This window comes from Streptosporangium sp. OZ121, assembly GCF_051918885.1.
GTDB lineage: Bacteria > Actinomycetota > Actinomycetes > Streptosporangiales > Streptosporangiaceae > Streptosporangium.
Genome location: NZ_JBPXMC010000004.1, coordinates 230,023 through 285,860, shown reverse-complemented (window position 1 = coordinate 285,860; position 55,838 = coordinate 230,023). Strand labels below are relative to the sequence as shown.

Annotated in this window: 53 protein-coding genes (2 of these 53 only partly in view); 22 read left to right on the top strand and 31 right to left on the bottom strand. The window is 72.2% G+C overall.

The annotated features are described in order from the left end of the window. From ACTOQ1_RS11230 to ACTOQ1_RS11220, 3 genes are all read left to right on the top strand, one after another. Positions 1-370 carry the 3' portion of an MFS transporter gene (locus tag ACTOQ1_RS11230; protein ID WP_440066242.1) on the top strand. It extends 986 nt beyond the left edge of the window, so only the last 370 of its 1,356 coding nucleotides appear in the window; its start codon lies off the left edge, out of view; it ends in the stop codon at positions 368-370. Positions 371-518: 148 nt separating this feature from the next. Next, the gene (locus tag ACTOQ1_RS11225; protein WP_089205581.1) at positions 519-863 is read left to right on the top strand and encodes an RNA polymerase-binding protein RbpA; all 345 of its coding nucleotides are present in this window, start codon (positions 519-521) and stop codon (positions 861-863) included. A 235-nt stretch (positions 864-1,098) separates the two neighbouring features. Then, positions 1,099-1,923 (top strand): isocitrate lyase/PEP mutase family protein, encoded by an 825-nt coding sequence (locus ACTOQ1_RS11220; protein WP_440066240.1) that lies wholly within the window; start codon positions 1,099-1,101, stop codon positions 1,921-1,923. Between the two features lie 67 nt (positions 1,924-1,990). Here the strand turns inward: ACTOQ1_RS11220 and ACTOQ1_RS11215 are convergent, their stop codons facing one another. After that, positions 1,991-3,193 (bottom strand): PP2C family protein-serine/threonine phosphatase, encoded by a 1,203-nt coding sequence (locus ACTOQ1_RS11215; RefSeq protein ID WP_440066239.1) that lies wholly within the window; start codon positions 3,191-3,193, stop codon positions 1,991-1,993. A gap of 216 nt (positions 3,194-3,409) precedes the next feature. After that, positions 3,410-3,670: a hypothetical protein gene (locus tag ACTOQ1_RS11210; protein ID WP_440066237.1), complete on the bottom strand. Its 261-nt coding sequence runs from the start codon at positions 3,668-3,670 to the stop codon at positions 3,410-3,412. A 249-nt stretch (positions 3,671-3,919) separates the two neighbouring features. On the opposite strand from ACTOQ1_RS11210, the gene ACTOQ1_RS11205 reads away from it, so the two are divergent. Next, a complete protein-coding gene (locus ACTOQ1_RS11205; protein ID WP_440066236.1) occupies positions 3,920-4,792 on the top strand; it encodes an MHYT domain-containing protein in 873 nt (290 codons plus the stop codon). A 160-nt stretch (positions 4,793-4,952) separates the two neighbouring features. Here ACTOQ1_RS11205 and ACTOQ1_RS11200 read toward each other — a convergent pair whose 3' ends face one another. Then, positions 4,953-5,135, bottom strand: a complete 183-nt coding sequence (locus ACTOQ1_RS11200) for a hypothetical protein (protein ID WP_440066234.1) — start codon at positions 5,133-5,135, stop codon at positions 4,953-4,955. Between the two features lie 525 nt (positions 5,136-5,660). Here ACTOQ1_RS11200 and ACTOQ1_RS11195 point away from each other — a divergent pair. Together ACTOQ1_RS11195 and ACTOQ1_RS11190 are read left to right on the top strand one after the other, a co-directional pair. Further along, positions 5,661-6,779, top strand: a complete 1,119-nt coding sequence (locus tag ACTOQ1_RS11195; RefSeq protein WP_440066233.1) for a S1 family peptidase — start codon at positions 5,661-5,663, stop codon at positions 6,777-6,779. 64 nt (positions 6,780-6,843) lie between these two features. Beyond that, complete coding sequence (locus ACTOQ1_RS11190; protein WP_440066231.1) at positions 6,844-7,416, top strand: snapalysin family zinc-dependent metalloprotease; 573 nt, start codon at positions 6,844-6,846, stop codon at positions 7,414-7,416. 141 nt (positions 7,417-7,557) lie between these two features. On the opposite strand, the gene ACTOQ1_RS11185 is transcribed toward ACTOQ1_RS11190, so the two are convergent. Then, entirely contained in the window at positions 7,558-8,049 is a 492-nt protein-coding gene (locus ACTOQ1_RS11185) for a GNAT family N-acetyltransferase (protein ID WP_440066229.1), read from the bottom strand. 217 nt (positions 8,050-8,266) lie between these two features. Here ACTOQ1_RS11185 and ACTOQ1_RS11180 point away from each other — a divergent pair, with 217 nt between their 5' ends. After that, a complete protein-coding gene (locus tag ACTOQ1_RS11180) occupies positions 8,267-8,710 on the top strand; it encodes an SRPBCC family protein (protein WP_440066227.1) in 444 nt (147 codons plus the stop codon). Here ACTOQ1_RS11180 and ACTOQ1_RS11175 read toward each other — a convergent pair. The 4 genes from ACTOQ1_RS11175 to ACTOQ1_RS11160 all read right to left on the bottom strand — a co-directional run bounded on the left by ACTOQ1_RS11175 (position 8,697) and on the right by ACTOQ1_RS11160 (position 15,135). Next, entirely contained in the window at positions 8,697-9,263 is a 567-nt protein-coding gene (locus tag ACTOQ1_RS11175; RefSeq protein ID WP_440066225.1) for an FxsA family protein, read from the bottom strand. The two genes, ACTOQ1_RS11180 and ACTOQ1_RS11175, sit on opposite strands and share 14 nt — an antisense overlap. Before the next feature lie 263 nt (positions 9,264-9,526). Then, positions 9,527-10,294 carry a polyprenol monophosphomannose synthase gene (locus ACTOQ1_RS11170; protein ID WP_440066223.1) on the bottom strand — a complete coding sequence of 256 codons (768 nt, stop codon included), beginning with the start codon at positions 10,292-10,294 and terminating at the stop codon, positions 9,527-9,529. After that, the gene (lnt, locus tag ACTOQ1_RS11165) at positions 10,294-12,189 is read right to left on the bottom strand and encodes an apolipoprotein N-acyltransferase (RefSeq protein ID WP_440066221.1); all 1,896 of its coding nucleotides are present in this window, start codon (positions 12,187-12,189) and stop codon (positions 10,294-10,296) included. Before lnt ends, ACTOQ1_RS11170 begins: the two co-directional genes overlap by 1 nt. Before the next feature lie 597 nt (positions 12,190-12,786). Further along, a complete protein-coding gene (locus tag ACTOQ1_RS11160; protein ID WP_440066220.1) occupies positions 12,787-15,135 on the bottom strand; it encodes a HelD family protein in 2,349 nt (782 codons plus the stop codon). Positions 15,136-15,307: 172 nt separating this feature from the next. On the opposite strand from ACTOQ1_RS11160, the gene ACTOQ1_RS11155 reads away from it, so the two are divergent. The 6 genes from ACTOQ1_RS11155 (at position 15,308) to ACTOQ1_RS11130 (ending at position 22,030) form a co-directional block, all read left to right on the top strand. Next, entirely contained in the window at positions 15,308-16,504 is a 1,197-nt protein-coding gene (locus ACTOQ1_RS11155) for an ROK family protein (RefSeq protein WP_440066218.1), read from the top strand. 120 nt (positions 16,505-16,624) lie between these two features. After that, on the top strand, positions 16,625-17,968 hold the full coding sequence (locus tag ACTOQ1_RS11150; RefSeq protein WP_440066216.1) for an extracellular solute-binding protein: 1,344 nt from the start codon (positions 16,625-16,627) through the stop codon (positions 17,966-17,968). A 6-nt stretch (positions 17,969-17,974) separates the two neighbouring features. After that, positions 17,975-18,916 carry a carbohydrate ABC transporter permease gene (locus ACTOQ1_RS11145; RefSeq protein ID WP_440066214.1) on the top strand — a complete coding sequence of 314 codons (942 nt, stop codon included), beginning with the start codon at positions 17,975-17,977 and terminating at the stop codon, positions 18,914-18,916. Next, positions 18,913-19,806 (top strand): carbohydrate ABC transporter permease, encoded by an 894-nt coding sequence (locus ACTOQ1_RS11140; protein WP_440066213.1) that lies wholly within the window; start codon positions 18,913-18,915, stop codon positions 19,804-19,806. Before ACTOQ1_RS11145 ends, ACTOQ1_RS11140 begins: the two co-directional genes overlap by 4 nt. Beyond that, on the top strand, positions 19,803-21,062 hold the full coding sequence (locus tag ACTOQ1_RS11135; RefSeq protein ID WP_440066212.1) for a 6-phospho-beta-glucosidase: 1,260 nt from the start codon (positions 19,803-19,805) through the stop codon (positions 21,060-21,062). Before ACTOQ1_RS11140 ends, ACTOQ1_RS11135 begins: the two co-directional genes overlap by 4 nt. Continuing rightward, positions 21,059-22,030, top strand: a complete 972-nt coding sequence (locus tag ACTOQ1_RS11130; protein ID WP_440066211.1) for an N-acetylglucosamine kinase — start codon at positions 21,059-21,061, stop codon at positions 22,028-22,030. The genes ACTOQ1_RS11135 and ACTOQ1_RS11130 overlap by 4 nt, the downstream gene beginning before the upstream one ends. 114 nt (positions 22,031-22,144) lie before the next feature. On the opposite strand, the gene ACTOQ1_RS11125 is transcribed toward ACTOQ1_RS11130, so the two are convergent. Further along, on the bottom strand, positions 22,145-23,059 hold the full coding sequence (locus ACTOQ1_RS11125; RefSeq protein WP_440066209.1) for a LysR substrate-binding domain-containing protein: 915 nt from the start codon (positions 23,057-23,059) through the stop codon (positions 22,145-22,147). A gap of 221 nt (positions 23,060-23,280) precedes the next feature. Between ACTOQ1_RS11125 and ACTOQ1_RS11120 the strand changes: the two genes are divergently transcribed. Continuing rightward, on the top strand, positions 23,281-24,339 hold the full coding sequence (locus tag ACTOQ1_RS11120) for an SDR family oxidoreductase (protein WP_440066207.1): 1,059 nt from the start codon (positions 23,281-23,283) through the stop codon (positions 24,337-24,339). Positions 24,340-24,349: 10 nt separating this feature from the next. Here ACTOQ1_RS11120 and ACTOQ1_RS11115 read toward each other — a convergent pair whose 3' ends face one another. The 3 genes from ACTOQ1_RS11115 to ACTOQ1_RS11105 form a co-directional block, all read right to left on the bottom strand. Continuing rightward, positions 24,350-25,285, bottom strand: coding sequence for a nucleoside hydrolase (locus ACTOQ1_RS11115; RefSeq protein WP_440066205.1), 936 nt, complete (start codon positions 25,283-25,285; stop codon positions 24,350-24,352). Between the two features lie 133 nt (positions 25,286-25,418). After that, entirely contained in the window at positions 25,419-25,895 is a 477-nt protein-coding gene (locus ACTOQ1_RS11110; protein WP_440066203.1) for an Lrp/AsnC family transcriptional regulator, read from the bottom strand. 47 nt (positions 25,896-25,942) lie between these two features. Continuing rightward, positions 25,943-27,580: a sensor histidine kinase gene (locus tag ACTOQ1_RS11105; RefSeq protein ID WP_440066201.1), complete on the bottom strand. Its 1,638-nt coding sequence runs from the start codon at positions 27,578-27,580 to the stop codon at positions 25,943-25,945. Between the two features lie 166 nt (positions 27,581-27,746). Between ACTOQ1_RS11105 and ACTOQ1_RS11100 the strand changes: the two genes are divergently transcribed. Further along, positions 27,747-28,700, top strand: coding sequence for a pirin family protein (locus ACTOQ1_RS11100; protein WP_440066199.1), 954 nt, complete (start codon positions 27,747-27,749; stop codon positions 28,698-28,700). A 15-nt stretch (positions 28,701-28,715) separates the two neighbouring features. Here the strand turns inward: ACTOQ1_RS11100 and ACTOQ1_RS11095 are convergent, their stop codons facing one another. Continuing rightward, entirely contained in the window at positions 28,716-29,558 is an 843-nt protein-coding gene (locus tag ACTOQ1_RS11095) for a LysR family transcriptional regulator (protein ID WP_440066197.1), read from the bottom strand. A 72-nt stretch (positions 29,559-29,630) separates the two neighbouring features. Between ACTOQ1_RS11095 and ACTOQ1_RS11090 the strand changes: the two genes are divergently transcribed. Together ACTOQ1_RS11090 and ACTOQ1_RS11085 are read left to right on the top strand one after the other, a co-directional pair. Continuing rightward, the gene (locus ACTOQ1_RS11090) at positions 29,631-30,854 is read left to right on the top strand and encodes an MFS transporter (protein ID WP_440066195.1); all 1,224 of its coding nucleotides are present in this window, start codon (positions 29,631-29,633) and stop codon (positions 30,852-30,854) included. A gap of 230 nt (positions 30,855-31,084) precedes the next feature. Continuing rightward, a complete protein-coding gene (locus ACTOQ1_RS11085) occupies positions 31,085-32,494 on the top strand; it encodes a dihydrolipoyl dehydrogenase family protein (RefSeq protein ID WP_440066193.1) in 1,410 nt (469 codons plus the stop codon). 132 nt (positions 32,495-32,626) lie between these two features. On the opposite strand, the gene ACTOQ1_RS11080 is transcribed toward ACTOQ1_RS11085, so the two are convergent. Continuing rightward, entirely contained in the window at positions 32,627-33,808 is a 1,182-nt protein-coding gene (locus ACTOQ1_RS11080) for an acyl-CoA dehydrogenase family protein (RefSeq protein ID WP_440066191.1), read from the bottom strand. A gap of 233 nt (positions 33,809-34,041) precedes the next feature. Further along, entirely contained in the window at positions 34,042-35,157 is a 1,116-nt protein-coding gene (locus ACTOQ1_RS11075) for a M24 family metallopeptidase (RefSeq protein ID WP_440066189.1), read from the bottom strand. Between the two features lie 225 nt (positions 35,158-35,382). On the opposite strand from ACTOQ1_RS11075, the gene ACTOQ1_RS11070 reads away from it, so the two are divergent. The 3 genes from ACTOQ1_RS11070 to ACTOQ1_RS11060 all read left to right on the top strand — a co-directional run bounded on the left by ACTOQ1_RS11070 (position 35,383) and on the right by ACTOQ1_RS11060 (position 39,145). Continuing rightward, positions 35,383-36,600 (top strand): PP2C family protein-serine/threonine phosphatase, encoded by a 1,218-nt coding sequence (locus ACTOQ1_RS11070; protein ID WP_440066187.1) that lies wholly within the window; start codon positions 35,383-35,385, stop codon positions 36,598-36,600. Between the two features lie 8 nt (positions 36,601-36,608). After that, entirely contained in the window at positions 36,609-37,520 is a 912-nt protein-coding gene (locus ACTOQ1_RS11065) for a 5'-3' exonuclease (protein WP_440066185.1), read from the top strand. A 275-nt stretch (positions 37,521-37,795) separates the two neighbouring features. Further along, entirely contained in the window at positions 37,796-39,145 is a 1,350-nt protein-coding gene (locus tag ACTOQ1_RS11060) for an RNB domain-containing ribonuclease (protein ID WP_440066183.1), read from the top strand. Between the two features lie 106 nt (positions 39,146-39,251). Here the strand turns inward: ACTOQ1_RS11060 and ACTOQ1_RS11055 are convergent, their stop codons facing one another. From ACTOQ1_RS11055 to ACTOQ1_RS11025, 7 genes are all read right to left on the bottom strand, one after another. Further along, positions 39,252-41,981 carry a DEAD/DEAH box helicase gene (locus tag ACTOQ1_RS11055; RefSeq protein WP_440066181.1) on the bottom strand — a complete coding sequence of 910 codons (2,730 nt, stop codon included), beginning with the start codon at positions 41,979-41,981 and terminating at the stop codon, positions 39,252-39,254. Between the two features lie 102 nt (positions 41,982-42,083). Further along, the gene (locus tag ACTOQ1_RS11050) at positions 42,084-42,959 is read right to left on the bottom strand and encodes a diacylglycerol/lipid kinase family protein (protein WP_440066180.1); all 876 of its coding nucleotides are present in this window, start codon (positions 42,957-42,959) and stop codon (positions 42,084-42,086) included. Between the two features lie 17 nt (positions 42,960-42,976). Beyond that, on the bottom strand, positions 42,977-43,915 hold the full coding sequence (gene tatC, locus ACTOQ1_RS11045) for a twin-arginine translocase subunit TatC (protein ID WP_440066178.1): 939 nt from the start codon (positions 43,913-43,915) through the stop codon (positions 42,977-42,979). 58 nt (positions 43,916-43,973) lie between these two features. Further along, positions 43,974-44,309 carry a Sec-independent protein translocase subunit TatA gene (tatA, locus tag ACTOQ1_RS11040; protein ID WP_440066177.1) on the bottom strand — a complete coding sequence of 112 codons (336 nt, stop codon included), beginning with the start codon at positions 44,307-44,309 and terminating at the stop codon, positions 43,974-43,976. Further along, positions 44,309-44,563 (bottom strand): hypothetical protein, encoded by a 255-nt coding sequence (locus ACTOQ1_RS11035; RefSeq protein WP_440066176.1) that lies wholly within the window; start codon positions 44,561-44,563, stop codon positions 44,309-44,311. The genes tatA and ACTOQ1_RS11035 overlap by 1 nt, the downstream gene beginning before the upstream one ends. A gap of 36 nt (positions 44,564-44,599) precedes the next feature. Beyond that, positions 44,600-45,556, bottom strand: a complete 957-nt coding sequence (locus ACTOQ1_RS11030) for a helix-turn-helix transcriptional regulator (RefSeq protein ID WP_440066174.1) — start codon at positions 45,554-45,556, stop codon at positions 44,600-44,602. After that, positions 45,553-46,509: a helix-turn-helix transcriptional regulator gene (locus ACTOQ1_RS11025; RefSeq protein WP_435288033.1), complete on the bottom strand. Its 957-nt coding sequence runs from the start codon at positions 46,507-46,509 to the stop codon at positions 45,553-45,555. The genes ACTOQ1_RS11030 and ACTOQ1_RS11025 overlap by 4 nt, the downstream gene beginning before the upstream one ends. Before the next feature lie 39 nt (positions 46,510-46,548). Between ACTOQ1_RS11025 and ACTOQ1_RS11020 the strand changes: the two genes are divergently transcribed. Beyond that, positions 46,549-47,712: a DUF3866 family protein gene (locus ACTOQ1_RS11020; RefSeq protein ID WP_440066172.1), complete on the top strand. Its 1,164-nt coding sequence runs from the start codon at positions 46,549-46,551 to the stop codon at positions 47,710-47,712. Here ACTOQ1_RS11020 and ACTOQ1_RS11015 read toward each other — a convergent pair. The 9 genes from ACTOQ1_RS11015 to ACTOQ1_RS10975 form a co-directional block, all read right to left on the bottom strand. Beyond that, positions 47,658-48,134 carry a DUF3291 domain-containing protein gene (locus ACTOQ1_RS11015; protein WP_440066547.1) on the bottom strand — a complete coding sequence of 159 codons (477 nt, stop codon included), beginning with the start codon at positions 48,132-48,134 and terminating at the stop codon, positions 47,658-47,660. The genes ACTOQ1_RS11020 and ACTOQ1_RS11015 overlap by 55 nt on opposite strands. Before the next feature lie 32 nt (positions 48,135-48,166). Further along, positions 48,167-48,808: a helix-turn-helix transcriptional regulator gene (locus ACTOQ1_RS11010; RefSeq protein ID WP_440066170.1), complete on the bottom strand. Its 642-nt coding sequence runs from the start codon at positions 48,806-48,808 to the stop codon at positions 48,167-48,169. 249 nt (positions 48,809-49,057) lie between these two features. Further along, positions 49,058-50,011 carry an FKBP-type peptidyl-prolyl cis-trans isomerase gene (locus ACTOQ1_RS11005; protein ID WP_440066169.1) on the bottom strand — a complete coding sequence of 318 codons (954 nt, stop codon included), beginning with the start codon at positions 50,009-50,011 and terminating at the stop codon, positions 49,058-49,060. Positions 50,012-50,106: 95 nt separating this feature from the next. Beyond that, entirely contained in the window at positions 50,107-51,465 is a 1,359-nt protein-coding gene (gene pafA, locus ACTOQ1_RS11000; RefSeq protein ID WP_030904553.1) for a Pup--protein ligase, read from the bottom strand. A gap of 181 nt (positions 51,466-51,646) precedes the next feature. Continuing rightward, positions 51,647-52,369 carry a hypothetical protein gene (locus tag ACTOQ1_RS10995; protein WP_440066167.1) on the bottom strand — a complete coding sequence of 241 codons (723 nt, stop codon included), beginning with the start codon at positions 52,367-52,369 and terminating at the stop codon, positions 51,647-51,649. A 115-nt stretch (positions 52,370-52,484) separates the two neighbouring features. Further along, positions 52,485-53,288, bottom strand: a complete 804-nt coding sequence (gene prcA, locus ACTOQ1_RS10990) for a proteasome subunit alpha (RefSeq protein ID WP_440066166.1) — start codon at positions 53,286-53,288, stop codon at positions 52,485-52,487. Between the two features lie 25 nt (positions 53,289-53,313). Further along, positions 53,314-54,132, bottom strand: coding sequence for a proteasome subunit beta (gene prcB / locus ACTOQ1_RS10985; RefSeq protein ID WP_440066545.1), 819 nt, complete (start codon positions 54,130-54,132; stop codon positions 53,314-53,316). A gap of 748 nt (positions 54,133-54,880) precedes the next feature. After that, entirely contained in the window at positions 54,881-55,090 is a 210-nt protein-coding gene (locus ACTOQ1_RS10980) for a ubiquitin-like protein Pup (protein WP_435288038.1), read from the bottom strand. 167 nt (positions 55,091-55,257) lie between these two features. After that, a complete protein-coding gene (locus tag ACTOQ1_RS10975) occupies positions 55,258-55,605 on the bottom strand; it encodes an ArsR/SmtB family transcription factor (protein WP_440066164.1) in 348 nt (115 codons plus the stop codon). A 131-nt stretch (positions 55,606-55,736) separates the two neighbouring features. On the opposite strand from ACTOQ1_RS10975, the gene ACTOQ1_RS10970 reads away from it, so the two are divergent. Next, positions 55,737-55,838: the beginning of a DUF1330 domain-containing protein gene (locus ACTOQ1_RS10970; protein WP_440066163.1), read on the top strand. 186 nt of this gene lie beyond the right edge of the window; 102 of the gene's 288 nt are visible here — the first part of the coding sequence; its start codon is at positions 55,737-55,739; its stop codon lies beyond the right edge, outside the window.

The window sequence follows — 55,838 nt, the reverse complement described above, 5'->3', positions numbered from 1 at the left end:
GATCGCCTGGATCGCCGTGGTGGCCGTGGCCTACTTCCTGCCCACGGGCGCGAAGCTGCCCTTCTTCGCGCTGGCGTTCGCCATCGCGATCGTGATGGGCGGGACCCAGGCCCTGTCGCGATCGCTGTTCTCCCACGTGATCCCGAAGGGCAAGGAGGCGGAGTACTACAGCCTGTACGAGATCAGCGACAAGGGCTCGACGTTCCTCGGCTCGTTCACCCTCGGCCTGGCGCTCCAGCTGACCGACAGCTATCGCCTGGGCATCATCTCTTTGGTGATCTTCTTCGTGCTCGGTTTCGTGCTGCTCGCCCTCATCGACCTGCCCAAGGCCATCAGAGCGGCCGGAAACCAGGTGCCGGAACGCATCTGAGAAACCCCGGAAAAGAGGGCCCTTCGCAGACCGGGTCAAGAACGTGCGATTGGATCACCCTGTCTGTGGGAATCCACACACGGTATCAAGCGTTGTACGCCGTGGGAGACGAACCCCTCACGACGGGGCCCTCAGGAGGCATTCAGACATGGGCGAGCGTGCGCTACGCGGCACCAGACTCGGGGCGACCAGCTACGAGAACGACCGCAACACCGATCTGGCCCCGCGCCAGGAGGTGTCCTACACCTGCCCGAAGGGTCATCGATTCGACGTTCCGCTTGCCGCTGAAGCCGAGATCCCGGCGACCTGGGAGTGCCGCATGTGCGGCGCGACCGCCCTCCGGGTGGACGGCGAGCTGCCGGAGGCAAAGAAGGCCAAGCCCCCACGGACGCACTGGGACATGCTGCTGGAGCGCCGCACGATCGAGGACCTGGAGGAGGTGCTCAACGAGCGCCTGGCGATTCTACGCGCCCAGCGCCGCAAGAGCGCCTGACCGATTCGGAGAGTCACGGACCCCCGGCCCCCACCAGGGCCGGGGGTCCGCGCTTCCCCGCTCCCGGAGGGCCGTCCCGGCCGTGGAAGGGCGTCCGGCTCCTCCCCGGCGGCGGGCCCGAGGGGAGAAGGGCGTCCGGCTCCTCCCCGGCGGCGGGCCCGAGGGGAAGTGGCCCAATCGATTGGTGCGGAATTGGCTCTTAAGATCGGTCCGCTCTCCCCCTAGGGTCGCTCCCATGACCACTTCTACCAGCGAGAACACCGGCGGCACCGCATCGAAGGCCCGCGGGAAGGCCTCGGCGCTGCGGGCGCTGCACGTACCCGGCCGTCCGCTGGTGGTGCCCAACGTCTGGGACGCCGCGTCGGCCCGCGCCGTCGAGGCGGCGGGCTTCCCGGTGATCGCCACCGGCAGCGCCGCGATCGCCCCGGTGCTCGGGTACGACGACGGCGAGGAGACGCCCGTCGGGGAGATGCTGGCCGCGATCGCCAGGATCAGCCGCTCGGTCGGCCTGCCCGTCACCGCCGACATGGAGCGCGGCTACGGGCTGGAGCCCGCTGAGCTGGTCGAGCGGCTGGTCGCCGCGGGGGCGTCCGGCTGCAACCTGGAGGACTCCGACCCCCGCACCGGGGCGATGGCCGACGTCGACGAGCAGGCCGCCCTCCTCAGCGCCGTCAGGGCCGCCGCGACCGCCGCGGGCGTGGACCTGGTGATCAACGCCCGGGTCGACACCTACATCCACGGTACGGGGAGCGCCGAGGAGAGGCTGGCCGAATCGGTGCGGCGGGGCCGCCGCTACCTGGAGGCGGGCGCCGACTGCGTCTATCCGATCTTCGCGGCCGAGGCGGGGGCCGTCCGCGCGCTGGTCGAGGGCATCGGCGGGCCGATCAACATCCTGTTCCGCCCCGGCACGCCGTCGCTCGGCGAGCTGGCGGACCTCGGGGTGGCCCGCGTGAGTTTCGGTCACGGCCTGCACGAGGCCGTACGGGCGTACGCGGCCCGGATGCTCGCGGCGATCCGGGACGGCGAGAGCCCCTACTCTCCGGGATTGTCCGCGCCCTGACCCCGGCGCCCCGTGCCCCGCGGCCGGCACGGGCGGCACGGGCGGCACGGCCTTTGCGGCGCCCGGCTCAGAGGCGCAGTTTCCCCTGGGCTCCGCCCCGCCACTCCACCAGCAGGACGGTCGCGTCGTCCTGCAGCCTCCCGTCGTGATACTCCAGCACGCTGCGGACCAGGCGGCGCAGGGTCTCCGGTACGGGAAGGCCGTCGGCGTTGCGGCGGATGATGAAGTCGACGAAGCGCTCCAGGCCGAACTCCTGCCCCAGCCGGTTACGGGCCTCGGTCATGCCGTCGGTGTAGAGGAGCACGCGGTCGCCGGGCTCCAGCTGCTCCCTGCACGGGGTCACGGCCAGCCCCAGGCCGAGACCCATCGGGTGAGCGGGCGGGCACTGCAGGGTGGCGACCCAGCGCCCCCTCCTGATCACCACCGGGGGGTGGTGCCCGCGGTTGACCCAGGTGAACACGCCGGTATGCATGTCCAGGTCGGCCAGGATCCCCGTGGCGAAGCGGTTGCCCAGGCCGAACTCCTCGATCAGCACCTCCTCGATCCCCTCGCTGACCTCGATGAGGTCGGCGCCCTGGCGGCGGCGGTTGCGGCAGGCGGCCACCGCGAGGTTCGCGGTCAGCCCCGCGGACGCGTCATGGCCCATCGCGTCGAAGATGGCCAGGTGGACGGAATCGCCGGCCAGCGCGTAGTCGAAGGCGTCGCCACCGAGCTCGTAGGCCGGTTCGAGTGCGGCGCCGATCACCACCTTCTCGGTGGCGAAGGTGAGCGACGGCAGCAGGTTCCACTGCATCTCGGCGGCGACGTTCATCGGCCGGGTCCGTACCAGCCGGGCGTAGGAGTCGCTCTGGGAGTGCTTGCTCACCAGCAGCAACGCGATCATGGACGCGAGATGCCTCATGTCCTCCTGGGCCCGTTTCCCGTCCGTCCGCGGCCGGAGGCTGACGCGCAGTATCCCGAGGCGTTCGGTGCCGTCGAGCAGCGGCACCCACCAACGGCCCGGTTCGTCGTCCAGGGGTGGCCTGGACAGGACGCGCACCTCCTGGAAGGCCCGGCCGGCCAGCGTCCCGTCGATCCGCAGCTCGCCCTTCTCCCGCTCCGTCTCCTGTCCGGCGCCAAGGCCGGTCAGCGGGCGCAGCACGTCCTGCTGCAGGTCGGCCAGGTAGATCAGCACGTCGTACAGCCCGGCGTGGGCGGCGTGCTCCTCGGCGATGGCCGGTAGATCCTCCATCGCGCTCATGTGGCTGGCCTCGGCCAGTCCCGCGAGCATTCTCGCGCGTCCTTCGTAGGGCCTCATCCTGCCGTTCCCGCGATTCCCGTCCGTTCGCGGTGCAGATGACATGGATCCTTCCACGACCACTCCTCGACACTCACGGCACCACCCAGGGCGGCCGGCGCGGGTGGCGCATCGGCGTCCATCCAGAACCCCTACCCCCGCCCGGGGGATTGACCCGGCTCCCCCGCCCTTCTCCGGGGAGCCGGTGGATCACCATTCGTCGGCGGGCAGGTCGACGCCGTCGACACGGTCGTAGATCACCACTCCGTCGGACAGCCTGACCACGCGCACCCTCCTGGCGAGCCCGGCCGTCTCCAGGTCGCGAGCCGAGTGCACCGCGTGCCGGGGGAAGTGGTAGCGGTCGCGGGTGCTCCCGTGCGGCTCGTCACGCTCGCAGACGACCTCGTAGCGGTCCTCCGGCCATACCGGGGGCGGCGGCGTCTTCCGTCCTTGACCGGTGAGCCTGATCATCGGCCCTCCTCCTCTCCTGGAATGTTCACTTCACGTGAGCGGAACAGTCACCGAGTGATCGTTTTAGACATTCTTAATCACCCCATTATGGCCATTCGGAACCACGGAACTGTATGGTGAGCACCCCTCGCAGTGATTGGTCGGTCAACCAATCGCAGTCCGGGCCACCCCACGACCGATCCCGCACGCCGTCAGACCCGACCTCCCTTTGGCACGTTCCACCCCTCTCCCGTCCGCCAGGAGTCCGCCATGCCTGCCATCGACCATTTCGCCTACGGGTTCGTCACACCGGCGGCCTCGTACATCATGTCGAGCATCGGCTGCCTGCTGGGGCTGCTGCTCGCCGCGCGGGCACGCGGGGCGGAGGACGGCTCGCGCGCGCTCTGGCTCGGCGGCGCGGCCCTGTCCATCGGCGGGACCGGCATCTGGGTGATGCACTTCATCGCGATGATGGGCTTCGACGTGCGGGGCGCGTCGATCCGCTACGACGTACCGCTGACCGTCGCGTCCGCGCTGCTCGCGGTCGTCGTCGTCGGCGCCGGCCTTTTCCTGGTCTCGCGCAGGGAGAACAGCACCGGCGCGCTCGTCGGCGGCGGGCTGCTCACCGGCCTGGGCGTGGCCGGGATGCACTACCTGGGCATGGCCGCCATGAACATGTCCGCGCCCGTGAGCTACGACCCCATCCTGGTCGGGTTGTCTGTGCTCATCGCCGTGGTCGCGGCGACGGTGGCGCTCTGGTTCAGCCTGCGCGTGCGCGGGGCGCTCGCCACCACCGGCGCCGCCCTGCTGATGGGGCTCGCGGTGAATGGAATGCACTACACCGGCATGTTCGCCGTCGGCGTCGGTGCGCACGACGACGCCGCGCCGGCGAGCGGGGCACAGGGGATGGACTTCATGCTGCCCCTGCTCGTCGGGATCAGCCTGCTCACCCTCGGACTGCTCCTGGCCATCTTCCTGTCCCCCTCCGAGCAGGAGCTGCGCGAGGACGCGGAGCTCCGGTCGCAGCTGCGGCGCGACCGCGCGGGCGACGACCGCCGGCCCGCCGGGCCGATGGAACCCCACGCGCGGCCGAACCGGCGGCGCGAGCCGTCCCTGTTCGACGACCACGGCCCCGGGCACTGACCGGACGCTGACCTGACACTCTCCCGGCCAGGCCCTGGCCGGGAGGGTGTCCGGGCTGCTCGACGGCGAGGCGGCCGGCGTCCGCTGAGGGGATCTCCCCCGCACCGGCGGGCCTGTCCACGGGGCCGGAAGCGGGAACGGCCGGCGGGCGGCCGGTCCGTCACTCACCCGCGCACAGCGCGGGAGCCTTCTTGTGCGGGTAGACGTGGTCCAGCTCGTGGCCGGGCGGCAGGACGCAGCGGCGCTCGCCGGGCTCGGTGTGCGGGCACCGGAGCGCGTCGACGCGGCGCGGCAGCGTCGCCGTCTCCTCGCTCCCGTCTTCGGCGGCGGCTTCGTCAGTCATGACACGTGTCCTTCTGTGACATCCGGACCGCGACGGCCGGACGGTGGGGGGCCGGGACGACGGTCCGCGCGGGGCGCGTCCGGGGAGGACACGGAACGGATCCCGCGAGGGCGCCCTCCCCGCGGGCGGGCGCACGTGCGACGCAGCGACCCATCCTCGCGAGTTCTGGATGTCCAGAACAAGTCATCGACGCTGCTCCGTTTGATCGCTGTCAAAAGTCGGCACCCGTGCGCCGAGGGCGCGGCGACCAGTCTTCCAGAGTTCCCCCCGGCCGCGCGAGGGGGAAAACCACGCGATCGTCGATCACCCACCCGCCGTTTCGGCCATATTCCTCGGCCGTTTCGGTCACATCACCGCCGCCGGGAGGCAGGCGTCCGCGGTCCTCGCACAGGTCGCCGCGCCCTCGCTGGTCATCGCCCCAGAAAGCCATCAAGGTCCCCATAACATCGCGATAGGGATTCTTTGGGAGATCCCTCCGCGGGCCTCTCCCCCATACCTTGACATCACCCCTCACAAGGAGTGTTCATGTTACGTCGAGGTACCCTCCTGACCGGCGCCGCTACCGTGGCCCTGTACCTGGTCGCCACCGTGGCGCCCGCCGTCGCAGCATCCGCCCCCCCTGCCCAGCCTCCCGCAACGATGATCGAGGCCCTCCAGCGCGACCTCGGCCTCACCGCCGAGCAGGCCGTCCAGCGCCTGGCCAACGAGCACCGCGCGGCCGCCTCCGAGGCCGCCCTGACCCAGGAGCTCGGCGCCGAGTACGCCGGCGCCTGGCTCAACGGTGACGCCTCCCAGCTCTCCGTGGCGACCACCGACGCCGCCGACGCGGGCGCCATCAGGGCCAAGGGCGCGCAGCCCGTGATCGTCGGCCGTTCCCTCGCCAGCCTCGAGGCCGTCAAGGCCAAGCTCGACGGGGCGTCGGCGGAGGCGAAGGCCGGCGCGTCCCTCTGGTACGTCGACGTCACGACCAACAGCGTCGTGATCCTCGCCGGCAGCCAGGCCGCGGGTGAGGCCCTCGCCGCCGCCGCGGGCGCCGACAAGGGCGTCGTGAAGGTGGTGCCCTCCACCGAGCAGCCCCAGGCCTTCATCAACATCATCGGCGGCAACGCCTACTACATCGGCGGCAGCCGCTGCAGCATCGGCTTCTCCGCGCGCCGGGGCAGCGCCCCCGGCTTCGTGACCGCCGGCCACTGCGGCAGGGCGGGAGCCACCACCAGCAGCCCTTCCGGCACCTTCTACGGCTCGTCGTTCCCCGGCAACGACTACGCCTGGGTCTCCACCCCCGGCCACACCATGACCCCCTACGTCCGCGGTTCCGGCGGCGCCAACGTCACCGTGCGCGGCTCCACCCAGGCCTCGGTCGGCGCCTCGATCTGCCGCTCCGGCTCCACCACCGGCTGGCGCTGCGGCGTCATCCAGCAGCACAACGCCAGCGTGAGGTACTCGCAGGGCACGGTGAGCGGCCTGACCCGCACCAGCGCGTGCGCCCAGCCCGGCGACTCCGGCGGCTCGTTCATCTCCGGCAGCCAGGCCCAGGGTGTCACCTCAGGCGGCTCCGGCAACTGCAGCGTCGGCGGCACGACCTACCACCAGCCGGTCAACGAGATCCTCTCGGCGTACGGGCTGACGCTCGTCACCGGCTGATCTCGCCTCCTCACCAGCTGCTCCCCGTGAGCAACCCCCCGATGGCCGAGGAGGCCGGCTAGAAATGTCAAGGATCATTCGCTTCGGCGTCGCCCTCATCCTGGGGCTGGCCTTCCTGGTGACGGTCACCCCCGCCCAGGCGGCGCCCGCCCACACGGCGGACGCCCGCACCGCGGCGGTTCGCGTGCTCAGATACGACGCGAGCAGGGCCGCGGAGTTCCGGTCCGTCGTCGACCAGGCGGCCCAGATCTGGAACTCCAGCGTCTCGAACGTACGACTGGTGGCCGGCAGCCCCGCGGACTTCGTGGTGCTCGCCGACAACGGCTGGCCCCGTGCGCAGCCCACCGGTCTGGGGCGCGGAACGGTGTGGATGGGACGGCAGGCGACCGCGCAGGGCCACAACCCGCTGCGCATCGCCGCCCACGAGATCGGCCACATCCTGGGCCTGCCCGACCGGCGTACCGGCCGGTGCACGGACCTGATGTCCGGCGCGAGCGCGGGCACGAGCTGCACCAACCCGAACCCGAACGCGGCGGAGAGGGCCGAGGTCCAGCGCAACTTCGCCGGATTCACCCCGGCGATCGACTTCGGTCAGATCTACGTCGACAGTCCCGAGCACGCGGCGTCCCCGTCCTAGAGGGACGCCCGCGAGCACCTCGCCGGTCCGGCCGTCCCCTCGGCCGGGCCGGCGAACCCGTGTCCGGGGACCGGCGGGGGCCCGGCTCCCGGCGACGGGAGATCCACCGGAGCGTCCCGTCCCCGGCGTGCGAAGCCCGCCTCAGAGGAGCTTCTCGAAGCAGAGGGAGCCGGGGAGCCGGTCGTAGGGAGGGAAGACGGGGACGGGGGTGTAGCCCTCCCGCTCGTACATCCGCACCGCGTCCGGCTGGCGGGGACCGGTCTGCAGGACGACCCGGGGCGCGCCCAGCGCGCGGGCCGCGTCCTCGGCGGCGGCCAGCAGGGCCCGCGCCACGCGGGTGCCCCGGTGGGACGGGGTCACGAACATCCGCTTGAGCTCCATGTCGTCACCGAGCCGGCGCAGCGCCACGTGGCCGACCGCGACGCCCTCCGCCGCGTAGGCGACCCCGGTGTAGGCGACGGTCTCCGGCTCGACGTTCATGCCGCTGGGTATGAGGCCGGCGACGGCGAGCAGGTCGGCGTAGCGGGCGTCCATCTCCTCCGTCATGGCCCGCCGGAGCGCCACGGCCGCCGCGTCGTCCCAGCCGACCGGCCTGACCTCGACCAGGCCGGTTCCCTGCGCGAACGCGGTCATGTGCGAAACCGCCCCTCTCCCCGTTCTCGCGGCCGCGGACCGCCCCGGGCTCGCCGCGGCGCGTGTCGCGCCGTCACGCCCTCACGATTCCGAATCACGCGAAATTCCGACTTAAAAGGTAGAAAAATAGGATTTTCCTGTCAACGTCCACGGCAGGATCTCACGGACACGGCGACGCCCGAGGGTCGGCCGCCGGTCGCGGGGGAAGGATCCAGGCATGACCAGTTCCCGCATCAGCGTCTCGGTGGACGCGCACACCCCGCCGGAACGGGTGTTCGCCGTGCTCACCAACTGGCCGAGACACGACGAGTGGATGGTCCTGACCCGGGCGCGCGTGACCGCCGGGAACGGCCACAGCGTCGGGAGCCGCCTGGAGGCCTTCACCGGGCTGGGGCCGGCCGGGTTCCTCGACACCATGGAGATCACAGAGTGGGACCCGCCGAGGCGCGTGGGGGTCCGGCACACCGGATGGCCGGTGCGCGGCACCGGGGTCTTCCGCGTGCTGCCCCGCGAGGGCGGCGGCAGCACGATCGTCTGGGAGGAGGAGCTCGACGTGCCGTTCGGCGCGGCCGGGCGGCTCGGCTGGCAGGTGATCAAGCCGCTGAACGCGGCCCTGTTCCGGTTCTCGCTGCGACGCCTGGCCGCGCTCAGCGATCGGTGAGACCCCGGCCGGAGTCTCCGGCGCCACCCGGCGCCCCCGTGCCCCCCGGCTCGTCGCGGACGACCTCGCCGTGGACGACCGGCCCCGAGCCCGGGGGCCTCCCCGCGTCGCGCAGCACGTCGAAGGGAGATCCCGGGCCGCCGAACGGCGAGCCGAGCCCGGCGCCCGCCGCGTTCCTGGCGACGAGGGTGCGGACCCGGCGGGCGAAGAACCAGGATCCGAGCCTGCGGACCATCGGCCGGGTGAACGGCAGCAGGCACAGGAAGCCGAGGATGTCGGTGAGGAACCCCGGGGTGAGCAGCAGCGTGCCGCCCACGAGGACCAGCCCGCCGTCGGCGAGCTCGCGGTCGGGCATCCGGCCGCTCTGCAGCGCGCCCTGGAGATTGCGCCAGGCCCGGCGGCCCTCGCGGCGCACGATCCAGGCGCCGAGCAGGCTGTCGGCGAGCAGGAGGGCCACCGTCGGCCACCCGCCGATGACCTGGCCGACCTGGATGAGCACCAATATCTCGAGGATCGGCACCACGAGGAAGGTCAGGAACAGCAGAATGCGCATTTTCGCCTCAACTCGTGCGACAGCCGTACGACATGAACAACGTCCCGGAGCGGCGGCGCGTTCCGCGTTCGCTCAGCGTGGACGGCGTCCTCAGCGGACTCTCAGGATCGCATTCCCTGGGGGTTCGGCGGCCTCGCGGGAGCCCCCCAAGGACGGCCCGCGCGGGACCTCGGAGCCCCGCCCGGAGCGGTCCCGGGCAAGTCCTGGGCCTTCCGGGCGGTTCGCGGCGTCCGAGCGGACGCGGGACCGCGAAGCCGCGAAGGTCAGCGGCGGCGATCGCGCCTGCGATCGCGGCGGCGGCGCAGGCGGGCGGGCAGGCCGGTGACGCCCCACACCGTGATCCGCCACAGGGCCTCGACCACGATGCCGCGGCTCATCTTGCTGGCCCCGACGGTGCGCTCCACGAAGGTGATGGGCACCTCCTTGACGCGCATCCCGCAGACGGCCGTACGCAGGGTCAGGTCCACCTGGAAGCAGTAGCCCCGCGACTCGACGTCGTCCAGGCTGATCCTCTCCAGGGCCGAGGCGCGGTAGGCGCGGAAGCCCGCGGTGGCGTCCCTGACCGGGAGGCCGAGCACGAGCCGGGTGTAGATGTTGGCGCCGCGCGACAGGAACTCCCGCGAGGCCGGCCAGTTGACGACCTTGCCGCCGGGCACCCAGCGGGACCCGATCGCCAGGTCGGCCCCCTTGGCCAGCGCGTTCAGCAGCTTGGGCAGCTCCTCCGGCTGGTGGGAGCCGTCGGCGTCTATCTCCACGAGGACGCCGAAGCCCTCCCCCAGGCCCCAGCGGAAGCCCGCGATGTAGGCGGCGCCCAGCCCCTGCTTGGCCGGCCGGTGCAGCACGTGGACGTGGTCGTCGTCGGCCGCCAGCTTGTCGGCGATCGCCCCCGTGCCGTCGGGGCTGTCGTCGTCCGCGATCAGGAGGTGGGCCTCGGGCACGGCCTCGCGCAGCCGCCGGGTGATCAGCGGCAGGTTCTCCCGCTCGTTGTACGTCGGGACGATGACGAGCACCCGACCAAGCATCCGCTCCATCACGCGTCTCCCACCTGCTGATCATCCTCCCGGTTCACGGAGTGCCCCACGCCGGGCCTCCTGCGCCGCCAGGCGGCGGCCACCGCACCCGCACCCACAAGTATCAGGGCCCATTCGGGCAGCGCGCCCACCCGGGTGGCGATGGTCTGCGCGGTCCTGACCGGAACGGTCAGCACGTTCATGGCCGGCACCAGCTCACCGGTCCGCCAGGCGATCGAACCGCTCGGGGTCACATACGCCGATATGCCGGTGATCGCGGAAGTGATCACCGCTCGATTGTGCTCCACGGCCCGCAGCTGGGACATGGCGAGCTGCTGGGGCGGCAGGTTGGTCAGGGCGTAGGTGGCGTTGTTGGTCTGCACCACCAGCGGCGTGGCACCCGTCCTGGCGGTGTCGCCCACGATGCCGTCGAAGGCCACCTCGTAGCAGTTGATCGCCCCGACGGTCACCGGGCCCAGCCTGAGATCGCCGTCGCGGGTGCCCGCCACCGACTGCCTGCCGACCAGGGAGGCCCGCTCGAACAGGGCCAGCATGAGACCCTTGAGCGGGGTGAACTCCCCGAAGGGGACCAGCTGCTGCTTGTCGTAGTAGGCGCCGGGACCGGTGACCGGGTCCCAGACGATGCTGCGGGTCGCCCGGTTGCTCTCGCCGATCCTGACCACGGCGCCGACCAGGACGGGCACCCCGACGTCCTTGACCGCCGCGTCGATCTCGTTCCGGGCGAACTCGTTGCTCAGCGGGTCGATGTCGGTGGAGTTCTCCGGGAGCACGACCAGGTCGGGGCGGGGTGTCCTGCCCTCCCTGACGTCCCGCGCCATCTGGTGGAGCATCCGGGTGTGGTTGCCGAGGACCACGGCGGGCTCGTCGCCCAGCGGGTGCATGCCCCGGCCGGGGACGTTGCCCTGGATGACGCCGACGGTCACGCTCCTGCCCTCGTCGCCGTACCGGGGAACGGCGAGGGCCCCGGCCGGCACGGCGAGCGCCCCGGCGAGCGGCAGCGCCAGCGGCAGGGCCAGCGCCCGTCCCCGGCGCGCTCCCCTGCCGGGGCGGGGGCCGGGAGAGGCGGGCGGGCCCGAGGACGCGATCGGGCGGGAGGCCGCGATCGAGCGGAGGGCGGGCAACGAGCGCACCGCCGCCAGGGCGAGCAGGCCGCCGCACAGGGCCACCGCGAAACTCACCAGCGGCGCCCCGCCGAGCGCGGCGTACGGGGTGAAGACCGACTCCCCCTGGCTGAAGGCCACCCGCGCCCAGGGAAATCCGCCGAAGGGGAACTGGCCCCGCGCCCACTCGGCCGCCACCCAGAGCGCGGCGCTCCACAACGGCCACAGGGGCAACCGGGTCACCAGGGCGGCCCCCGCCCCCCAGGCGGCGTAGAAGACGCTCTCCATCGCGACCAGGCCCAGCCAGGCGTCGGCGCCGATCGGGCTCACCCAGTGCAGGCCGGGCAGCAGCAGGGCGGACCCGGCCAGGAGCCCGAGCCACGCGCCCCGGCGCGGACGGGTGCCGCGGACCGCCAGGACCGCCAGGGTCATGCCGGGCGGCGCGAGGAACCACAGCCCGAGCGGCGGGAAGGCGAGGAACATCAGCAGGCCGCCGGCCACCGCGCCCGCGACGCGGGCGGGCAGCGCCAGGCGCGAGAGGGGGGACGGGTCCTCCGCTCCGGGCGAGCCCTCCGCGCCGGGCGGGCCGTCCGCGGCCCCGGCCGCCGAACGGTCCGCGAGACCGCCCGCCGGACCGCTCACCGGGCCGGCCGCCGGAACCCGCGCGGGACCTGCATCCGAACCGTCCACGGGATCGCCCACGGAGACGTTCACAGGATCGGCCGCCGAACCGTTCGCGGGATCGCCCGCCGAGGGCCTGTCCGGTACCGGGACGGCCGTCTTGTCCTGCACCACGGGCGGGGCTCCTTGCGATGTCGTGCGGGCGGGTGGCGCCTGGTCTTCCCAGCCGGTCTTCCTAGCCGGAACGCTACCGCCCGGCGGGCACGCCCCCAAAAGCCCTGCACCATATCAATCAGAAACAACACTAAAGCACGATAAATCCGACAAAAACTGCCATAAGCGGCCCCAGACGCGGCAACGGGGCGGTCCGGGGTGTCCTTTCGACACCCCGGACCGCCCCGACGCTTGCGGCGCTCGCACGGGAGCGGGAAGAGGGCCCGGGCGACCCTTCGGACCGGTTCCGTCCCGTCGGCGGCGAGCGCGGATTGCCGTTGTCTACTGGGTGCCCGGACCCCTCCTGGGTCCAACCCCCCGCCCGGAAGGAGTGCCCCGCCTCGACGGACTGCCGGCCCTGCGCCTGGCTGTACGGACGGGGTGATCCCCCGTCACGGGCGCAGGAGACGGCGATGTCGAAAGGCGGCCGACCGGCCAGTCCCGTGCTGGACTGGGCAGCAAACTACCGAGCCCAGCGCAGATGTCAACCGTGTCACCAACTGCGGAAACATCAAGTTTTCGCAGCTGGGACATGATCGACGAGAGCCGTCAATGGTCTCATGTGATCCGATGTCTCTCAAGTCGAGCGAGCGCGCCGGGAAGCGGACCGTCGTGCACGACGCCAAGCCGCTGGGTGGCGCGGGTCAACGCCACGTAAAGGTCGCTCGCCCCGCGCGGGGACTCGCCCAGGATCAGCTCCGGTTCGACCACGACGACCGCGTCGAACTCCAGCCCCTTGGCCTCGGCGACGGTCAGCACCGCCACCTGCGCGTCCAGGGCCGCCGCCCCCGGCCCGGCCACCGCGCCGTCGACGGAGCGGACCACGATCTCCCCGAACTCCTCGGCGCGCGACTCGGGGACGATCACGACGAGCCGGCCGCCCTCGACGACCTCGGCCTTGACGACCTCGCCGAGGGAGGCCGTCGGCGAGGTCGCCCACGGGTGCGACCCCGTCTCCCTGACCGAGGCCGGGGCGGTCAGCGCCGGGTCGACCAGGGTGAGCACGTCGGCGGCCACGGCCATCAGCTCGGCCGGGGTGCGGTAGTTGACGCTGAGGGTCTCCTCGCGCCAGCGCCCCGACACGTACGGGTCGAGGACCCGGCCCCAGGAACGCGCCCCGGCCGACGAACCGGTCTGGGCCAGGTCGCCGACGATCGTCATCGACCGCGTCGGGCAGCGGCGCATCAGCATCCGCCAGTCCATCGGCGACAGCTCCTGCGCCTCGTCGACGATGACGTGGCCGAAGGCCCAGGTGCGGTCGGCCGCCGCGCGCTCGGCGGTGGTCAGGAAGACGTCGTCGCCGAGGTGGCGGGCGGCGAACTTCTCGGCGTCCATGATGTCGGACAGGCCGGTCAGCTCCAGGACCTCCTTGGCGTAGGCGAGCTGGTGCTGCCGCTCGTCGAGCGCGGCGGCGCGCTGCGCCGCCTGCTCCTCCTCGGCCATCCAGGCCCCGGCCCGCAGCACCGCGGGGTCGATGTCGCCGAGCAGCTCGGCGGCCTCGTCCAGGAGCGGCACGTCGGACTCGGCCCACCAGTTCTCCCCGGTGCGGGGCGGCTCGCGCAGCATCAGCTCGCGCTCGGCCTCGCCGAACTCGGCGGCGGCGTGGTCGAGGCGCTCGCGGGAGGTGAACAGCCCGATCAGGAGCTGCTGCGGGGTGACGTAGGGCCACAGCCGGTTCAGGGCCGCCTTGACGGGCCGCTCGGTGCGCAGGTCCTCGCGGATGTCGGCCAGCTCGTCGTCGTCGATCATGCCCTTGCCGAGCTGCCTGGCGGCCTGCCGGGCGAGCGCGTTGAGCAGGTGGCGGACGAAGATCGCGCGGGCCTCGTTGTGCGCCCTCTTGGAGCGGGCGGCCCGGCTGCGGGCGGCCTCCAGGACGTTGCCCTCCAGCCGGAGGGTGTAGCGGTCGAGCTTGATCTCGATCGGCTTGCGCGGCACCCGCTGCCGCTCGCGCACGGCCCGCGCGACGACCTGGGCCATCCGGGCGTCGCCCTTGACCGCCGCCACCTCGGGGCGCTCCTTCCGGCCGGGGACGACCCCCGGGTACAGCTCGGAGACGGTCGACAGCAGCACGTCGGTCTCGCCCAGGGAGGGCAGCACCTGCTCGATGTAGCGCAGGAAGGTCAGGTTCGGCCCGAGGATGAGCACGCCCCTGCGGGCCAGCTTCTCCCGGTGGGTGTAGAGGAGGTAGGCGGCGCGGTGCAGCGCGACCACGGTCTTGCCGGTGCCGGGACCGCCCTGCACGACCAGCACCCCGCCCAGGTCGGAGCGGATGATGCGGTCCTGCTCGGACTGGATGGTGGCGACGATGTCGCGCATCCGGCCGGTGCGCTTGGCCCCCAGGGAGGCCAGCAGCGCGGCCTCCCCGTTGAGGGTGGCCACGTCCTCCTCGGTGAGGCTGTCGAGGTCCAGGAGATCGTCGTCGATCCCGATCACCGTGCGGCCCTTGGTCTGCAGGTGGCGGCGGCGGGTGACGCCCATCGAGGCCGCAGGGGTGGCGCCGTAGAAGGGCTGGGCCACCGGCGCCCGCCAGTCGATCAGCATCCGGCGCTGGTCGTCGTCGGCCAGGCCGATGCGGCCTATGTAGAGTGAGGTGTCGTCGGCGTTGTCGAGCCGGCCGAAGCACAGGCCGTTCTCGACCGCCCACAGGCGGCCCAGGCGCTCGGCGTACATCCCGGCGAAGCTGTCGCGCTCGGAGCGGTTCTGATGCGTGCCGCCACTTCCGCCCTGCGCGAGGACGCCGTCCAGCTGCCGCTGGGTGCGCTCGCGCAGCAGATCGAGCCGGGCATAAAGGCAGGAAACATACTCCTGCTCCCGGGTCAGCTCGATTTGACGGGTTGCCGTCGCTCCATTATCGTTGCTAGTAATGGGATACTCCGGGCCATTGCGCTGGTTGTTATGACAAACCATCACCTTAGCAGGTCCGTCGAGAAGTTTACCCGCCCCTCCGTCATCACAGCTTGATTGCGGCGCTCCCTGCCTGCTTGACGAAAATCTGCCGGGTTCCTTACATTCACTCGAAGTTAGGAAAGTTTCCTAACTTCGCGTCATCAGTGGATGCAAGGACGCACGCGGAGGACCAGTGACCCAGCCGACGCCCGGCACCCCCAGCCTGCTGCGCGCGATCAACGACCGCGCCGCCCTGCAGGCGCTGCTGGAGCGCGGCCCGCTGACCCGCCCGGAGATCGGCGCCCTCACCGGCCTGTCCAAGCCCACCGCCTCACAGCTTCTCATCCGCCTGCAGGAGGCGGGCCTGGTCGTGCTCGACGGCATCCGCGAGGGGCTGCCCGGCCGCACCGCCGAGGTGTACCGGCTCAACCCCGCCGCCGCGCACGTCGCCGCGCTGGACGTCACCCGCGCGGGCATCGACGTCAGGGTCGCCGACATCACCGGTGCCGTGGTCGGCGAGCACCACCTGCCCAGTCCCGGCCGCTCCGGCGGCGACGCGCTGGAGCGGGTCCGGGCCGCGCTGGAGGGCGCCGGCGCCCCCGCGGCGCTGCGGCGCGTGGTCATCGGCGTGCAGGGCACGATCGACCCCGGCACCGGCAAGATGGCGTACGCCACCAGCAAGGACATGCCCGGCTGGCACATCCCGGACCTGGTCCGCACCCTCGGCGACGGCCTGGGCGTGCCGGTCTCCGTGGAGAACAACGTCAACCTCGTCGCCCAGGCCGAGCAGGCGCACGGCGTGGGCCGCGGCCACCGCGACTTCGTGCTGCTGTGGGCCGACGAGGGCCTCGGCGCCGCGCTGGTCCTCGGCGGGCGGCTGCACCGGGGCGCCACCGGCGGCGCGGGAGAGGTCGGCTACATGCCCACCCCCGGCGCGCCGACCGCCAGGGACACCGGCCGCTACGCCAACCACGGCTACCAGGCCCTCACCGGCGGCCCGGCGGTGCTCAAGATCCTCAGATCGTACGGCGTGCGCGGCACCGCACCCGCGCAGGCGGTGCTGAACGCCGTGCAGGCCTCGGCGTCCACCGGCAGGCGCGCCGACGACGCCCGCGCCGGGCTGCGCGACATCGCCTCCCGGATCGCGGTCGGGCTGGCCGCGATCACCTCCGTCGTCGACCCCGAGATCATCGTGCTGACCGGCGGGACCCTCCTCGCCGGCGGCGACACCCTGCGCGAGCTCGTCGAGCACGAGCTCCACGCGCTCACCATCCCCCGGCCCCCGCTGCTGCTGTCCACCGTCGAGGGCAATCCCGTCCTCGCCGGCGCGCTCGACCTCGCCCTCGCGACCGCGCGTGACGAGGTCTTCAGCTCCACCGTCCCCTCCTGACCCCCGCCGCCCCCGAACCCGCGCAGGCCCCGAACCGTACGAGCCGTACGGACCTCGCCCGACCCCGCTGGACCCCGCCCGGAACCCCGCCAGATCCCCCGCCCCCAGGAGGCAGCCGTCGTGCACCGACGCTTTCTCACCCTCGCCCTGGCCACCCTGACGGCCACCACCCTGACCGCCTGCACCGCGGGCACCGAGAGCGCGCCCGCGCTGGGCTCCCAGCCCAGACCGTCGGGCTCCGCCTCCGCGGCTCTGCCGGCCTCCGCCATCGAGCTGTGGCACGGGTTCTCCGCGCCCGCCGAGGTGAAGGCGTTCGAGGACGCCGTCGCGGGCTTCCGCACGAAGTTCCCCCAGATCACCGTCAAGCTGGTCAAGGGCGTGCAGGACGACCAGATCACCCAGGCGGTGCGCGGCGGCAAGGCGCCGGACGTCGCCTCCTCGTTCACCACCGACAACGTGGCCCAGTGGTGCCGCAGCGGAACGTTCCAGGACCTCACCTCGGTGATCGAGCAGGACGGCATCGACCTGTCCGTGCTGCCGGAGGTCTCGCGCTCCTACACCGAGTACGAGGGCAAGCGGTGCGTGATGCCGCTGCTCGCCGACGCGTACGGGCTCTACTACAACAAGGCCCTGATGAAGGGCGAGCAGCCGCCCAAGACGCTCTCGGAGCTGACCGCGCTGACCAAGAAGCTCACCGTCCGCGACGCCGACGGGAACATCAAGGTCGCCGGGTTCGTCCCGAGCTTCCAGTACTACGAGAACTCCGCCTCGCACATGGGCCCGATGGTCGGCGCCACCTGGTACAAGCCGGACGGCACCTCGGCGGTCGGCTCCGACCCGGCGTGGAAGGAGCTGCTGCGCTGGCAGAAGGAGCTCGTCGACTGGTACGGGTACGACAAGCTGGAGAAGTTCCGCAAGAGCCTGGGCCAGGAGTGGTCGGCCGACCACCCCTTCCACAAGGGCAAGATCGCCATGGTCCTGGACGGCGAGTGGCGCAACGCCATGCTCGCCAACGAGGCCAAGCACATCGACTACGGCACCGCGCCGCTCCCCGTCTCCGACTCCAAGCCCGACCTGTACGGCAGCGGCTTCACCGCGGGCACCGTGATCGGCGTGCCCAAGGGCGCCAAGAACCCGCAGGCCGCCTGGGAGCTGGTCAAGTATCTGACCACCGACACCGCCGCGCTGGTCACGCTCTCCAACGCGCTGCGCAACGTGCCGACCACCAAGGCGTCGCTGGAGTCGCCCGACCTGGTCAAGGACGCGAACTTCCAGACCTTCCTCGACATCTTCGCCCACCCGAAGACGAGCACGGTCCCGGCCAACGTCAACAGCACCTTCAACCAGGACTCGCTGCAGGAGTTCCTGGTCAAGTGGGAGAACGGCTCGGCCACCGACCTCGACGCCGGGCTCGCCGCGGTCGACAGGCGCCTCGACGACAAGATGAAGCTCTCCGGGGGCTGATCCTCGATGAGCACCGTCCACGCCGCGCCGCCCAAGTGGCGGCGCGGCGAGGGCCTCAAGGCCCTCCTTTGGATGTCGCCCTGGCTGGTGGGGTTCGCGGTCTTCTTCGCCTACCCCCTCGCGGCGACAGTCTACTTCTCCTTCCACCGCTACGACCTGTTCACGCTGGAGTTCGTCGACCTGGACAACTACCGCTACTTCCTGGTGGACGACCGGGCCTGGGTCTCCATCAAGAACACGCTGTGGCTGGTCGTCCTCATGGTCCCCGCGCAGGTGCTCTTCGGGCTGGGCGTGGCGTGGCTGCTCACCCGCCTGAAGTCGGGCGTCGGCTTCTTCCGCACGGTGTTCTACCTGCCGTCGCTGATCCCGGTGGTGGCCGGCACGGTCTCCTTCGTGTTCCTGCTGAACCCCTCGGGGCCGCTCAACCAGTTCCTCGAGTTCCTCGGGATCGCCGCGCCCGACTGGTTCGGCGACAAGGACTGGTCCAAGCCCGGCCTGACCATGCTGGCCATGTGGGGCATCGGCAACACCATGATGATCTTCCTTGCCGCGCTGCTCGACGTGCCCAAGCACCTGTACGAGGCCGCGGCCATCGACGGGGCGGGCGCGTGGCGGCAGTTCAGGAGCATCACGCTGCCGACGATCTCGCCGGTGCTGATGTTCTCGACGGTCACCGGCGTCATCTACGCCCTGCAGTACTTCACCCAGGCGATGATCGCCTCCCGGGTCGCGGCGGGGGTCACCGACTCCCCCGGCAGCAGCTTCGTGCCCGGCTATCCGGAGCTGTCGACGCTGACGCTGGCCCAGTGGCTGTTCCACGTGGGCTTCCGCGACTACAGCATGGGGTACGCCTGCGTGCTCGCCCTGCTGCTGTTCGCGTTCTCCACGGTCTGCACCCTCATCCTGCTCCGCAGGTTCCGCGCGTTCGACGAAGGAGGCGACCGGTGACCGCCGTGGCCACGAGGCTCACCGAGGCCTCCTCTCCCGGGCCGCGCCCCGCCGCGCGCGGCCCGCGCGGCCGCGCGATCCTGTACTGGATCGCCACCCACGCCCTCGCCGTCGCGCTGTCGCTGATGTTCGTCGGCCCGCTGGTGTTCGTGGCGCTGACGGCCGTGATGAGCAACGACCAGGCGCTCACCGGCGACCTGTGGCCCCGCACCTGGAACTGGGCCAACTTCGCCGACGTGTTCGCCAGGTCGCACCTGCTGGCCTGGGTGGGCAACACGTTCCTGTACGCCGGGCTCGGCACCGCGTTCATGCTGCTGTCGTCGATCCCGGTGGCGTACGCGATGGCCCGCTTCCGCTTCCGGGGACGCAAGCTGGCCTTCCTCGCGGTCATCACGATGATGATGCTGCCGCCCCAGGTCGTCGCGGTCCCGGTGTATCTCATCTGGGCGCGCCTGGACCTCACCGGCACGCTGTGGCCGCTGATCGTGCCGATGCTGCTCGGTGACGCCTTCTCCATCTTCCTGCTGCGGCAGTTCCTGGTCAGCATTCCCAAGGAGTACACCGAGGCCGCCAAGGTGGACGGCTGCTCGGACTTCCGGACGCTCGTCAAGGTGGTCCTGCCGATGGCGCGCCCGGCGATCGCGGCGGTGGGTCTGTTCCAGTTCTTCTACTGCTGGAACGATTACTATGGTCCGCTGCTCTACGCCTACACGAACGAGGCGAACTGGACGCTCTCCCTCGGGCTGGCGTCCTTCCGGGCACTGCACAGCGTGCAGTGGAATCTCACCATGGCGGCGACGCTGCTCGTCATGGCCCCGGTGATCATTGTGTTCTTCTTCGCCCAGAAGGTCTTCATCGAGGGCGTCACGCTGACAGGAGTAAAAGGGTGAAACTCGCCGTTGTCGGGGGCGGCTCGACGTACACGCCGGAGCTGATCGACGGGTTCGCGCGGCTGCGCGACGAGCTGCCGCTGACCGAGATCGCGCTGGTCGACCCGGACACCCACCGGCTGGAGCTGGTGTCCGGCATGGCGCGCCGGATGCTGGCGCGCGCCGGGCACCCGGCCACGGTCGTCGCGACCACCTCGGTCGAGGAGGGCGTCGCCGGGGCGCACGCGGTCCTGCTGCAGCTGCGCGTCGGCGGCCAGGCTGCGCGGAACGTGGACGAGACGCTGCCGCTGGAGTGCGGTTGCGTCGGCCAGGAGACGACCGGCGCGGGCGGGCTGGCCAAGGCGCTGCGCACGGTGCCGGTGGTGCTGGACATCGCCGAGAAGGTGAGGAGGCTCGCGCCGGACGCCTGGATCGTCGACTTCACCAACCCGGTCGGCATCGTCACCAGGGCGCTCCTTTCGGCCGGGCACCGGGCCATCGGCCTGTGCAACGTGGCCATCGGCTTCCAGCGCCGCTTCGCCGCGAACCTGGGCGTCGCCCCGGAGCGGATCTCGCTCGGCCACGTCGGCCTGAACCACCTCACCTGGGAGCGGGCCGTCCACCTGGACGGGGTGGACGTGCTGCCCAAGCTGCTGGAGAGCCACGCGGAGGAGATCGGCCGGGACGTCGGCCTGCCCGCCGCGCTCATCCGCCACCTGGGCGTGGTGCCCTCCTACTACCTGCGCTACTTCTACGAGCACGACCTGGTGGTCGAGGAGCAGCGGGCCAAGCCCTCGCGCGCGGCCGAGGTCGCGGCGATGGAGAAGACCCTGCTGGAGCTGTACGCCGACCCGGCGGTGGACACCAAGCCCGAACTGCTGGGCAAGCGCGGCGGGGCCTTCTACTCCGAGGCGGCGGTGGCGCTGATCGCCTCGCTGGTCGGCGACCACGGCGACACCCAGGTGGTCAACCTGCGCAACGACGGCACGCTGCCGTTCCTGCCCGACGAGGCGGTCATCGAGGTCCCGGCCACGATCACCTCGGCGGGCGCGGCCGCGCTGCCCGTCGCCCCGGTGGAGCCCCTCTTCGCCGGGCTCATCGCCCACGTCACGGCGTACGAGACGCTCGCGATCGAGGCGGCGCTGCACGGCGGCGAGGACCGCGTCGCCGACGCGCTGCTGGCCCACCCGCTGATCGGCCAGGCCTCGCTCTCCGGCGACCTGGCCAGGCGCCTGGTCGAGGCCAACCGCGGGCACCTGTCCTGGGCGACCGCGTGAGAACGGTCCTGGCGGTCGACGGCGGCAACAGCAAGACCGACATCGCGCTGGTGGCCGAGGACGGCTCGGTCCTCGCCACCGGGCGCGGCGGCGCCTTCCAGCCGCAGACCACGGGGGTGGGCGTCGCGATCGACGCGATCGGCGACACCGTGCGCGCCGCGCTCGGCCCCGGCGCGGCCACGCCGTACGCCGACCACGTGGCCGCCTACGTGGCGGGCGCGGACCTGCCGGTGGAGGAGGAGGCGCTCCGCGCGGAGATCCTCTCCCGGGGGTACGGCGGGGAGGCGACCGTCGGCAACGACACCTTCGCGCTGCTGCGCGCCGGGGCCTCCGGGCCCGCGGGGGTGGCCGTGGTGTGCGGCGCGGGGATCAACGCGGTGGCGGTCTCCCCGTCGGGGGAGGTGGCGAGATACCCGGCGCTGGGGCGGCTCACCGGCGACTGGGGCGGCGGCCTCGGCCTCGGCGAGGAGACGCTCTGGCACGCGGTGCGCGCCGAGGACGGCCGGGGCCCGGCGAGCGCGCTGGCCGCCGCGGTCCGCGAGTACTTCGGCACCCGCACCGTCGAGGAGGTGTCCCTGGCCATCCATTTCGGCGAGCTGTCCTACGGCAGGCTGAACGAGCTGGTACCGGTGCTGATGGCGGTCGCGGCCCAGGGGGACGGGGTGGCCCGCTCGCTGGTGGCGCGGATGGCCGAGGAGGTCGTCGTGCTCGCGGTGGTCGCGATGCGCCGTCTGGACCTGCTCTCCGTCCCGGTGGAGGTGGTCCTGGGCGGCGGCGTGCTCACCGCCCGCGACCCGCTCATGAGCGAGCTGCTGGAGCGGGGATTCGCCGGGAGCGCGCCGCAGGCCAAGCTGATCGTCGCCGACGTCGCGCCCATCATGGGCGCCGCCCTCCTGGGCCTGGACGCCCTCGGCGCCACCGAGGAGGCGAGGGCCCGCCTGCGGACCCACTTCCACGCCCTGACATGACGCTTCTCAACAGGACATTCATTGATATGACACGACAAAGCATGACGGGGTGACATCGCGCCGCACGGCCCGCGTCTCACGACGCGGGCCGCGGCGTGCGGGGAGCCCGAACGCTCAGGAGGCCGGGTGAGCGCCCGGCGGGGGAGACAGCGTGGCCGCCGTACTCTCGGCGAGCAGGGCGAGGAAGGCCCCGCCGAGGGCGTCGAAGCCGGTGCGCGCGTAGGCGGTGAGGACGCGGGTCACGGCGGGCCTCGGGCGGAGGATGCGGCCCTCGTACCCCCCGGGCACGATGTTGGCGGGGATGAGCGCGGGCCCGAGACCGGCGGCCGCGAGGGTCGGTGCCGACGCCGTCTGCTCGGTGCGCACCGCGATCCTGGGCTGGAACCCGGCCTCCGCGCAGGCGCGGTCCAGAATGTCGGCCAGGCCGTTGCCGGGGGCGTAGTGGACCCAGCGGCGGTCGCGCAGGTCGCCCAGGTCCACCGAGAAAGCCCCGCCGGACGCGAGAGGATCGCCGGAGGAGACGGCCACGACGAATTCCTCGACACCGAGCGTGCGCACCGGCCCCGCCCAGGACGCGGGCCGGGGACCGACGGCGAGGTCGGCCTGCCCGCTCGCCATCGCCTCCGCCAGCTCGTCGGCGTGACGGTGCTCGAAGAGCCTGACATCGACCCCGGGGTGGAGACCGCTCCAGGCGCGCAGCGCGGTGGGCAGCACGCCCAGGCTGACCGAGTAGACCGTCGCCAGCCGCAGTTCTCCCCCGGCCAGCCCAATCGTCCGGCGTACGGCCGACAGGGCGCGGGCCGCGTCCGCCAGGGCGGCCCGCGCGTGGGGCAGCATCGCTCGCCCGGCCGCCGTGAGGTGGACGGCCCTGGGCAGCCGTTCGAGCAGGGAGGCGCCGACCGACCGTTCCAGTGCCTGGATCTGGTGCGACAGTGCCGGTTGCGTGACGCGGAGGGTCTCGGCGGCCCGTGTGAAGGAGCCCTGGTCGACGATGGTCACCAGGTATTCGAGCTGTCGCAGGCTCAGCATGCACAAAAATTATCAGAATCTCATAAATCATGACTTTGGATTATGTGGAGTGAGGTTCAGACGCGCCGGGCCACGACGTCCGCCATAAACGATGTTCATGGTCGCGACAAGAAACAAGCCTTGGACTCATGGGAGGAGAGCCGCGCAGAATCGGATCGCACCGGCACCGGCACCGGAGCGTGACCGCGCCGGCCCATCCGCATCGATCGGGGAGAAGAACGATGAGCACCCAGCCCAAGGTCGCCCTCGTCGTCGGCGCCCAGGGGGTGATCGGCCGCAACCTGGTCGACCACCTCGCGGCGCTCGGCGACTGGGAGGTGATCGGCCTGTCGCGCCGCGGCGGGGAGAGCGCGGGGCGGGTCCGCCAGGTGCGGGTCGACCTGCTCGACCGGGACGACTGCGCCAGGAAACTCGGTGAGCTCACCAACGTGACCCACGTCTTCTACGCCGCCTACCAGGACCGGCCGACCTGGGCCGAGCTCGTTCCGCCCAACCTCGCCATGCTCGTCAACGTCGTCGACGCGGTCGAGCCGGTGGCGCCGGGCCTGCGGCACGTCAGCCTCATGCAGGGATACAAGGTCTACGGCGCGCACCTGGGTCCCTTCAAGACCCCGGCCCGCGAGAGCGACCCACACCACATGCCGCCGGAGTTCAACGTCGACCAGCAGAGGTTCCTAAAGGAGCGTCAGAAGGGTTCGGGGTGGACGTGGACGGCGATCCGCCCGTCCGTGGTGTGCGGCTTCGCCCTCGGCAACCCGATGAACCTGGCCATGGTGATCGCGGTGTACGGCGCCGTCTCGAAGGAGCTGGGTCTGCCGCTGCGCTTCCCCGGCAGGCCGGGGGCCTACGACACGCTGCTGGAGATGACCGACGCGGGACTGCTGGCGAGGGCGACCGTCTGGGCGGCGACCGACGAGCGTTGCGCCAACCAGGCGTTCAACGTCAACAACGGCGACCTCTTCCGCTGGAACGACATGTGGCCGAAGATCGCCAAGTTCTTCGACCTGGAGGTGGCCCCTCCCCTGCCGATGTCGCTCGACGTCGTCATGGCGGACAAGGGGCCGCTCTGGGACTCCATGGTCGAGAGGTACGGGCTGGAGCCGCACCCCTACGAGGACGTGTCCTCCTGGGCCTTCGGCGACGCCGTGTTCTCCTGGGACTACGACTTCTTCGCCGACGGTTCCAAGGCCCGGCGCTTCGGCTTCCACGAGTACGTCGACACCGAGGCGATGTTCCTGGACATCCTCGGCGACCTGCGCCGCCGCAGGATCATCCCCTGAGGGGTCCGCCTCAGGGCTCGATGGACTCCGCGACCCCGGCGTAGACGGTCAGCAGGAGCTCCCAGAAGCGGCCCACGTCGAGGGAGGTGCCGACCAGGGCGTTGGGGGCGCGGCCCCGCAGGGCGAAGTCGGTCACGGTCATCCCGGCGGTGAAGCGGCCGGCCGTCTCGACGTCCACGACGGCGGGTTCGAGGGTGATCAGCGACGGGTCGATCAGGTGGGCGATCGCGCAGGCGTCGTGGATCGCGGGCCCGTCCTCGGCGGTGATCATGCCGTAGAACCGCACGCACGGCAGGAGCAGGTCGGCGCCGAGCCGGCCCATCGCCGCCATGCGCTCCGCCACCGCCAGCGTGGTCACGGCATCGCGGCTCACGTCGAGACCGATCATGGTCACCGTCCAGCCCGCGCCGAAGACGACCGCGGCGGCCTCCGGGTCGGCGGCGATGTTGAACTCGGCCGCGGGAGAGAAGTTGCCCCGCGTGTAGGACCCGCCGAGGATCGTGAGCCCCCGCGCCCAGCCGACGATCGCGGGTTCCCTCAGCACGGCGAGCGCCACGTTGGTCAGCGGGCCGATGGCGACCAGGGTCACCTCGCCCGGGTCGGCCCTGAGCGTCTCGATGATGAAGTCCACGGCGTGCCCGGCGGCCGGCGGGAGCGACGCCGGGGGCAGCAGCGCGTCCCCGAGGCCCGAATCGCCGTGCACCCCGGCCGCGTTCACCCGGGGGCGCAGGAGCGCGCCCGCGCTGCCCGCGACGACCGGCACGCCGCCGAACCCCAGGAACTCGCGGAGCCGCAGCGCGTTGTCGGTGGTCCTGGCCAGCTCGACGTTGCCGCCGACCGTGGTGATCCCCAGGATCTCCAGCTCGGGGCTCCCGTGGGCGAGGACGAGCGCCAGCGCGTCGTCGATCCCCGGGTCGCAGTCGATGATGATCTTTCTGGGAGACACCCGTCCAGCTTGGAGCAATCACCTCTTTCCCGGCAAACCGGGAACGGCCTCCCGGGGAGGTGAGCGGTCGGCCACGCCGGGAAGACGCCGGCGCGGGCCCGTCCCGCACCCGCGGGGAGCGTCCCCGGAACGGTCAGGCGCGCTCCTCGGGCCTCCCGGCGTCCTCGCCCGCCGGCTCCGGGGTGCGGTGCTCGTACGGCGTGCTGAGCACGACCGTGGTGCGGGTGGAGACGTTGGCGGCGGTGCGGATCTGGTTGAGCAGCTCCTCGAGCGCGATCGGCGAGGCCACCCGGACCTTGAGGATGTAGCTCTCGTCCCCGGCCACGCTGTGGCAGGCCTCGACGGCGCTCAGATGGGCCAGCCGCTCCGGGGCGTCGTCGGCGGCGGCCGGGTCTATCGGCTTGATGGAGACGAACGCGGTGAGCGAGAGCCCGATGGCGTCGTAGTCGACCAGCGCGGCGTATCCCCGCAGCACGCCGCGCTTCTCCAGCCGGCGCACCCGCTGGTGCACCGCCGACACCGAGAGCCCGGTCTCCCTGGCGAGATCGGTGAAGCTCATCCGGCCATCCCTGGCCAGCAATGTGACGATACGGCGGTCGATCTCCTCCATCCGGTAAACGGTAACGGCATTCGGATACCGCGCGTACCGTCCGCGTGTCACGGCACGGTCCCAACCGCGATCTCCGCGGGGTCCTCCCGTCCGGCCTCAGCCTCGGCAGCCTCGGCCTCACCCTCGCCCTCCCGCTCCGGCGAGACGACCTCGGCGGGCAGCGTGATGACGAAGCGGGCTCCCCCGGTGTACTCGGTGTCCAGCCGGATCGTGCCGCCGTGCTGCTCCACGATCTTCCTGCAGAGCGCCAGGCCGATGCCGGTGCCCTCGTAGGCGTCGCGCTGGTGCAGCCGCTGGAAGATGACGAAGATCTTGTCGGCGAAGTTGGGGGAGATGCCGATGCCGTTGTCGGTCACGGTCATCCGCACCTCGCCGTCGAGCCGCTCGGACTCGATCCCGATCCGGGGCGCGCGGCCGGGGTCGCGGAACTTCAGGGAGTTGCCGATCAGGTTCTGCCAGAGCATCACGAACTGGGTCCGGTCCCCGACGACGGTGGGCAGGTCGCCGACCTCGATCTCGGCCCCGGACTCCTCCACCGCCGCGGAGAGGTTGACCAGGGCCCTGTCGACCACGTCGTTCAGGTCCATCTCGACGGGCTCCCTGCTGATCCGTCCCACCCGGGAGAAGGTGAGCAGCTCGTTGATGAGCACCTGCATGCGCTTGGCGCCGTCCACGGCGAAGTCGATGTAGGTGTTCGCCCTGTCGTCGAGCTGGGAGGCGTACCGCTGCTGGAGCATCTGGCAGAACGAGGCGATCTTCCGCAGCGGTTCCTGCAGGTCGTGCGAGGCCACGTAGGCGAACTGCTCCAGCTCCGCGTTGGAGCGCTTCAGCTCCTCGGCCTGGGCGGCGATCCGCAGCCGGGAGCCTCGGGCCTCCTCCAGCTCGGTGACGATGCGCCGGCGCATCGCCTCCATGTCGTCGGCCAGCTCGGCGAGGTCGGCGGGGCCGCCGGTGTCGACGTGGTGCGCGAAGTCTCCCATGGTGACCCGGCGGGAGGCCTCGCGCAGACGGGCCAGGGGGCCGAACACCCCGATCCTCAGCAGCACCGCCACCGTGACGATGGTGACCAGGAAGGCGGCCAGGATGCCGAAGAAGGTGGCGTTCCTGACCGTGCGGGCGACCTGCAGGTCGGCGCGGGCCAGCTCCCTCGCGCGGGCCCAGGCGGCGTTCTGGGCGTCGAGCGCCTTCCTGACCGCGTCGAAGGAGCGCTTGCTCTCCTCGGACTGCTCGGCGCTCACGCTCTCCGGGCCCTCGTCCCTGACACTGGCGATCATCGGCTCCGCGTAGCGGGCCCGCCACTCGGCGGCCAGCCGTCCCACCTCGTCGAGTGCCCGCAGCGGTTCCGCGCCCGGTGCCAGCCGCTCGATCTGCGCCGACACCGTGATCTCGTCGCGCCGCCCGTCCACGTACGGCTGCAGGAACTCCTCCTTGCCGGTGATGACGAAGCCCCGCACCCCGGTCTCCTGGTTCAGCAGGGTCGCCTGCAGGCGCGCCGCCTGGATCCTGCCCACCGAGATGTGGTCGATCAGCCTGTTGGAGGCGGACGCCGCGTTCTGCAGGACCGTGGCGCCGACGATCGCCGACACCCCCAGCAGGAGGGTCATGACGAGCAACACGACGTTGAACCACGTCTGCGCGCTCCAGCGGCTCTTGCGGGATCCGCTCGGAGGTGTCTCGGTGGTCATTCGGCCTCTCACTTCACGCGGTGTCCGTCCCGCCGTGGCCGTAGGTGCCCGGCGGGGTGGACGAAAGATACCGGAACCCGCCGACGGCCACGCACGTGATCCCCTCCCGGGGCGGATGACGCCACCCGATGCCCGGTATGGGCGGATCGCGACGTACATTCGCGGGATGAGCAACCTGGAAACGGATCCCCGCGAGTCGGCCTGCGGCGGCCTCGCGGACGTGGCGGCGGAGCCGGTGAACGAGCTGCTGACCGGCAGGGACGTGGTGCTGGGCGGCCCCCGGGCGATGAAGGTCACCAGAACCCTGCCGAACCGGGACGTCCGGATGGTCGGCGCGTGGTGTTTCGTCGACCACTACGGCCCCGAGCGGGCGAGGATGCACGTCCCCCCGCATCCGCACACCGGCCTGCAGACCGTCAGCTGGCTCGTGGAGGGTGAGATCCTGCACCGCGACAGCGTCGGCAGCGAGCAGTTGGTCAGGCCGGGCCAGCTCAACCTGATGACCGCCGGGCGGGCCATCTCCCACTCGGAGGAGTCGCCCGCCGAGGCCGTGCTGCACGGGGTCCAGCTGTGGGTGGCGCTCCCCTCCGCCGCCCGCGACGCCGCCCCCGCCTTCGAGCACCACCCGGCGCTGCCCACGGTGACCTCCCCAGGAGCGACGGTGACCGTCATCATGGGCGAGCTGGGCGGGGTCACCTCCCCGGCGACGATCCACACCCCGCTGGTCGGGGCCGAGGTGACGCTGGAGGCGGGTGCCGGGACCTCGATCCCGCTGCGCCCCGGCTTCGAGTACGCCGCGCTGGCCCTGTCCGGCACCGTACGGGTCGGCGAGACGGCTATCTCCCCCGGGCCGCTGCTCTACCTGGGCAGCGGGCGCTCGGAGCTGGCCCTGAGCGCCGAGGGCCCCGGGCGGCTGCTGCTCGTCGGCGGCGAGCCGTTCGAGGAGCGGATCGTCATGTGGTGGAACTTCGTCGGCCGGAGCCACGAGGAGATCGCCCGGTTCCGGCGGGAGTGGATGGAGGGTGAGGAGTTCGGCACGGTGCACGGTGCGGGAGCCGCCCCGCTGCCCGCGCCCGAGCTGCCCCTGACTCCCCTCAAGGCGCGCGGGCGCCGCCGCTAGCGGGCCGCGCACCGCTCAGATCATCCGCCTCAGGGCGGTCTCCACGGCGTCGACGAGCGCGTCGCCCTCGACGCCGGGGTGGCGGGCAAGGCCGAGTTCGACGTCCGGCAGAGCGGGCAACGCGGCCGCGTCGTGGCAGGCCATGGTCGGTTCGAGGTTGGCGGGCAGGAGCGCCGCGACCCCGAGCCCGGCCCGTAGCGCGGCGAGCACCCCGGCGAGGCTGTTGCTCTCGAACGCCACCCGCCAGCGGCGCCCCGTGCCCTCCATCGCCTCCAGCACCGAGGTCCGCCAGGCGCACGTGTTCGAGAACAGCACCACCGGCAGCGGATCGGCGTCGACGGCGACCCCCTGCCCGACCGCCCAGACCAGCGGCAGCCGCACCGTCCAGCGCGGCGGCCAGGGAAGATCCTTGACCTCGTCGAGCACGAGGTGGACACGGCCCGTGTCGTAGGCCTCCCGCATCTCCGCGCCGGAAAGGCTGAGCACCTCCAGCGTCGCGCCGGGGTGCAGCCGCGCGAGGTCGGCGAGTACCTGGGAAAGGCGGGAAGCGGCGAGATCCTCGAGGAGTCCCACCCCGCAGTGCCCGGTGAGCGCGCGTCCCGTGCCGGCGAGTGCCTGTGCCGACAGCGCGAGGATGCGCTCGGCGTAGGGCAGCAGTTCCTCGCCCGCCCGGGTCGGCGAGACACCGGACGGCGCCCGGTGCAGCAGCGGGCTGCCGACGGCCCTTTCGAGCTTGCGCAGCTGCTGGCTGAGCGCGGGCTGGGTACGGCCGAGCGCCGCCGCCGCACGGCTGATGCTGCCCGCCCGCACGGCGGTGACGAACGACCGCAGCAGGGCGGTGTCGAGATCACGTGCCATAAGCGTTCATTATGCCTGGTCCAACGAATTGACGACTTCCTATGGCATTGGGGGTGACCTAGCGTTGAAACGGTGATCAGATTTCGACAGGTGCTCGCGGTGCCGGGGATGACGCCGCTGCTGGGCGTCTCGCTGCTCGCTCGTGCCGCGATCACGGCGGACGCGATGGCGTTGACGATGTACGTCGTCATCGCCCTCGACATGAGTTACGCGGCGGCGGGGGCCGTGGTGGCGGCGCTCACCGCCGGGGTCGCGCTGGGCGGGCCGCTGCTGGGCCGGATGATCGACCGGCGGGGCCTGCGTACCGTGCTGCTCGCCACGGTCGTGGCGCAGCTCGTGTTCTGGCCGGCCGTGCCCGTGCTGCCGTACGTGATCCTGCTGTGCGCCTCCTTCGCCGCCGGCCTGCTGATGGTGCCGGTCCAGTCGGTCACCCGGCAGGCGATCGCCGCGATGACGACGGCGGGGCAGCGGCGGGCGGCGTTCGCGCTGGAGTCGGTGGTGGGCGAGCTGTCGTACATCGTGGGCCCGGCGGTGGTGATCGTGTGCGCGGCGACGGTGTCCCCCGGTCTGGTGGCGTGGGGAGTGGGCGCCGCGATCGTCGTCGGCGGGGCGGGGATCGCCCTGCTCGACCCGCCGATGCGGGCCGAGGACGAGGCGGGCGGCGAGGCGGCGGGCCGGCCCCGGCGCCGGGAGTGGCTGGGAGCGCGCATGGTCGCCGTCCTGACGATGGGGTTCGGCGTCGCGATGCTGCTCAGCGGCGTCGACCTGGCCATCGTCGCCACTCTCAGGGAAGCCGGTCAGGTCTCGTGGGCGGCCGTGGTCGTCGTCGTGTTCGGGGTGACGTCCGTCGTGGGCGGTCTGGTGTACGGAGCGCTGCCCCGGCCGATGCCCACCTGGCTGCTGCTCGGCCTGCTCGGGCTGGTGACGATCCCGGCCGGACTCGCCCGTGACTGGCCCTGGCTGTGCGTGGCCGTCATCGGTGCCGGGCTGCTCACCGCGCCGACCCTTTCCACGGTCTCCGACGCGGTGAGCCGGCTGGCGCCGGCCGGTGTGCGAGGTGAGGCGACCGGCCTGCAGTCCTCGGCGGCGAGCGCGGGGTTCGCGCTCGGCTCCCCGGTCGTGGGAGTGGCGATCGACGCGTCCGTGCCCGCGGGCGGCTTCGCGGCGGCCGGCCTGGCCGGCCTGCTCACCGCGCTGACGGGATACCTGCTCTCGCGCCGGCCGCCCGCCGCGCCGTCTCCGTCGTCCTCGCCGCGGGCACGCGAGCCCTGCGACGCCGTCGCGCCGGCCCCGTGACGTCGGCCCGGTACGGCTGCGGGCGCCGCGGGAATCGCCGGTGCGCCGCTGGAAGGCCGGTGCCGCGGCGGGGAGCTTCGGCACCGTCACCGGCCCACCGGCGGCTCCGGCTCGAACCCGCCGAGACCCGGGGCCCGTCCACGGCCCCGGCCGGAGGGTGCGAAGCTGGTACGACCGGCGTCGCCGGGGGCGGCGCGCGGCCGATGGCCGGTTCTCTGTGGGAGGTAGTCGTGTCGGACGAGTTCGACGTGGTGGTGGTGGGTGCGGGGCCCGCGGGCGAGAACGTCGCCGACCGCGCGGTCAGGGGAGGGCTGACCGCCGCGATCGTGGAGAGGAATCTGGCCGGCGGCGAGTGTTCCTACTGGGCGTGCATCCCCAGCAAGGCGCTGCTGCGCCCGGTGGAGCTGACCGCCGAGGTCGCCCGGGTGCCCGGCCTGACGCCGGGCCCGATCGACACCGCCGCCGTGCTCGCCCGGCGCGACGAGGCGGTGTCCCACTTCGACGACGGCGGCCAGGTCGAGTGGATCAAGAACGTGCCCGCGGAGTTCGTCCGCGGGCACGGGCGGCTGGACGGCCCCGGGCGGGTCGCGGTGACCGCGAAGGACGGCTCGGTCCGCACGCTGACCGCCCGGCGGGCGGTCGTGCTGGCCACCGGCAGCGGCGCGGCCGTCCCGCCGATCCCCGGGCTGGCGGAGGCGTCGCCGTGGACGAGCCACGAGGTGACGGCGGCCAAGAGCGTGCCCGGACGGCTGGCCGTGCTGGGCGGCGGCGTGGTGGCCTGCGAGATGGCCCAGGCCATGCACGGGCTCGGCGCCCGTGAGACGACCGTGCTGGCGCGCGGCGGGCTGCTCGGCAGGATGGAGCCGTTCGCCGGGGAGCTGGTGGCCGCCTCGTTCGCCGAGGCGGGCATCACGGTGCGCACGGGCGTCCGGGTGACGAGGGTCGAGCGGCCCATGCCCGGCGGCCCGGTGACGGTCCACCTGTCCGAGGGACCGCCGCTGGAGGCCGACGAGCTGCTGGTGGCCACCGGCAGGCGTCCGGCGACCGGCGACGTCGGCCTGGAGACCGTCGGGCTGGAGGCCGGGAGCACGGTGGAGGTCGACGACAGCATGCGCGCCACCGGCGTCTCCGGCGGCTGGCTGTACGCGGTGGGCGACGTCAACGGCCGCGCCCTGCTCACCCACATGGGCAAGTACCAGGCGCGGGTGTGCGGCGACGTCATCGCGGCGCGGGCCAAGGGCGAGCCCGACGACCTGCCGGGCCTGCGCGACGCGGCGGACGCGTACGGCGCGCCGCAGGTGGTCTTCACCGACCCGCAGGTGTGCTCGGTCGGCCGGACCGAGGCGGAGGCCCGCGCCGAGGGGTTCGACGTCCGCGTGGTCGAGTACGACCTGGCCAGGGTGACGGGGGCCTACCTGCAGGGCGACGGCTACCGGGGCAGGGCCAAGGCCGTCGTGGACGAGCGGCGCCGCGTCCTGCTCGGGGTGACCTTCGCCGGCCCCGCCGTGGGCGAGATGCTGCACTCCGCGACGATCGCCGTCGTCGGCGAGGTGCCCCTCGACCGGCTCTGGCACGCCGTGCCGTCCTTCCCCACGGTCAGCGAGATCTGGCTGCGGCTGCTGGAGGCGTACGGGCTCTGACTCGGCGTCCGGCCCGGCGTACGCGGGCCCCGGCCCGGCGTCCGACCCGGGAGGCGACGCCCTCCCGGCCCGGACGCCGCCGGAACCACCCTGCGGGTCACCCGCGCGCCGGCGTCGTGGACGTCACGGCCGTCACCGCCCGGCGTTCTCCGCCTCCTTCGCGAGGGCGCGGCCGATGACCAGGCGCTGGACCTGGTTGGTGCCCTCGACGATCTGCAGGACCTTGGCCTCCCGCATGAGGCGCTCGACCGGGAAGTCCTCCACGTACCCGTAGCCGCCGAGGACCTGGACCGCGTCCGTGGTGACCTTCATGCACATGTCGGTGGCGAAGAGCTTCGCCATCGCGGCCCGCGTGCCGTACGGCCGGCCCGCGTCGCGCAGCCGGGCGGCGTCCAGGTAGAGGGCGCGGGCGGCGGCGATCTGGGTGGCCATGTCGGCGAGCATGAAGCCGACGCCCTGGAAGTCGATGATCCGCGAGCCGAACTGGCGGCGCTCGGCGGCGTACGCGGTGGCGGTCTCGAAGGCCGCCTGGGCCACGCCCACCGCGCAGGCGGCGATGCCGAGCCTGCCGCCGTCCAGGGCGGCCATCGCGATCCGGAAGCCCTCCCCCTCGGAGCCCAGCAGGGCCTCGGGCGCCAGCCGCACCCCGTCGAAGCGGACCTGGGCGGTCGGCGAGGCCTTCATCCCCATCTTCCGCTCGGGCGCGCCGAACGACAGCCCCTCCGTCCCGGCGGGCACGTGGAAACAGGAGATGCCGCGCGCGCCGTCGGCCGAGGTGCGGGCCATCAGCGTGTAGAAGTCGGCGGCGCCGCCGTGGGTGATCCAGGCCTTCACCCCGTCGACCGTGTAGCCGACGGAACCGGTGGAGCCGCCGTCCCCGGGAACCGCCCTGGTCGTCAGCGCCGCGGCGTCGGACCCCGACTGCGGCTCCGACAGGCAGTAGGCGCCCAGCCACTCGCCGCCCAGCATCTCGGGAAGCAGCGCGGCGCGCTGCTCGGCGGTGCCGTAGGCGGCCACCGGGAAGCACGACAGCGTGTGGACCGACAGGCCGAGACCGACGGCCAGCCAACCGGCCGAGAGCTCCTCGATCACCTGCAGGTAGACCTCGTACGGCTGCGCCGCCCCGCCGTGCTCCTCGGGGTAGGGCAGGCCGAGCAGCCCCGCGCGGCCGAGCGTGGTGAACACCTCCCGGGGGAAGCGCCCCGCGGACTCGTCGGCCGCGGCCCGGGGCGCGACCTCCTTGCCGATCAGGTCGCGGACCAGGTCCAGGAGGTCATGGGCGTCGCCGGTCGGCAGAACGCGCTCAACGGTCATCTGAGTCCTTCCAGCGTGGAGACCCGCCCCAGGGTTCGCGGGGAGGGGCGCGCCCGCGTGCTCCGGGTCCCGGCGCGGAGTCCTGACCGCGAGGTCCCGGCGCGGACGGCGAGAGGGCGGCCGGGATCACCGGCCACCCCGATTCTGGCACCCTCCGCGCGACCGCGGCCACGCGGCCGTGCCCGCGGGCCGTCCCCGCACGACCGGACCGGGAACCACCGGCCCGGGAGCCGCTAGACGACCACCAGCTCGCGCGGGCGGTGGTTGACCCGCTCGCCGCCCTCCTCGGTGCAGACGAGGATGTCCTCGATGCGGGCGCCGTGGGCCCCCGGCAGGTAGATTCCCGGCTCGACGGAGAAGGCGAAGCCGGGCGCCAGCGGCTCGGTGTTGCCCGCGACGATGTAGGGCTCCTCGTGGGTCTCCAGGCCGATGCCGTGGCCGGTGCGGTGGATGAAGTAGTCGCCGTAGCCCTCGGCGGCGATCACGTCGCGCGCGGCGGCGTCGACCGCCTCGCACGTCACCCCGGGGGCCACGGCGTCGCAGGCCGCCTGCTGGGCCCGCCTGAGCACCTCGTAGTACTTCAGGAAGCCGGCCGGGGGCTCGCCGACGGCGTAGACGCGCGTGGAGTCGGAGCAGTAGCCGTCGGGCATCTGGCCCCCGATGTCGACCACGATCGGCTCGCGCTCCCGGACGACGCGGTCCGACAGCTCGTGGTGCGGGCTGGCGCCGTTGGGCCCGGAGCCGACGATGACGAAGTCGACGGTGGAGTGGCCGGCCGCGATGATCGCCTCGGCGATGTCCCTGCCGATCTCCCGCTCGGTCCTGCCGGCCCGCAGGAAGCCGGGCACCTGGGCGTGGACGGCGTCGATCGCGGCGCCCGCCGCGCGCAGCGCCGCCACCTCGGCCGGGCTCTTGCGCATCCGCAGCCCGCGCAGGACGGTCCCGGCGAGCACCTGCTCCGCGCCGGGGATCGCGTCGCGCAGGCGCAGCGACTGCATCGCCCACATCCGGTCGGCGAGGCCGACCCTGCGGACCGCGCCCAGACGTCTGCCGACGACCGCGTACGGGTCGTCGGTCTCGTCCCAGGGGACGAACTCGACGCCGAGCCGCGACGCCGGGGAGTGCTCGGCCGCGGGCAGCTCCAGGCGGGGCACCATCAGGAACGCCTCGCCCCTGGCCGGAAGCACCAGGCAGGTGAGCCGCTCCAGCGGCAGGGCCTCGTAACCGGTCACGTAGCGAAGGTCGGGACCGGGGGTGAGCAGCAGCGCGTCGAGCCCGGCGGCGGCGGCCGCCTCGCGGGCGGCGGCCAGGCGGGTCACGGGATAGAGGTCAGAGGGCTCCGTCGTCACGGCGACCAATCTAATCCCGGGCGGAACGACGATGCATCCGGGCCGCCCCCGGAAACCGAAAGTCAGGGAAAGGAAGGCACGAAGGCGACTCCGCCACTACAATCTGTTGAAGTACGATCACATTTTGTTGGCAAAATATCCGTAAAGCCACACATTTCGAGAGCGAGCTACATGGTCGGCGTAGTGGGCGGCCACCAGCCACCCCTCCACCCACGAAACGACCATGTGACCGGTCAGGCCCCGTCGACCGCCGCTGAGATGGTGCAGCGGTTGCGCGGCGAGCTGGACGAGCACATGGCCGTGGAGCGACAACTCCTCACCGCACGCCTAGCGCACGCGGAGCGCATGGGCGAAATGGGCTGGGCCGAGTGGGATCTTCAAACCGGAGAGTCCATCTGGTCCGACCAGGCGTACACCATATTCGGCCGCGCCCCCGGCGACGGCCCGATCCACCTGCGCGACCTGCCCGGCCACGTCGAGACGGCCGACCGGCCCGACCTCGACCGGCTGCTGTGGTCCGTCGTGCACCGGTCCGAGGCCGGGGAGGCCGAGTTCCGCATCCGCCGCCACGGGGAGCTCCGGCACCTGCGCGCCGCGCTCGACCCCGTCGTGACCGGCGGGCATCCCGCCGTGCACGGCGTCGTGCAGGACATCACCTGCCGGCGCCGCGCCGAGCGGATCATGTCGGAGTCGCGCAGCAAGCTGCTGAGGGTCCGCGAGCAGGCCGCGGAGGAGCACGACATGAGCGTGGCCCTGCGCGAGGCGATCATGCCGGGCCTGGGCGACACCATCGACCTGCCGCACGCGCGCATCGCGGTCCGCTACGTGGCGGCGGGGGTCAAGCCCGGCCTGGGCGGCGACTGGTACGACGCCGTTCCCCTGTCCGACGGCAGGGTGCTGCTCGCCATCGGCGACGTGTCCGGGCACGGGATGGCCGCGATCTCCCAGATGGCCCAGCTGCGCCACGCCCTGATCGGCCTCGCGATGACCGGCCACTCCCCCGACAGGCTGCTGGCCTGGCTCAACGACCTCGTGCTGCACCGGATGCCCGAGACGACGGCGACCGCGGTCGTCGGCCACCTCGACCCGGCCACGAGGACGTTCACCTGGGGGCAGGCGGGGCATCCGGCGCCGATCCTGGTCCGCGAGGGCACGGCCACCCAGCTCGACCCGCCCGCCGGGGTGCTGCTGGGCGCCACCCCCGACGAGCCGTACGAGCTGGCCGGGGTCGAGCTGCGGGAGGGCGACCTCCTGCTGCTGTTCACCGACGGGCTGGTGGAACGGCGCACCCGCGACATCGACGAGGGCCTGGCGCTGACCATGGAGGCCGCGGCCCTGCTGAGAGGCGACCCGGACGACGGGCTCGACCGGCTCATCGAGGTGATCGGCGGACCCAACCCCGAGGACGACACCTGCGTTCTGGCGATCGGCGTGCTCGGCTGATTGGTTAAATGGTCGCCATGCCCGGCCTGATGCTTCTCGACACCCCCTCCCTTTACTACCGCGCCTTCTACGGCATCCCCGAGTCGATGACCGCGCCCGACGGGATGCCCGTCAACGCGGTGCGCGGCGTCATCGACATGATCGCCATGCTGATCCGGCGGCACTCCCCCGCCGAGCTCGTCGCCTGCATGGACGCCGACTGGCGCCCGGCCTTCCGGGTGGCGGCCATCCCGACGTACAAGACCCACCGGGTCGCCGAGGGCGGCGCCGAGGAGACCCCCGACACGCTCGCCCCGCAGGTGCCGGTGATCGAGCGGGTGCTCGACGCGGTGGGCATCGCCCGCGTCGGCGTGCCCGGCTACGAGGCCGACGACGTGATGGGCACGTTCACCGCGCGGGCGAGCGGCCAGGTCGACGTCGTCACCGGCGACCGCGACCTGTTCCAGCTGGTCGACGACTCCCGGCCGGTCCGGATCCTCTACACCGCCAGGGGGGTCAAGAACCTCCAGGCGGTCGACGAGGCCGCCGTCGCCGAGAAGTACGGCATCCCCGGCCGCTCCTACGCCGACTTCGCCACCCTGCGCGGCGACCCCAGCGACGGGCTGCCGGGCGTGCCGGGAGTGGGCGACAAGACCGCGGCGGCCCTGATCACCCGGTTCGGCTCGCTGGAGGCGCTGCTGCGCGCCGCCGACGGGGGCGAGGGAGCCGGTGACCTGACCGCCGGGCAGCGCGCCAGGCTGTCGGCGGCCCGCGACTACCTGCGGGTGGCCCCCGAGGTGGTCCAGGTCGCCCGCGACGCCCCCCTTCCCGAGGTCGACATCGCGCTTCCCGCCAAGCCGCGGGATCCGGAGGCCCTGGCGGCGCTGAGCGAGCGCTACGGCCTCTCCAGCCCGCTGGAGCGCCTGATCTCCGCGCTCTGACCCCGCCCGCCCCGATCCCGCCGCCCTCCGGCCCGGCCCCACGCCCCGCCGTCCGGATCGATCCCACCCCCGTCCGGCCAGGTCTCACCGTCTCCATCCGCCGCGTTACGGCTCTGACCTGGCTCCCGGCCGCGCCGGTCGGCATCGCCCCGGCCGGCCGGTGGGGTGGCCAGCCGGGAGCCGGTAGGTTGCTCCCTGTGCCTCACAAGAGCATCCGGGTGCCCGGAGAGTCCCATCCGCGGCTCGACGACGGTTTCGAACGGATCCGTCGTGAGATGAAACTGCCTGAGGGTTTCCCCCGGGCGGTGGTCGACGAGGCCGAGTGGGTCGCCGAGGTGCCCGCCCTGCCCCGGCTCGACCGGACCGATCTGCCGCTGATCACCATCGACCCCCCGGGAGCGATGGACCTCGACCAGGCCGTGCACCTGGAGGAGCAGCCCGGCGGCTACCGCGTCTGGTATGCCATCGCCGACGTCGGGGCGTTCGTCAGGCCCGGCGGCGCGATCGACGCCGAGGCCCGCACCCGCGGCGAGACGGTCTACATGCCCGACGGGCGCGTGCCGCTGCATCCGCCCGTCCTGTCCGAGGGCGCCGCGAGCCTGCTGCCCGGCGTGACGCGGCCCGCCGCGCTGTGGTGCGTCGACCTGGACGCCGAAGGCCTGATCGTGGGCGCGGACGTGACCAGGGCGCTGGTACGCAGCCGCGAGCGGCTCGACTACGACTACGCGCAGGCCGCCATCGACACCGGCACCGCCGACGGCACGCTGCGGCTGCTGGCCGAGATCGGCCGGCTCAGGCTGGCCCAGGAGCGGGCCAGGGGCGGCGTGACGCTGCCCACCCCCGATCAGGAGGTCGTCCTCGACGGTGACGGTTACCGGGTGGAGATGCGCGCCCCGCTGGACGCCGAGGCGTGGAACGCGCAGATCTCGCTGCTGACGGGCATGGCCGCCGCCGCCATGATGCTGGACGCCGAGATCGGTCTGCTGCGGGTGCTGCCGCCCGCCCCGGCGGAGAGGATCGCCCAGGTGCGCCGGGTGGCCGCCGCTCTCGGCGTGCCCTGGCCCGAGGGCGCGGGGTACGGCGACGTCGTGCACTCCCTCGACCCGAAGATCCCCGAGCAGGCCGCGTTCCTGCAGGAGTCGACGGTGCTGCTGCGCGGCGCCGGATACGTCGCCTTCAACGGCGAGCCGCCCGCGCAGGCGGAGCACGCCGCCGTGGGCGCGCCGTACGCGCACGTGACCGCCCCGCTGCGCCGCCTCATCGACCGCTACGCCACGGAGATCTGCCTGGCCGTCGCGGCGGGCGAGCCGGTGCCGCAGGACGTCCAGCGGGCCATGGGCGAGCTGCCGGAGATCATGCACGCCACCGGGCGCCGCGCGGGCGGCGTCGAGCGGGCGTGCGTGGACCTGGTGGAGGCCTTCGTGCTGCGCGAGCGGGTGGGCCAGACGTTCGAGGCCGTGGTGATCGACGTGGCCGAGGACCGCCCGTGGGGCCAGGTGCAGGTCACCGACCCGGCGGTGGTGGCCCGCTGCGACGGCGAGGGGCTCCCGCTGGGAGAGACCGTACGCGTGCGGCTGACGCGCGCCGACCCGACCACCCGCGAGGTCCGCTTCAGCCTGGCCTGAGCCCTCTCGCGGAGTCCTGTCCGGCCCCCTCCGGCCCCGCCGCATCCGGCGAGGCCCGGCGAACCGCCCGGCCGGGACCGAAGACGGCCCAGGCCGGGGACCGGGATCAGGTGAGGGACGAGTAGGCGACCACCCCGCGCCGCAGGGAGTCCATCGCCTTGCCCGCGGTCTGCTTGACCTTGCTCCCCGCCGGGGCCGCGTCGGAGATCTGGCCGAGGAGGTCGAGCAGCTGCTTGGTCCAGCGGACGAAGTCTCCGGCGGCCAGCTCCGAGCCGGCGACGCCGTCGCGGAGCACGGCGTCCAGGGTGTGGCCCTTGGCCCAGCGGAAGGCCGCCCAGGCGAAGCCGAAGTCGGGCTCCCTGATGAACGACAGGCCGTGGTCGCCCTCGATCGACTCCAGCTCACCCCAGAGGCGGACCATGTCCGCCAGCGTCTTCTGGGCCGCTCCCGCGGGGATCCTGGGCTGGCGGGCGTCGTCGGCCTGCCGCGACTCGAAGACCAGTGACGACACGCACGCGGCCAGCTCGGCCGGGTCCAGGTCGTTCCAGAGCCCCGCGCGCAGGCACTCGGCGGTCAGCAGGTCCAGCTCGGTGTAGAGCTGGGCCAGGCGGCGGCCCTCGGCGGTGACGCTCTCGCCGTCGAGGTAGCCGAGCTGGTCGAGCACCCCGCAGACCTTGTCGAAGGTACGGGCGATGACGTGGGAGCGGCCCTCGACCCGGCGGCGCAGCCCCTCGGTCTCGCGGAGCAGCTTGTAGTAGCGCTCGGCCCAGCGGGCGTGGTCCTCGCGCTCGTCGCACCCGTGGCAGGGGTGCCGGCGGATCTCCCTGCGCAGGCGGGTGATCTCGTCGTCCTCCGCGGCGTGGTCGCGCGCCCTGACGGGCTTGCCGAAGTCGCGGTCGCCGATCTTGGCGTGCACGGAGGAGACCAGGTTGGCCCGCTCCTTGGGCGAGCGGGCGTTGAAGTTCTTCGGGATGCGCAGATGCTCGACCGGCTCCACCGGGACGGGGAAGTCGGCCGGCGACAGCTTCTTGACCTGCTTGCCGATGGTCAGCACCAGCGGGGACGGGCCCTCGCCCCGGGAGTTGAGACCCGGGTCGAGGACGACGGCGAGACCCGCGCGGCGCCCGCCGGGGACCCTGATGATGTCGCCGGGCCTGAGCGCCTCCAGCGAGCGCAGCGCCTGCGTCCTGCGGGCCGCGCCGCGCTGGCGCGACAACTCGGCCTCCCGGTCGGACAGGGCCCTGCGCATCGCGGCGTACTCCTCGAAGTCGCCCAGGTGGCAGGTCATCGCCTGGCGGTAGCCCTCCAGGGCCTCCTCGGCGCGGCGCACCTGCTTGGCGATGCCGACCACGGCCCGGTCGGCCTGGAACTGCGCGAACGAGGACTCCAGGAGGGTCCTGGCCCGCTCCCTGCCCACCTGGCCGACCAGGTTGACCGCCATGTTGTACGAGGGGCGGAAGCTGGAGCGCAGCGGGTAGGTGCGGGTGCTGGCCAGGCCGGCGACCTGGAGCGGGTCGGTGCCCGGCTGCCAGTGGACGACCGCGTGGCCCTCCACGTCGATGCCGCGGCGCCCGGCCCGTCCGGTGAGCTGGGTGTACTCGCCGGGCGTGAGGTCGGCGTGGGTCTCGCCGTTCCACTTGTCGAGCTTCTCGATCACCACGGAGCGGGCGGGCATGTTGATGCCCAGCGCGAGGGTCTCGGTGGCGAACACGGCCTTGACCAGGCCCCGGGTGAACAGCTCCTCGACGACCTCCTTGAAGGCCGGGAGCATGCCCGCGTGGTGGGCCGCCAGGCCGCGCTCCAGGGCGTCGCGCCACTCCAGGTAGCCGAGCACGCCCAGGTCCTCGTCGGGCAGGTGCGCGGTGCGCTCGTCGACGATCTGCCGGATCTCGTGACGCTCGGCGTCGGTGGTGAGCCGGATGCCGTCGTGCAGGCACTGCATGACGGCGGCGTCGCAGCCGGCCCGGGAGAAGATGAAGGTGATCGCGGGCAGCAGGGCGTCGGCGTCCAGGCGCTCGATGGCCGCGGCCCGGTCCGGCGGGCCGTTCCTGCGGGGCCGCGAGTAGCCGCGCCGCCCCCTGCCGTACGCCTGGCGCTCCTCGTCCCTGGCGATGCGCAGGAGGTTGGGGTTGATCTGGGGGCGCCGGTCCTCGTCGCCGGTGACGAACAGGTCGTAGATGCGGCTGCCGACGAGCATGTGCTGCCAGAGCGGGACCGGGCGGTGCTCGTCGACGATGACGCTGGTGTCGCCGCGGACCTCGCCCATCCACTCGCCGAACTCCTCGGCGTTGCTGACCGTGGCCGACAGCGCGACCAGGCGCACCGACTCGGGCAGATGGATGATCACTTCTTCCCAGACCGCGCCGCGAAACCGGTCGGCGAGGTAGTGGACCTCGTCCATGACGACGAAGCCGAGCCCCGCCAGGGTGGAGGACCCGGCGTAGAGCATGTTGCGCAGTACCTCGGTCGTCATGACGACGATCGGGGCCTCCCCGTTGACGCTGTTGTCACCGGTGAGCAGGCCCACCTTGTCCGTGCCGTACCGCTTGACCAGGTCGTTGTACTTCTGGTTGGACAGCGCCTTGATCGGGGTGGTGTAGAAGCACTTGCGGCCCTCCTGCAGGGCCACGTGCACCGCGAACTCGCCCACGACGGTCTTGCCCGAACCGGTGGGGGCCGCCACGAGGACCCCGTCGCCCGCCTCCAGCGCCCGGCAGGCGTCGAGCTGGAAGTCGTCCAGCTCGAAGTCGTACAGACCGCGGAACGAGGTCAGCGCCGGCCCGCTCTCGGCCTGGCTCTGACGGAAGGCAGCGTATCGTTCCGCTGGGGTCGTCATGCGTCCAGCCTACCGATATCGGGATTCCGGTCCGTCCCCCCTTTCCGCCGGGCTCCGCCGGTCTGGGCGGGGTCGGACGGCGCCGGCGGACGCCGGGCGGCCCTAGACGAGGACCGCCAGCGCGCCGGGGACGATCTCGCACGTCAGCGGGGTGGGACCGACCCGCTCGCCGTCGGCGTAGGCGATCACTCCCGGCGCCTCCAGGGTCACCCGGCGGGCGCGGCGCATGGTGACGGCGGGGTGGGCGCCGTGGGAGCCCCGGTAGACGCGGGGGAAGGTGCGCAGGAACTCCCCCTTGGGGATGGCGCCGAGGATCGTCACGTCCAGCAGGCCGTCGTCGGGGACGGCGCCGGGGCACACGCGCATGCCGGCGCCGTAGGAGGAGGTGTTGCCGACCGCGACCAGCATCGCCTCACGCTCGACGATCTCGCCGTCCAGGTCGATCCTGAACGGGATGGGCCGGAAGGAGCGCAGCTCCTCGGCGAGGGCGACCAGGTATCTGGCCATGCCGGGCGGCCAGGTCATCGTGTTGGCCCGCTCGTTGACCCGGGAGTCGAAGCCGCAGGCCAGCACCCCGGCGAACCACTCGTCCTCGCCCACCTTCGCGGCGTCGACCGTGCGCACCCGCCCGCGCAGCACGGTGTCGGCGGCGGCCAGCGGCGCCTTCAGGGGGATGCCGAGCGCGGCGGCGATGTCGTTGCCCGTGCCCACCGGGATGACGCCCAGCGGCACGCCGCTGCCCGCGACCGCCTGGAGGGCCAGGTGGACCAGGCCGTCGCCGCCGAAGGCCACCAGCGCCTCCGGCTGCTCGGCCACGGCCGTGCAGGCGCGTTCCAGGGCGTCGGAGGCGGAGTCTCCGAGGATCACCGAGACCTCGCGCCCGCCCTGCCTCAGGCGGTCGAGCACCGGGGAGAGCAGTCCCCGTGAACGGCCGCCGCGGGCGGCGGGGTTGACGAGGACTGCGATCTCTGCGGGCACAGACCGGAACTTATCCCCTATTTGCCGGGATCGGTGTCGGTCGTTCTCGAATCGATAGGAGCCGGGTCGCCGACGGGGGTCACGTCGCCCAGGGGCGAGGGGTCGTCGTCGAGCGAGGAGGCCTCGTCGTCGGACAGGTGGGAGAAGTCCTCACCCTTGGACTGCCTTCTCTCCCTGAGGTACATGAACCCCTCGGCCAGGGCGAACAGCACCACCATCGGCAGGGCGAGCGCGATCATCGTGAACGGGTCGCCGCCGGGGGTGGCGACCGCGCCGAAGACGAACATGATGAAGATGACCATGCGGCGGTGCTTGGCCACCAGCGCGTGCGGCAACACCCCGATGATGTTCAGGAACACCATGAGCAGCGGCAGCTCGAAGGAGATGCCGAACACGATGAGCATGATCAGCGCGTAGCTGAGGTACTCGTCGATCGTGAGGCCGACCACCGTCCCCGGCGGGGCGAATCCCAGCAGGATCGACAGGCCCGTGTCCATCACGAAGTAGGCCAGCGCCGCGCCCGCGAGGAACAGCGGGACGGCCAGCATGATGAACAGGATCGAGTAGCGCTTCTCGTTGCGGTACAGGCCCGGGGTGACGAAGCCCCAGATCTGCCACAGCCAGACCGGCGAGGAGACCACGAGGCCGAACATCGCCGCGACCTTCAGGTTCACGAAGAAGGAGTCGAAGACGCCGAGGATCAGCATCGTGCACTGCCCGGACCGCAGCTCCTGCGCCTGCGGAAGCCCGCAGTAGGGCGCCGACACGAACTCCCAGATCGGAGCGAAGAAGATGAAGCCGACGATGGTGCCGGCGACCAGGCCGAGCAGGGCGATGACCAGCCGGTTACGCAGCTCGCGCAGGTGCTCCATGAGGGGCATGCGGCCGTCGCCCGCATCGGCGGGCGGTGGTGCCGCCCCGTTCCGGCCCGGTTTGGGCCACTTCAGCAGCGCCATTCGCGAATCCTGGGGTGACGAGTCGGATGATCAGGGTAGATCTTCAGGCTACCGCCGATCACTGCGACTTGGGCGCTCCGGCCTGGGCCCGCAGCCGGGCGGCCTGCTCCTCGAGGCGGCGGGCCTCCTCCTCGGCGCTCGGCGCCGGGGCCGGGGCCTGGGTCGCGGCCGGGATCGGCTGCGGGGCCGGGGCCGGGGGCTGGGGCTGCGCCTGGACGACCGTGGCGGTCGTGGTCTGCGGCTCGTCCTCGTCGCGGAGCTTGGCGGTCTCCGACTTGAAGATGCGCAGCGACCGGCCGAGCCCGCGGGCGGCTTCCGGCAGCTTCTTGGCGCCGAAGAGCAGCACCAGGATCAGGCCGATGATGATCAGCTCAGTGGGTCCGAGGTTGGGCATTACACATCCTTACGCCGGGCGACGTGCAGTCTCTGGTCCCGATCGTACGCTCCTCCGGGGACAGACTCATCCCTTTGTCCCCGTACAGCCGCCGTACGCTCGCCGAACAGAACGCGAACGGGTTCCAGCCTCCCCTGGGTGCGGTCGACCTCGCGGCCCAGCTCGGCGGCCGCACGCAGCACGCGGACGGCGAGGAAGGCCAGGACCGCGAGCCCGGCGAAGGTCAGCGAGATCGCGGCGATGATCCAGCTCATGTCGGGAGGCTCCAGCTCCGTGCGTCAGGGGACACGTCAGGAAACCGACTCGTAACGATTCAGCGCGGCGGTGGCCGCGGCCCGGACGCTCGCGTCCAGCGAGGCGGGCGAGACCACCCTGCCGGTGTCCCCGAGGCGCAGCGCCAGGCGTACCAGCCAGCCCTGGTCCCTGGCCCGCAGGGCCACCCGCACGCGGCCCTCGCCGAGCTCGGTGACCCGCTCGCACGGGTAGTACTCGGCGACCCAGCGGCCCGCGGCGGTCAGCTCCAGCTCCACCAGCTCGTCGGTCGGCGAGGGCCGGAACACCCCGGGCGTCACCTCGTCGGCCACGGCGTCCTCCGGCGGGTCGGCGGGAACGTCGAGCACGTCGACGGAGAGCATCCGGTCCAGCCGGAACAGCCGGACCGCCTCGGCCCGGTAGCACCAGCCCGACAGGTAGGGGCGGCCGTCCACGACGACCAGGCGCATCGGGTCGACCTCGCGCGGGGTGATCTCGTCGCGTCCCGGCACGTAGTAGCGCAGCGACAGCCGCCTGCGGCTCCGCAGCGCCTCGTTGACGACGGGCAGCGCGTCGGGCGCGGCGTCGACCTCCACCGCGACCTGGCTGCTGACCGCCGCGGCGCCCTCGCCCGAGGCCTGCTCGAACTTGGCGATGACCCGGGCCAGCGCGTCGCGCTCCCCGAACTCCGGCATCTCGGCGAGCAGGCGCAGCGCGACCAGCAGGGCGCTGGCCTCGTCCACGCCCAGCCGCAGCGGGCGGGCGATGGTCTCGGCGTTGTCGATGACGATCTCCCCGCCGTCCCACGACACGTCGATCAGGTCGCCGGGGGTGTGGCCGGGCAGCCCGCACATCCACACCAGCTGCAGGTCGTCGATGAGCTGCTTCTCGCTCAGCCCGAAGATCTTCGCGACCTCGGGCACCTGGGCCCCGGGATGCGACATCAGGTAGGGAACCAGTGCCAGCAGCCTGGGCAGGCGATCGGCCGTGCTCACGCGAGTGCTCCCTTCAGGCGGCAGATGACCGCGTCGCGGGCGTCCGGCGGGCCGACCACCTCGGCGTCCGCGGCGAAGCCCACGATCCACCCGGCCAGCCGGCCGGGGTCGGTGAAGTCGACGTCCAGCTCGTCCCAGCCGTCGCCGGCGGGCCGCACCGCCTTCGCCACCTGGCGAAGTCCCTGGCAGGTGTCCCGCCTGACCCGGATGAGGGCGGTACGCTCGCGGACGGCGGCGTCGCTGAAGCCGACCATGGACTTGATGTCGACGCCCTCGGGCACCACCACGGCGCCCGGGCGGCCGACGGTGGTGACCGTGCCGCTGATCCGGCTGAGCCGGAAGACCCTCGGCGCGTCCCGGTCGCGGTCGTGGCCGACCATGTACCAGCGGCCCCGGCGGCTGACGACGCCCCACGGCTCCACCGTGCGGGTCAGCACGTTCTGGCTGGCCGCCGCCCGGTAGGCGAACCGGACCGCGCGCCGGTCGCGCACGGCCTCCCACAGGGCGGGAAAGGACGGGTCCTGGGTGTCGACGCGCAGCTCCAGCGCCCCGCCGAGCACCCCGTGGGCCTCGTCGGTCTGCACGCCCCCGGCGCGCAGCTTCAGCAGCGCCCCGCTGGCCGCCTCGGCCAGGCTGGCCCGCTGCCACACCTGGGCCGCCAGGCCCACCACGGCGGCCTCGTCGGGCTCCAGGGTGATCTCCGGCAGCTCGTACGCCGACCGGACGATCCGGTAGCCCGGATCCTCCTCCCACGGGTCCTTGTGGACCTCGATCGGGATGCCGATCTCCCGCAGCTCGTTCTTGTCCCGCTCGAACATCCGCTGGAAGGCCTCGTCGTTGTCGGCGTCGTAGCCCGGCACCGCCTGGCGGATGTGCTCGGCACTGAGCGGCCGCCGCGTGGCCAGCAGGCAGATCACGAGATTGAGCAGCCGCTCGGTCTTCCGGCGCGACATCCGGCCTCCTCCCTGTTCGAGTGACGCTACCCTTCCCCCGTGATCAGATGGCGCAGGGGCGAGGTCGTACGGGTCCGGCGCGAGTGGCCGGGGGCGGTGGAACTCGACGTGACCACCGAGGACGGTGAGGCGCGCGCGCTCGCCTACCCGGCCCTGGTGGGACGCCCGGAGCCCGGTGACGTGGTGCTGCTCAACACGACCGCGCTCGCGATGGGTCTCGGTACGGGAGGCTACGCCATGGTGGTGGCTGTTCCCGACCGTTTGCCACAAGATCCTCAAGGCCCCGGACACCTGGTGAAGGCACGCTACACCCCGTTGCAGGCCACCGTCCTCGGCGCGGACGAGCAGGATTCGCCCTTCCACGAGGTCCTGCGCGACGCCGACTCCGTGGACGGCATGCCGGTGATCGTCGCTGACCTGCACTCGGCCCTGCCCGCGATCCTCTGCGGCCTGTACGGCACCAACCCGCCCGGGTCCGGGAAATCCGCGGGCGAACCCGGCTGCCGGCACCCGCCCGAGCCCGGGGAGACCGCGGCCGGGCCCGGCGGCCGGGAGCGTGGAAAGCCCGTCAGGGTCGCCTACGTGATGCTCGACGGGGGCGCGCTGCCCGCCTGGTTCTCCATGTCGTGCGCGCGGCTGCGGGAGACCGGCTGGCTGTGCGGGGTCGTCACGGCGGGCCAGGCCTTCGGCGGCGACGTGGAGGTGGTGACCCCGCACACCGGCCTGCTGGCGGCCAGGCACGTCCTGGAGGCCGACGTCGCGATCGTCACCCAGGGGCCGGGCAACCTGGGCAGCGGCACCCGCTGGGGTTTCTCCGGCGTCTCGGCCGGCGAGGCCGTCAACGCCGCCGCCGTCCTGGGTGGCCGTCCGGTCGCGGCGCTGCGGGTCAGCGAGGGCGACCTGCGCGAGCGCCACATCGGGGTCTCGCACCACTCGCTGACCGCCTACGGCCGGGTGGCGCTCGCCCCGGCCCAGGTCGCCGTGCCCGTGCTGCCCGGCGACTTCGGCAGGCGGGTGGCCGAGCAGTCGCGCCCGCTCGCCGCGCGGCACGAGCTGGTCGAGGTGCCGGTGGACGGGCTGCACGAGGCGCTGCGGGGCTCTCCGGTGCGGCTGTCGACGATGGGCCGGGGGCTGGAGGAGGACCTGGCCTACTTCCTGGCCTCGGCCGCCGCCGGGCGCCACGCGGCCTCGCTGCTGTCGTAGAAGTCCTTGAAGGTGAAGGCCTCCGGCGTGGGGCCCTCGGCCTTCAGCCTCTCCAGGCGTTCCATCCCCTCGGCGAGCGTCGGCTCGTGCCCCTCGGGGATCCACCACATCACCGAGTACGGCTCCGCGATGCGCAGGAACCACTCCCTGCGCCGCTGCAGGAACGCCAGGTGGCCGCTGCGGTAGACGTAGTTCCACAGCGCGTCGCGCGACCTCCACACGGAGAAGGTGATCATCAGGTGGTCACCGTACTCGTGCTCGATCAGGTCCTCGGGGCCGTCACCCCCCTTGAGCCGCCACACGAAGCCGGGGTCGGCCTCGGCCAGCCGGTTCATGGGGTCGAGGCCGGCGATGAAGGAGGCCAGTTCCGGGGAGTCCTTGGGCGCGCGCGGGTGGGCGACGTTCAGCTGGGCCAGATGCATGGACACAGCAGATCATCCCCGATCCTTCTATGTCAATCTTCATTGTTTTTAGAAAAGGTGACGCAGCACTCCCCCGGGCGCGGGTCCAGGCTGGCCGCCGAGGCGTCCTGCCCGAGCGCGTCGAGCAGCCCGCGGCACAGCTCCAGGTTCACCGAGCAGACCAGCAGCGGATGCTCCTCGGCCGGCACGTGGAACGGGCAGTTGCGCAGCCGCATCCGGCCGCCCTCCTCGTACGGCTCGTACCCGCGCCGCCGCAGCACCCCGGCGAGATCCTCGCCCTCCCCCGCGGACCGGGCCCCCGCGCGCCGGGCGGCCTGCTCGGCCCGCTCGTCCCCGCCGAGCAGCTCGACCGCCTCTGCCAGCACCAGGGCGAGGGTGCGGTAGTCCCTGGCCGGCACGCTGACCTGCCACTCCCCCGGCGCCCTGCGGTAGACCTTCGCCGGCCTGCCGCTGCCGGGTCCCGTCCGCTCCGTCAGCCGCCGGAACCCCGCCTCGAGCAGGCCCGCCTCGACGAGCCGGTCGAGGTGGAAGGCGGCCAGGGTCCGCTGGACCCCCACCGCCTCGGCCGCCTCGTTGCGCCCCACGTCCTGGCCCCGGGAGGCCACGTAGTCGTAGACGGCCCGGCGCACCGGGTCGTGAAGTACCGCCACCGTGTCAAGGTCGTCGCCGCTCACAGCCCGGATTGTAGGCCGCGGCCCCCGGAGGCCGGCCCTCGCCCGGCGGGCCGCCCGGCCCGTGCGCGGACCCGGGCGGCACGATCGCGCGGACCGGGCACCCTGCCGGGAAGGCAGCGGGAAAGCACCGGGAAAGCACGGAGCCCGGCCGTGCGCGCACGGCCGGGCTCCGGGATGGGGCGGGTCGCCCCGGCGACGGCCCGGCGGGCCTCGCCGGGGACGGAACGCCGGATCAGCGGGTCGGCGGGATCAGTAGGCGCCCAGCACGTCGACCAGGAAGACGAGGGTGTCGGTGCCCTTGATCTTTTCGCCGCTGCCCGCCTTGCCGTAACCGAGGTCCGGCGGGATGCTCAGCAGGACCCGGCTGCCGACCGGGACGCCGACCAGACCCTGGTCCCAGCCCTTGATGACCTTGCCGGCGCCGATCGGGAACATGATCGGCTGAGCGCCGCGGGACCAGCTGCTGTCGAACTCGACGTCCGATCCCCAGATCTTCCCGGCGTACTGCACCAGGATCGACTGGCCGGTCTTGACCTCGGGGCCGGTGCCCTTGATCACGGTCTTGGCGACGAGCTCCTTGGGAGCCTTCTTCTTGGTCTTGGTGGTGAGCTTCGGCGCGGCGTCGCCACCGGGGTTCTCCACCTTGATCCCCTCGACGCCGGGATCGGTCGCGGTGCCCTGGGCGGCCTTGGCCTGGGGGACGCCCACCACGTCGACCACGAAAACCTGCGACTGGCCGGGAGGGGCCTGCGCCTGCTGCTCGGCGGGCAGCGTGTCCTTGGCGACGACCGACATGAACCTGCCGCCGCCCTTGGTCTCGGCGAAGCCCTTGCGGAGGATCTCCGGGACCTGCTCGTTGAGCGTGATGACCTGCGGCCCGCCCTCGTCGTAGGTCGAACCGGCGATCTTGTTCTCCTTGCCGTCCCAGGTGAAGACGGTGAAGTTGGCGATCACGCTGGTGCCGAGCTTGGCGGCCTCGCCGGTGGTGCCGGGGGTGAGCACCTTGTAGGAGGAGGTCTCGACGACCTTGGACGGGAAGGCGACGGTCGGCTTGGCGCCGGCCTGTCCGGTTACCTGCAGCTCGGTGACCCCGCTGCTGCTGGCGGGACTGGAGGCGCCGGTGGCCACGCCTCCGCCGGAGCCACATGCTGCGGCGAACATCAGGGGAACTGCGGCCAGTACGGCCATGCTGCGGCGGCGCATAGGTATCCCTCAAGCAGACGTCAGGTTCGCGCCACACTACCCGTCCCGGCGTACGGAGGAGGTAAGGCCGGGACGAGCTTGCCGAAGTATGACCGTCACATTCCGGCGATGAGCTTGTCCACCCTCTCGTCGACGCTGCGGAAGGGGTCCTTGCACAGCACGGTGCGCTGCGCCTGGTCGTTGAGCTTCAGGTGCACCCAGTCGACGGTGAAGTCGCGCCGCTTCTCCTGCGCCTTGCGGATGAACTCACCGCGCAGCCGGGCCCGGGTGGTCTGCGGCGGCACCGACTTGGCCTCGAAGATCTTCAGGTCGGAGGCCACCCGCTCGACCGCGCCACGCTTCTGCAGCAGGTAGAACAGGCCGCGGCGGCGGTGCACGTCGTGGTAGGCGAGGTCGAGCTGGGCGACCCTGGGGCTCGACAGCGGCAGGTCGTACTTCTTGCGGTAGCGCTCGATCAGCTGGTATTTGGTCACCCAGTCGATCTCGCGGGCGACCTTGTCGAGGTTGCCCGTCTCGACCGCGTTGAGGGTGCGCTCCCACAGCTCCAGCACCCGGTGGCTGATCTCGTCGCCACCGCGGCGGTCGACGAAGTCGCGGGCCTTGGAGAGGTATTCCTCCTGGATCTCCAGCGAGGACGCCTCGCGGCCGTTGGCCAGCCGGACCCGCCGCCGCCCGGTCATGTCGTGGGAGACCTCGCGGATGGCCCTTATCGGGTTCTCCAGGGACAGGTCGCGCATCACGGTGCCCGCCTCGATCATGCGGAGCACCAGGTCGGTCGCGCCGACCTTGAGCAGCATGGTCGTCTCGCTCATGTTGGAGTCGCCGACGATGACGTGCAGGCGGCGGAACCGCTCGGCGTCGGCGTGCGGCTCGTCGCGGGTGTTGATGATCGGGCGCGACCGGGTGGTGGCGCTGGAGACGCCCTCCCAGATGTGCTCGGCCCGCTGGGAGACGCAGTAGACCGCTCCCCGCGGGGTCTGCAGCACCTTGCCCGCCCCGCAGATGATCTGCCGGGTGACCAGGAACGGGATCAGCACGTCGGCCAGGCGGCCGAACTCGCCGTGCCGGCCGACCAGGTAGTTCTCGTGGCAGCCGTAGGAGTTGCCCGCGGAGTCGGTGTTGTTCTTGAACAGGTAGATGTCCCCGGCGATGCCCTCCTCGCGCAGACGCTTCTCGGCGTCGACGAGGAGGCCCTCCAGGATGCGCTCGCCCGCCTTGTCGTGGGTGACGAGCTCCACGACGTTGTCACACTCGGGGGTGGCGTACTCGGGGTGGCTGCCCACGTCGAGATACAGGCGTGCCCCGTTGCGCAGGAAGACGTTGCTCGATCGGCCCCAGGAGACGACACGGCGGAATAGATAACGCGCTACCTCGTCGGGTGACAGCCGCCGCTGCCCCCTGAACGTGCAGGTGACGCCGTACTCGTTCTCAAGCCCGAAGATGCGACGATCCATTGCCTCACACTATTCGCCGAACCCCTCTCGCGGGAGGGATCATGGGGTTTTCGGTCGTACGGCTTATGCCCCGGGCTGTGAGCGGCTAAGCGCGGACGCGGGCGGACGCGGGCGGACACGGCCCGCGCCCGGCTCCCGCCGGGCGCGGGTGGCGCGGAGGCGCCGGGATCGGCGGTCCCGGTCAGCCTCCTCCCTGCCAGAAGATCTCGACAACCTTGGTGATCCTGCCGTTCTCGGTGGTGATGAGGGCCGGCCGGTGGAGGCCCTCGACCCCGGTCAGGGAGGCGGCCTCCCTGACGTTGTCGATCAGCGTCTGGCGGGAGCAGCTCTCGGTGCCGAGGCTGGTGGCCTTGTCGTAGGTCTGCGACGCGCCGTCGCAGCCGCTGTCGGCGAGGAACCGCACGTCCTCGGCGATGGGCGCCAGGTAGCGGACCACGTCGCCTTCCTCGGGACCGTCGAAGTGGCCGTCCTCGCCGTCGCGCTGGACGAAGCGGATCGGCCGGTACTCGGCCACCCCGTTGTCGTCCACGTCGGTGAGCCAGCCCCGCAGGACGCCCTCGAAGGGCGGCGGCCGCCCCTTGCTCCAGTCGTGCTCGGGAGCGGCCTGGAACTCGGTACCGAAGAGCTCGGGGGTGGCCGCGGGCGCGGAGGCCGGGGTGGGCTCCACCGCGGGGTCCCGCGCACCCGTCGAAGTGGACGCGGAGGGAACGGACGCGGAGGAGGCCGCGGCGGGGGGAGGGGCGGGGGCGGTCCTGGAGGCGGTCTCAGAGGCGCAGCCGGACACCAGCGCCACCGCCGCGAGCAGGGCGAGCGCCGCACCGCTTCGCCGCGGGGCGGCGGGGGCGGCGGGGGCGGTCAAAGCGGGAACGAGCCTGGTCCAGGCCCGGGAGGTGCTGTTCTTCACGCAGACTGTGACCGCCGCGGGACGGGATCGGTTGCCCGAGGACGATGTGATCCAGGACACAAAGGAGCGCCGCCCCCTGGCGGGGGCGGCGCTCCTTTGTCGCCGGTGGACGCGGTCAGCCGCTGGATCCGGTGTCGATGTCGCCGTCGGGCGCGGTCGGCGGGGCGCCGGGCGTCTCGGGCGCGGAGAGGGGGCTCTCCTCCCTGGCCGCCTGGGCGGCCGACTCGGCGGCGGGGGCCCCGTCGGCCAGCAGCCGCTCCAGCCTGGGGCCGTTGAGCCGCAGGAACTTGCGGTGCGGCCGGTTGCGGTCGAGCACCGCCACCTCCAGCTGGCCCGCCGGGAAGCGCTCGCCTCCCGGCTCGGTCAGCGCGAACAGCGCCGCCTCCAGCGCCTCGGCCAGCGACAGGCCGTCGCGGTAGCGCTCCTTGAGACGGCCCGCGACCGCCTCGGCCTGGCCGCCCATGGCCACCAGGCCCGCCTCGTCGAAGACCGAGCCGTCGAAGGTCAGCCGGTAGATGTGGTCCTCGTCGGAGGAATCGCCGACCTCGGCGACCACGATCTCCACCTCGAACGGCTTCAGCGACTCGGTGAAGATCTGGCCGAGGTTCTGCGCGTAGAGGTTGGCCAGACCACGGGCGGTGACGTCGTCGCGGGCGTAGGTGTAGCCGTTGATGTCGGCGTATCGGATGCCGCCGAGGCGCAGGGCCTCGAACTCGTTGTAGCGGCCGACCGCGGCGAACCCGATCTTGTCGTAGATCTCGCTGATCTTGTGCAGGGCACGGGACGGGTTGGGCGCGACGAACAGGATGCCGTCCTCGTACTGCAGGACGACGACGCTACGGCCCCGCGCGATCCCCTTGCGCGCGTAGTCCGCCTTGTCCCGCATCTGCTGCTCGGGCGAGACATATCCAAAAGGCATGGACACCTGGGGTGATCCTCTCGTGTTAGCGCAGCGGGGCGGCGGGGCCGTCGGGGCGTTCCGCCCGGGATTCGACCACGACCCGGACGAGCTCTCCGACCTCCTCGTCGGGAAGCCGGTGGTATCCGTCGGCGGTGATCACCGCGACGACGGGCCAGATCTTGCGGATCACGTCCGGGCCGCCGGTCGCCGAGTCGTCGTCGGCCGCGTCGTAGAGGGCCTGGATCAGCGTCAGCACGGTGTCCTCGGGTGAGGCGCCCTCGCGGTAGAGCTTCTTCAGGGAGCCCCGCGCGAAGATCGAGCCGGATCCGATCGCGTGGTGGTGACGCTGCTCGTAGGGGCCGCCGCCCACGTCGTAGCTGAAGATGCGGCCACCGTCGACGTCGGGGTCGTAGGCGGCGAAGAGCGGGACGACCACGAGCCCCTGCATCGCCATCGGCAGGTTGCCGCGGATCATCGTGGCGAGCCGGTTGGCCTTGCCCGCCACCGAGAGCGTGCGGCCCTCGCGCTTCTCGTAGTGTTCGAGCTCCACCCGGTAGAGGCGGGCCATCTCGATGCCGGTGCTCGCCGCCCCGGCGATGCCCATGCCCGAGTGGTCGTCGGTGCGGAACACCTTTTCCATGTCACGCTGGGAGATGATGTTGCCGGAGGTCGCCCGGCGGTCTCCCGCGATCACCACGCCACCGGCGCACATGGCCGCCACGATCGTGGTGGCATGCGGGATCTGATCGCCCACCGGGGTTGCCAGGGTCTCGTTACGGCCAGGCAGCAAGTCCGGCGAATGGGACCTGACGAACTCGGTGAACGAGGAGCTCCCGGTGTCGGTAAAGATGTGATTCACCATGCCGGCGGGCAGGTCCCTGTGAGATCCCACGCGACTCCCTCCAAAGGTGCAGTCCTTTAAGGCCTGACCTTACTCATCTTGCCGTGCTGCTTGCACTTCCCTGGATCAGCTCAGCGCGAACCCCCCGCGGCGGGCTTTTGAATCTTTACGGGTGATCGGTCCCGATCGCCGGAACCGCCGCGGATCCCGTCGGACGCGACGAGGACGAGGGGTGGCGAGGGCGACGGGGCGGTGATCACGGAGGACACGTGACAGTGCTCGCGGAAGGCGCGGGACGGCGCTCGTGGAAGGACTTCGCGAGGGAGCCGGTGCTCGTGAAAAACTTCGCGGGGTGCCGGTGCACGCGGTCGTTCGCCGCGCGGGGTGCCGGTGCACGCGGTCGTTCGCCGCGCGGGCTCTCGCCGCGGAGGTGGCGGGGCCGGCGGGAAAGGGCCGGCCCACCGGGCCGGGAACGATCGCGACCGGATTCGGCCCGCGCCTTCCCGTTTCGTACCCCGGACGGTTCTCGTTCCCTCCGGGAACCGTTCCCGGAGGGGTCCCCCCTGTCGGCTCAGCGTGTTCTGTCGGCTCAGCGTGTTCGCGGCGTTCGCGGGCGGAGCACCGGAAAAGGCGCTCCCGGCGGGGGACGGCCGCGCGTCACCCGCCTGCCGGGCCCGGCGGGCGCCGGGCCGGGCCCGCGGTCAGGACGGGTCTGCCGGCTCCTCGCCGGATCCGCCCTCACCCCTGACCTGGGTTCGGCCGGGCGGACCTACTGTCCGCCCTTCTGCACGTAACTCCTCACAAACTCTTCGGCGTTCTCCTCAAGGACCTCGTCGATCTCGTCGAGGATCGCGTCGACGTCATCGGAGAGCTTCTCGTGACGCTCCTGGACGTCGGAGGTTTCCGCCGCGGCGGTCTCCTCGACCTCCTTGTCGGTACGGCCGGTCTGCTTCTGGCCGCCGGTGTCCTTGCTTGCCATGTGTGGCACCTCCACCTGGGGGACGGATCTGATTCATATCTTCCCCGAACCGGGCGACATTGCGCGCGGATCGTCCCGCGATCTTTACGGGAGCCCGGACGGGCCGTGCCGAGGTCCTGCCCGCCAGGGAACCTTCCCCGAGGCGTCGAGGCGAATCCGGGCGCCTTTCATCCGGCAGCGGCTCCATCCGAGAGAGGCTCGCCCGTCTCGCCGTCGTCGACGGCGGCGATGACGGTGTCGATCAGGCCGGGGAAGCGGGCGTCGAGGTCCTCGCGTCGCAGGGTGTGGGTGATGATGCGCCCTTCGCGCCGCGCCCACAGGATGCCGCCCTCCCTCAGCACCCGCCAGTGACGACTGGCCGTCGAGGCGTTGACGTCGGGCAGGGTGGTGGAACAGGTCAGCTCCTCCCCGTCGGCGAGGCGCCCGACGATCCGCAGGCGCAGGGGGTGGGCGAGAGCCTCCAGGACGGCGTCCAGGCGCAGGTCTTCGCGGGCGGGGTGAACGAACGCCTTCATGTCTCGATTGTATGCGTCTGCGCAAAGTGACGAAGCGTTGTGAGCAGCCTCACAGCCGGCCGGTTTGCCTTCTTCCCCGACGGACTGTTTCATAGTTCACGTACTAGCAAACAATTTGGAGAGGGAACGGCATGAGCACCTACATGGTCATAACCGTCACGCCGGAGGACGAGGAGAAGATGGCCCGATACGAGAGGGAGACCCTGTCCGTCGTGGCGCGCTTCGGCGGCCGG

Coding starts and splice junctions, on each gene's coding strand:
- ACTOQ1_RS11225 (WP_089205581.1), top strand. CDS start 519: ATGGGCGAGCGTGCGCTACGCGGCACCAGACTCGGGGCGACCAGCTAC.
- ACTOQ1_RS11220 (WP_440066240.1), top strand. CDS start 1,099: ATGACCACTTCTACCAGCGAGAACACCGGCGGCACCGCATCGAAGGCC.
- ACTOQ1_RS11215 (WP_440066239.1), bottom strand. CDS start 3,193: ATGCTCGCGGGACTGGCCGAGGCCAGCCACATGAGCGCGATGGAGGAT.
- ACTOQ1_RS11210 (WP_440066237.1), bottom strand. CDS start 3,670: ATGATCAGGCTCACCGGTCAAGGACGGAAGACGCCGCCGCCCCCGGTA.
- ACTOQ1_RS11205 (WP_440066236.1), top strand. CDS start 3,920: ATGCCTGCCATCGACCATTTCGCCTACGGGTTCGTCACACCGGCGGCC.
- ACTOQ1_RS11200 (WP_440066234.1), bottom strand. CDS start 5,135: ATGACTGACGAAGCCGCCGCCGAAGACGGGAGCGAGGAGACGGCGACG.
- ACTOQ1_RS11195 (WP_440066233.1), top strand. CDS start 5,661: ATGTTACGTCGAGGTACCCTCCTGACCGGCGCCGCTACCGTGGCCCTG.
- ACTOQ1_RS11190 (WP_440066231.1), top strand. CDS start 6,844: ATGTCAAGGATCATTCGCTTCGGCGTCGCCCTCATCCTGGGGCTGGCC.
- ACTOQ1_RS11185 (WP_440066229.1), bottom strand. CDS start 8,049: ATGACCGCGTTCGCGCAGGGAACCGGCCTGGTCGAGGTCAGGCCGGTC.
- ACTOQ1_RS11180 (WP_440066227.1), top strand. CDS start 8,267: ATGACCAGTTCCCGCATCAGCGTCTCGGTGGACGCGCACACCCCGCCG.
- ACTOQ1_RS11175 (WP_440066225.1), bottom strand. CDS start 9,263: ATGCGCATTCTGCTGTTCCTGACCTTCCTCGTGGTGCCGATCCTCGAG.
- ACTOQ1_RS11170 (WP_440066223.1), bottom strand. CDS start 10,294: ATGGAGCGGATGCTTGGTCGGGTGCTCGTCATCGTCCCGACGTACAAC.
- ACTOQ1_RS11160 (WP_440066220.1), bottom strand. CDS start 15,135: ATGGTTTGTCATAACAACCAGCGCAATGGCCCGGAGTATCCCATTACT.
- ACTOQ1_RS11145 (WP_440066214.1), top strand. CDS start 17,975: ATGAGCACCGTCCACGCCGCGCCGCCCAAGTGGCGGCGCGGCGAGGGC.
- ACTOQ1_RS11125 (WP_440066209.1), bottom strand. CDS start 23,059: ATGCTGAGCCTGCGACAGCTCGAATACCTGGTGACCATCGTCGACCAG.
- ACTOQ1_RS11120 (WP_440066207.1), top strand. CDS start 23,281: ATGAGCACCCAGCCCAAGGTCGCCCTCGTCGTCGGCGCCCAGGGGGTG.
- ACTOQ1_RS11110 (WP_440066203.1), bottom strand. CDS start 25,895: ATGGAGGAGATCGACCGCCGTATCGTCACATTGCTGGCCAGGGATGGC.
- ACTOQ1_RS11105 (WP_440066201.1), bottom strand. CDS start 27,580: ATGACCACCGAGACACCTCCGAGCGGATCCCGCAAGAGCCGCTGGAGC.
- ACTOQ1_RS11100 (WP_440066199.1), top strand. CDS start 27,747: ATGAGCAACCTGGAAACGGATCCCCGCGAGTCGGCCTGCGGCGGCCTC.
- ACTOQ1_RS11095 (WP_440066197.1), bottom strand. CDS start 29,558: ATGGCACGTGATCTCGACACCGCCCTGCTGCGGTCGTTCGTCACCGCC.
- ACTOQ1_RS11080 (WP_440066191.1), bottom strand. CDS start 33,808: ATGACCGTTGAGCGCGTTCTGCCGACCGGCGACGCCCATGACCTCCTG.
- ACTOQ1_RS11065 (WP_440066185.1), top strand. CDS start 36,609: ATGGTCGCCATGCCCGGCCTGATGCTTCTCGACACCCCCTCCCTTTAC.
- ACTOQ1_RS11060 (WP_440066183.1), top strand. CDS start 37,796: ATGAAACTGCCTGAGGGTTTCCCCCGGGCGGTGGTCGACGAGGCCGAG.
- ACTOQ1_RS11055 (WP_440066181.1), bottom strand. CDS start 41,981: ATGACGACCCCAGCGGAACGATACGCTGCCTTCCGTCAGAGCCAGGCC.
- tatC (WP_440066178.1), bottom strand. CDS start 43,915: ATGGCGCTGCTGAAGTGGCCCAAACCGGGCCGGAACGGGGCGGCACCA.
- tatA (WP_440066177.1), bottom strand. CDS start 44,309: ATGCCCAACCTCGGACCCACTGAGCTGATCATCATCGGCCTGATCCTG.
- ACTOQ1_RS11035 (WP_440066176.1), bottom strand. CDS start 44,563: ATGAGCTGGATCATCGCCGCGATCTCGCTGACCTTCGCCGGGCTCGCG.
- ACTOQ1_RS11025 (WP_435288033.1), bottom strand. CDS start 46,509: ATGTCGCGCCGGAAGACCGAGCGGCTGCTCAATCTCGTGATCTGCCTG.
- ACTOQ1_RS11015 (WP_440066547.1), bottom strand. CDS start 48,134: ATGCATCTGGCCCAGCTGAACGTCGCCCACCCGCGCGCGCCCAAGGAC.
- ACTOQ1_RS11005 (WP_440066169.1), bottom strand. CDS start 50,011: ATGCGCCGCCGCAGCATGGCCGTACTGGCCGCAGTTCCCCTGATGTTC.
- pafA (WP_030904553.1), bottom strand. CDS start 51,465: ATGGATCGTCGCATCTTCGGGCTTGAGAACGAGTACGGCGTCACCTGC.
- prcA (WP_440066166.1), bottom strand. CDS start 53,288: ATGCCTTTTGGATATGTCTCGCCCGAGCAGCAGATGCGGGACAAGGCG.
- prcB (WP_440066545.1), bottom strand. CDS start 54,132: ATGGTGAATCACATCTTTACCGACACCGGGAGCTCCTCGTTCACCGAG.
- ACTOQ1_RS10980 (WP_435288038.1), bottom strand. CDS start 55,090: ATGGCAAGCAAGGACACCGGCGGCCAGAAGCAGACCGGCCGTACCGAC.
- ACTOQ1_RS10975 (WP_440066164.1), bottom strand. CDS start 55,605: ATGAAGGCGTTCGTTCACCCCGCCCGCGAAGACCTGCGCCTGGACGCC.